The organism is Flavobacterium sp. MMLR14_040, assembly GCF_033657265.1.
Taxonomy (GTDB): Bacteria; Bacteroidota; Bacteroidia; order Flavobacteriales; family Flavobacteriaceae; genus Flavobacterium.
This window is the reverse complement of sequence record NZ_JAWVWO010000004.1, coordinates 1-57,671: the sequence shown is the minus strand read 5'-3', so window position 1 is coordinate 57,671 and position 57,671 is coordinate 1. Positions and strand designations below refer to the sequence as shown.

At 33.6% G+C, this 57,671-nt stretch carries 51 protein-coding genes and 2 tRNA genes (1 of these 53 running past the window's edge); 28 read left to right on the top strand and 25 right to left on the bottom strand.

Annotation, left to right across the window (positions count from 1 at the left end):
• The 7 genes from SD960_RS07525 to SD960_RS07495 all read right to left on the bottom strand — a co-directional run.
• A protein-coding gene (locus SD960_RS07525; protein WP_318801952.1) for a phosphatase PAP2 family protein crosses the window boundary here: on the bottom strand, positions 1-63 show its 5' end (the start). The gene continues 501 nt to the left of window position 1, outside the view; 63 of the gene's 564 nt are visible here — the first part of the coding sequence; its start codon is at positions 61-63; its stop codon lies beyond the left edge, outside the window.
• Complete coding sequence (locus SD960_RS07520) at positions 63-422, bottom strand: twin-arginine translocase TatA/TatE family subunit (protein WP_073397041.1); 360 nt, start codon at positions 420-422, stop codon at positions 63-65. The genes SD960_RS07525 and SD960_RS07520 overlap by 1 nt, the downstream gene beginning before the upstream one ends.
• A 287-nt stretch (positions 423-709) precedes the next feature.
• Positions 710-2,956, bottom strand: a complete 2,247-nt coding sequence (locus SD960_RS07515; RefSeq protein ID WP_318801949.1) for a M1 family metallopeptidase — start codon at positions 2,954-2,956, stop codon at positions 710-712.
• A gap of 67 nt (positions 2,957-3,023) precedes the next feature.
• The gene (locus tag SD960_RS07510; RefSeq protein ID WP_318801947.1) at positions 3,024-3,530 is read right to left on the bottom strand and encodes a DUF6702 family protein; all 507 of its coding nucleotides are present in this window, start codon (positions 3,528-3,530) and stop codon (positions 3,024-3,026) included.
• A complete protein-coding gene (locus SD960_RS07505; RefSeq protein ID WP_318801945.1) occupies positions 3,527-4,279 on the bottom strand; it encodes a hypothetical protein in 753 nt (250 codons plus the stop codon). The genes SD960_RS07510 and SD960_RS07505 overlap by 4 nt, the downstream gene beginning before the upstream one ends.
• Positions 4,269-4,994 (bottom strand): carboxypeptidase-like regulatory domain-containing protein, encoded by a 726-nt coding sequence (locus tag SD960_RS07500; protein ID WP_318801943.1) that lies wholly within the window; start codon positions 4,992-4,994, stop codon positions 4,269-4,271. The genes SD960_RS07505 and SD960_RS07500 overlap by 11 nt, the downstream gene beginning before the upstream one ends.
• Positions 4,981-5,748, bottom strand: a complete 768-nt coding sequence (locus SD960_RS07495; protein WP_318801941.1) for a carboxypeptidase-like regulatory domain-containing protein — start codon at positions 5,746-5,748, stop codon at positions 4,981-4,983. The genes SD960_RS07500 and SD960_RS07495 overlap by 14 nt, the downstream gene beginning before the upstream one ends.
• Before the next feature lie 161 nt (positions 5,749-5,909).
• Here SD960_RS07495 and pepE point away from each other — a divergent pair, with 161 nt between their 5' ends.
• Positions 5,910-6,617: a dipeptidase PepE gene (pepE, locus tag SD960_RS07490; protein WP_318801940.1), complete on the top strand. Its 708-nt coding sequence runs from the start codon at positions 5,910-5,912 to the stop codon at positions 6,615-6,617.
• A 131-nt stretch (positions 6,618-6,748) separates the two neighbouring features.
• On the opposite strand, the gene SD960_RS07485 is transcribed toward pepE, so the two are convergent.
• Both SD960_RS07485 and SD960_RS07480 read right to left on the bottom strand, forming a co-directional pair.
• A tRNA-Gly gene (locus SD960_RS07485) sits at positions 6,749-6,821 on the bottom strand.
• A gap of 106 nt (positions 6,822-6,927) precedes the next feature.
• Positions 6,928-7,000: transfer RNA gene (locus SD960_RS07480), tRNA-Gly, on the bottom strand.
• A gap of 133 nt (positions 7,001-7,133) precedes the next feature.
• Here SD960_RS07480 and SD960_RS07475 point away from each other — a divergent pair.
• On the top strand, positions 7,134-7,571 hold the full coding sequence (locus tag SD960_RS07475; RefSeq protein ID WP_318801938.1) for a GNAT family N-acetyltransferase: 438 nt from the start codon (positions 7,134-7,136) through the stop codon (positions 7,569-7,571).
• Position 7,572: 1 nt separating this feature from the next.
• Positions 7,573-9,165, top strand: coding sequence for a L,D-transpeptidase family protein (locus tag SD960_RS07470; RefSeq protein WP_318801936.1), 1,593 nt, complete (start codon positions 7,573-7,575; stop codon positions 9,163-9,165).
• Here SD960_RS07470 and SD960_RS07465 read toward each other — a convergent pair.
• Positions 9,154-9,876, bottom strand: a complete 723-nt coding sequence (locus tag SD960_RS07465; protein WP_318801935.1) for a murein L,D-transpeptidase catalytic domain family protein — start codon at positions 9,874-9,876, stop codon at positions 9,154-9,156. The two genes, SD960_RS07470 and SD960_RS07465, sit on opposite strands and share 12 nt — an antisense overlap.
• A 294-nt stretch (positions 9,877-10,170) precedes the next feature.
• Between SD960_RS07465 and SD960_RS07460 the strand changes: the two genes are divergently transcribed.
• On the top strand, positions 10,171-12,600 hold the full coding sequence (locus SD960_RS07460; RefSeq protein WP_318801933.1) for a DUF5916 domain-containing protein: 2,430 nt from the start codon (positions 10,171-10,173) through the stop codon (positions 12,598-12,600).
• Between the two features lie 140 nt (positions 12,601-12,740).
• A complete protein-coding gene (gene gpmI / locus SD960_RS07455) occupies positions 12,741-14,258 on the top strand; it encodes a 2,3-bisphosphoglycerate-independent phosphoglycerate mutase (protein ID WP_318802251.1) in 1,518 nt (505 codons plus the stop codon).
• A 182-nt stretch (positions 14,259-14,440) separates the two neighbouring features.
• Here the strand turns inward: gpmI and SD960_RS07450 are convergent, their stop codons facing one another.
• A complete protein-coding gene (locus SD960_RS07450) occupies positions 14,441-15,697 on the bottom strand; it encodes a DUF445 domain-containing protein (protein WP_318801931.1) in 1,257 nt (418 codons plus the stop codon).
• Positions 15,698-15,984: 287 nt separating this feature from the next.
• Between SD960_RS07450 and map the strand changes: the two genes are divergently transcribed.
• From map to apaG, 6 genes are all read left to right on the top strand, one after another.
• On the top strand, positions 15,985-16,803 hold the full coding sequence (map, locus tag SD960_RS07445) for a type I methionyl aminopeptidase (RefSeq protein WP_318801929.1): 819 nt from the start codon (positions 15,985-15,987) through the stop codon (positions 16,801-16,803).
• A gap of 74 nt (positions 16,804-16,877) precedes the next feature.
• Positions 16,878-17,252, top strand: a complete 375-nt coding sequence (locus tag SD960_RS07440) for a GxxExxY protein (protein ID WP_318802249.1) — start codon at positions 16,878-16,880, stop codon at positions 17,250-17,252.
• A gap of 80 nt (positions 17,253-17,332) precedes the next feature.
• Positions 17,333-18,106 carry a methyltransferase domain-containing protein gene (locus tag SD960_RS07435; protein ID WP_318801927.1) on the top strand — a complete coding sequence of 258 codons (774 nt, stop codon included), beginning with the start codon at positions 17,333-17,335 and terminating at the stop codon, positions 18,104-18,106.
• Positions 18,107-18,263: 157 nt separating this feature from the next.
• Entirely contained in the window at positions 18,264-21,170 is a 2,907-nt protein-coding gene (locus SD960_RS07430; protein ID WP_318801926.1) for a DEAD/DEAH box helicase, read from the top strand.
• Positions 21,171-21,250: 80 nt separating this feature from the next.
• On the top strand, positions 21,251-22,513 hold the full coding sequence (locus SD960_RS07425) for a DUF5103 domain-containing protein (protein ID WP_318801924.1): 1,263 nt from the start codon (positions 21,251-21,253) through the stop codon (positions 22,511-22,513).
• Positions 22,514-22,593: 80 nt separating this feature from the next.
• Positions 22,594-22,980, top strand: a complete 387-nt coding sequence (apaG, locus tag SD960_RS07420) for a Co2+/Mg2+ efflux protein ApaG (RefSeq protein ID WP_042563756.1) — start codon at positions 22,594-22,596, stop codon at positions 22,978-22,980.
• On the opposite strand, the gene pdeM is transcribed toward apaG, so the two are convergent.
• From pdeM to SD960_RS07400, 4 genes are all read right to left on the bottom strand, one after another.
• Positions 22,977-23,612: a ligase-associated DNA damage response endonuclease PdeM gene (gene pdeM / locus SD960_RS07415; protein WP_318801918.1), complete on the bottom strand. Its 636-nt coding sequence runs from the start codon at positions 23,610-23,612 to the stop codon at positions 22,977-22,979. The two genes, apaG and pdeM, sit on opposite strands and share 4 nt — an antisense overlap.
• 319 nt (positions 23,613-23,931) lie before the next feature.
• Positions 23,932-26,391, bottom strand: a complete 2,460-nt coding sequence (locus SD960_RS07410; RefSeq protein ID WP_318801916.1) for a ligase-associated DNA damage response DEXH box helicase — start codon at positions 26,389-26,391, stop codon at positions 23,932-23,934.
• A 102-nt stretch (positions 26,392-26,493) separates the two neighbouring features.
• On the bottom strand, positions 26,494-28,095 hold the full coding sequence (locus tag SD960_RS07405) for an ATP-dependent DNA ligase (RefSeq protein WP_318801913.1): 1,602 nt from the start codon (positions 28,093-28,095) through the stop codon (positions 26,494-26,496).
• Positions 28,092-29,123 carry a ligase-associated DNA damage response exonuclease gene (locus SD960_RS07400; RefSeq protein ID WP_318801911.1) on the bottom strand — a complete coding sequence of 344 codons (1,032 nt, stop codon included), beginning with the start codon at positions 29,121-29,123 and terminating at the stop codon, positions 28,092-28,094. The genes SD960_RS07405 and SD960_RS07400 overlap by 4 nt, the downstream gene beginning before the upstream one ends.
• A gap of 200 nt (positions 29,124-29,323) precedes the next feature.
• Here SD960_RS07400 and pruA point away from each other — a divergent pair, with 200 nt between their 5' ends.
• Together pruA and SD960_RS07390 are read left to right on the top strand one after the other, a co-directional pair.
• Complete coding sequence (gene pruA, locus SD960_RS07395) at positions 29,324-30,949, top strand: L-glutamate gamma-semialdehyde dehydrogenase (RefSeq protein WP_318801908.1); 1,626 nt, start codon at positions 29,324-29,326, stop codon at positions 30,947-30,949.
• A 297-nt stretch (positions 30,950-31,246) separates the two neighbouring features.
• The gene (locus SD960_RS07390; protein ID WP_318801906.1) at positions 31,247-31,978 is read left to right on the top strand and encodes a hypothetical protein; all 732 of its coding nucleotides are present in this window, start codon (positions 31,247-31,249) and stop codon (positions 31,976-31,978) included.
• 103 nt (positions 31,979-32,081) lie between these two features.
• Here SD960_RS07390 and rsmG read toward each other — a convergent pair whose 3' ends face one another.
• Positions 32,082-32,711: a 16S rRNA (guanine(527)-N(7))-methyltransferase RsmG gene (gene rsmG / locus SD960_RS07385; protein ID WP_318801904.1), complete on the bottom strand. Its 630-nt coding sequence runs from the start codon at positions 32,709-32,711 to the stop codon at positions 32,082-32,084.
• A gap of 107 nt (positions 32,712-32,818) precedes the next feature.
• Here rsmG and SD960_RS07380 point away from each other — a divergent pair, with 107 nt between their 5' ends.
• Both SD960_RS07380 and SD960_RS07375 read left to right on the top strand, forming a co-directional pair.
• Positions 32,819-33,913 (top strand): acyl-CoA desaturase, encoded by a 1,095-nt coding sequence (locus SD960_RS07380; protein ID WP_318801902.1) that lies wholly within the window; start codon positions 32,819-32,821, stop codon positions 33,911-33,913.
• A 70-nt stretch (positions 33,914-33,983) separates the two neighbouring features.
• Entirely contained in the window at positions 33,984-35,174 is a 1,191-nt protein-coding gene (locus SD960_RS07375; protein ID WP_318801901.1) for a pyridoxal phosphate-dependent aminotransferase, read from the top strand.
• A 53-nt stretch (positions 35,175-35,227) separates the two neighbouring features.
• Here SD960_RS07375 and SD960_RS07370 read toward each other — a convergent pair whose 3' ends face one another.
• The gene (locus SD960_RS07370; protein ID WP_318801899.1) at positions 35,228-36,286 is read right to left on the bottom strand and encodes a serine hydrolase domain-containing protein; all 1,059 of its coding nucleotides are present in this window, start codon (positions 36,284-36,286) and stop codon (positions 35,228-35,230) included.
• A gap of 358 nt (positions 36,287-36,644) precedes the next feature.
• Between SD960_RS07370 and SD960_RS07365 the strand changes: the two genes are divergently transcribed.
• From SD960_RS07365 to SD960_RS07340, 6 genes are all read left to right on the top strand, one after another.
• Positions 36,645-37,100 carry a PA2169 family four-helix-bundle protein gene (locus SD960_RS07365; RefSeq protein ID WP_318801897.1) on the top strand — a complete coding sequence of 152 codons (456 nt, stop codon included), beginning with the start codon at positions 36,645-36,647 and terminating at the stop codon, positions 37,098-37,100.
• A 112-nt stretch (positions 37,101-37,212) separates the two neighbouring features.
• Positions 37,213-37,875: an HNH endonuclease signature motif containing protein gene (locus tag SD960_RS07360; protein WP_318801895.1), complete on the top strand. Its 663-nt coding sequence runs from the start codon at positions 37,213-37,215 to the stop codon at positions 37,873-37,875.
• Between the two features lie 472 nt (positions 37,876-38,347).
• A complete protein-coding gene (locus SD960_RS07355; RefSeq protein WP_318801893.1) occupies positions 38,348-40,222 on the top strand; it encodes a U32 family peptidase in 1,875 nt (624 codons plus the stop codon).
• 417 nt (positions 40,223-40,639) lie between these two features.
• The gene (purT, locus tag SD960_RS07350) at positions 40,640-41,800 is read left to right on the top strand and encodes a formate-dependent phosphoribosylglycinamide formyltransferase (protein WP_318801891.1); all 1,161 of its coding nucleotides are present in this window, start codon (positions 40,640-40,642) and stop codon (positions 41,798-41,800) included.
• A 3-nt stretch (positions 41,801-41,803) separates the two neighbouring features.
• Positions 41,804-42,121 carry a DUF6370 family protein gene (locus SD960_RS07345; protein WP_318801889.1) on the top strand — a complete coding sequence of 106 codons (318 nt, stop codon included), beginning with the start codon at positions 41,804-41,806 and terminating at the stop codon, positions 42,119-42,121.
• Positions 42,121-42,696, top strand: a complete 576-nt coding sequence (locus SD960_RS07340; RefSeq protein ID WP_318801888.1) for a Crp/Fnr family transcriptional regulator — start codon at positions 42,121-42,123, stop codon at positions 42,694-42,696. The genes SD960_RS07345 and SD960_RS07340 overlap by 1 nt, the downstream gene beginning before the upstream one ends.
• Positions 42,697-42,905: 209 nt before the next feature.
• Here the strand turns inward: SD960_RS07340 and aceA are convergent, their stop codons facing one another.
• Positions 42,906-44,186 (bottom strand): isocitrate lyase, encoded by a 1,281-nt coding sequence (gene aceA, locus SD960_RS07335; protein WP_042565720.1) that lies wholly within the window; start codon positions 44,184-44,186, stop codon positions 42,906-42,908.
• 122 nt (positions 44,187-44,308) lie between these two features.
• Positions 44,309-45,910, bottom strand: a complete 1,602-nt coding sequence (gene aceB / locus SD960_RS07330; RefSeq protein ID WP_318801887.1) for a malate synthase A — start codon at positions 45,908-45,910, stop codon at positions 44,309-44,311.
• A 207-nt stretch (positions 45,911-46,117) separates the two neighbouring features.
• On the opposite strand from aceB, the gene SD960_RS07325 reads away from it, so the two are divergent.
• From SD960_RS07325 to SD960_RS07315, 3 genes are all read left to right on the top strand, one after another.
• Positions 46,118-47,599, top strand: coding sequence for a helix-turn-helix domain-containing protein (locus tag SD960_RS07325; RefSeq protein ID WP_318801886.1), 1,482 nt, complete (start codon positions 46,118-46,120; stop codon positions 47,597-47,599).
• Positions 47,600-47,979: 380 nt separating this feature from the next.
• On the top strand, positions 47,980-48,696 hold the full coding sequence (locus SD960_RS07320; protein WP_318801885.1) for a pirin family protein: 717 nt from the start codon (positions 47,980-47,982) through the stop codon (positions 48,694-48,696).
• 152 nt (positions 48,697-48,848) lie between these two features.
• Positions 48,849-49,382: a YceI family protein gene (locus SD960_RS07315; protein WP_042565716.1), complete on the top strand. Its 534-nt coding sequence runs from the start codon at positions 48,849-48,851 to the stop codon at positions 49,380-49,382.
• Positions 49,383-49,625: 243 nt separating this feature from the next.
• On the opposite strand, the gene SD960_RS07310 is transcribed toward SD960_RS07315, so the two are convergent.
• Complete coding sequence (locus SD960_RS07310; RefSeq protein WP_318801883.1) at positions 49,626-50,489, bottom strand: helix-turn-helix domain-containing protein; 864 nt, start codon at positions 50,487-50,489, stop codon at positions 49,626-49,628.
• Between the two features lie 168 nt (positions 50,490-50,657).
• Here SD960_RS07310 and SD960_RS07305 point away from each other — a divergent pair, with 168 nt between their 5' ends.
• Positions 50,658-51,020: a DUF983 domain-containing protein gene (locus SD960_RS07305; protein WP_318801880.1), complete on the top strand. Its 363-nt coding sequence runs from the start codon at positions 50,658-50,660 to the stop codon at positions 51,018-51,020.
• A gap of 73 nt (positions 51,021-51,093) precedes the next feature.
• Positions 51,094-51,969, top strand: coding sequence for an ACP S-malonyltransferase (gene fabD, locus SD960_RS07300; RefSeq protein ID WP_318801877.1), 876 nt, complete (start codon positions 51,094-51,096; stop codon positions 51,967-51,969).
• 82 nt (positions 51,970-52,051) lie between these two features.
• Here fabD and SD960_RS07295 read toward each other — a convergent pair whose 3' ends face one another.
• The 4 genes from SD960_RS07295 to SD960_RS07280 form a co-directional block, all read right to left on the bottom strand.
• A complete protein-coding gene (locus SD960_RS07295) occupies positions 52,052-52,378 on the bottom strand; it encodes a hypothetical protein (protein WP_318801875.1) in 327 nt (108 codons plus the stop codon).
• The gene (locus SD960_RS07290; protein ID WP_318801873.1) at positions 52,363-52,557 is read right to left on the bottom strand and encodes a hypothetical protein; all 195 of its coding nucleotides are present in this window, start codon (positions 52,555-52,557) and stop codon (positions 52,363-52,365) included. The genes SD960_RS07295 and SD960_RS07290 overlap by 16 nt, the downstream gene beginning before the upstream one ends.
• A gap of 169 nt (positions 52,558-52,726) precedes the next feature.
• Entirely contained in the window at positions 52,727-53,740 is a 1,014-nt protein-coding gene (gene galE / locus SD960_RS07285; protein WP_318801871.1) for a UDP-glucose 4-epimerase GalE, read from the bottom strand.
• A 116-nt stretch (positions 53,741-53,856) separates the two neighbouring features.
• Positions 53,857-54,987 (bottom strand): DegT/DnrJ/EryC1/StrS family aminotransferase, encoded by a 1,131-nt coding sequence (locus SD960_RS07280; protein ID WP_318801869.1) that lies wholly within the window; start codon positions 54,985-54,987, stop codon positions 53,857-53,859.
• 137 nt (positions 54,988-55,124) lie between these two features.
• On the opposite strand from SD960_RS07280, the gene SD960_RS07275 reads away from it, so the two are divergent.
• On the top strand, positions 55,125-56,363 hold the full coding sequence (locus tag SD960_RS07275; RefSeq protein ID WP_318801867.1) for a 3-deoxy-D-manno-octulosonic acid transferase: 1,239 nt from the start codon (positions 55,125-55,127) through the stop codon (positions 56,361-56,363).
• Positions 56,364-56,702: 339 nt separating this feature from the next.
• Positions 56,703-56,927 (top strand): hypothetical protein, encoded by a 225-nt coding sequence (locus tag SD960_RS07270; RefSeq protein WP_318801865.1) that lies wholly within the window; start codon positions 56,703-56,705, stop codon positions 56,925-56,927.
• 206 nt (positions 56,928-57,133) lie between these two features.
• On the opposite strand, the gene SD960_RS07265 is transcribed toward SD960_RS07270, so the two are convergent.
• Positions 57,134-57,511 carry a DUF1508 domain-containing protein gene (locus tag SD960_RS07265; RefSeq protein WP_318801863.1) on the bottom strand — a complete coding sequence of 126 codons (378 nt, stop codon included), beginning with the start codon at positions 57,509-57,511 and terminating at the stop codon, positions 57,134-57,136.
• Between the last annotated feature and the right edge of the window lie 160 nt (positions 57,512-57,671).

The window sequence follows — 57,671 nt, the reverse complement described above, 5'->3', positions numbered from 1 at the left end:
AGAACCTAAACTATTAAGATATACCAATAAATTGATATCAAATTCTTTTATTTTTTCAAGCATTATTTTTGGCGTTTTACAGGTCCTGAGATTGTTTCTATGTCTTCTTTTACTTTGTCGATTTCTGTAGCAGTATCACCCAATAAATTAGTAGACACACTTGTCGTATCGCCTAATAAATTAGTTTTTGCCTCGTTAATCTGCGCATTGATATTGCCGGTGATATTCGTCAAAGTTTGAGAATCAAAACCATTAGCTTCTGCTCCTTTATGAATCTCACTTTTAATATCGTTGGTTGCGTTTTTTAACTGCGCCATTGCTTTACCCATAGTACGGGCAATTTCCGGCACTTTATCAGAACCAAAAAGCATTAGAACTATAAATAGTATGAAAACTAATTCTCCTCCTCCTATACCAAACATAATTTTTATTTTAGTGTGTCACAAAGATATTAAATTTTGTAGCTCGCGAACTTTAAAATTTCCTTAAAAAAAAAGACTCTATTTTAGTTACCATCTAGACATAGATAAAAAAACACGAATTTACTTCGTCCGTTCGCTATCGCTCGGGTCACTAATTGACACTAATTCGTTCGTGAAATTAATTTTACAAATTAAGTCAAACTTTGAATTTGTGCAAATCCTTGCAATTCGTGTTTAAAATTTCTTATAAAAAAAAAGACCCTTTTCAGAGTCTTTTAATTGTATGCTTAATCAAATTTTGATTTTTCTTCTACTTTTGGCCATGAGTTGTTGGTTACATCAATATCGGCAGTCATCAATTTTGGATCTATCTGAATGCTTTTTATTGCTTTTTCTGTAGCGTAAACTTTTTTGGCAGTATCATTGCTTTTTCTCCAGATTTGAGCCGGATACTGGAAGTTTTGTTTAGAACCATCTTCGTAAGTAATCTCCACCAAAATTGGCATTATCATTCCGCCTGGTTTGTTAAACTCAACTTCGTAGAAATATTTAGGTGATTTTAAACTTGCTTTTTCTTCTGCTGTAAAAGTTTGGTCAACATAATCAGATAATAATTTTACATCATCCACTTTCAACGCTTTTTTCTTCGAAGCATTTACCTCAGCGTTATCACTCGCTACTAAGTAAACGAAAGGTCCTTTTTCAAAACCAAAACGTCCTTTTCTAACTTTTACATCTTTAAGATCAGCAGTTGGAGTATCAGAAACGTAATATTGTTTCACCTCTTTAATTCCGATATCTACAAAATCAGTAGAATAAAACCATCCTCTAAAAAACCAGTCTAAATCTACAGCAGAAGCATCTTCCATAGTTCTAAAGAAATCCTCCGGAGTTGGGTGCTTGAATTTCCATCTGTTTGCGTATGTTTTAAAAGCATAATCAAACAATTCTTTCCCCATTACTACTTCTCTTAAAATATTAAGACCTGTAGCCGGTTTTCCGTATGCGTTATTTCCAAATTGGTGAATAGTTTCAGAGTTAGACATGATTGGCTCTAAAAACTTTTGGTCTCCACTCATGTAAGGAACAATATTTTTCGCAGGTCCGCGTCTTGAAGGGAAATTTGGATCTAATTCCTGTTCAGCCAAATATTCTAAAAATGAATTCAAACCTTCATCCATCCAAGTCCATTGACGCTCATCTGAATTTACAATCATTGGGAAGAAAGTGTGTCCAACTTCGTGAATTACAACACCAATCATTCCGTTTTTAACTTCTTTGCTGGTTACTCCATTTTCGTCAGGACGACCAAAATTCCAGCAAATCATTGGATATTCCATACCCTGATCTTCTGCAGAAACTGAAACTGCTTTTGGATAAGGATAATCAAAAGTATGAGAGGAATAGCTTTTTAAAGTGTGCGCTACTGTCATTGTAGAAGTTTCTCCCCAAAGCGGATTCGCTTCTTTAGGATAAACAGACTCTGCCATAACTACTTTACCGCCTAGTTGCACAGCCATTGCATCGTAAATAAACTTTCTTGACGAAGCAATACCAAAATCACGTACATTTTTAGCACTAAATTTCCAGGTTTTTTTCTTTTCTGAGAAACCTTTTTCAGCTGCTTCAGCCTCGGCCTGTGTTACAATTACAACTGGTTTGTCAAATGATTTTTGAGCTTGTTCGTAACGTTTTACCTGTTCTGCAGTAAAAACTTCTGCTCTGTTTGTCAATTCTCCTGTGGCATCAATAACGTGATCAGCAGGAACTGTAATGTTTACGTCAAAATTCCCGAAAGGAAGAGCAAACTCTCCGCTTCCCCAAAACTGCATGTTTTGCCATCCTTCAACGTCATTATAAACGGCCATTCTTGGATAAAACTGTGCAATTACATACAATTTGTTTCCATCTTTTTCGAACAATTCATAACCGGAACGTCCGCCTTCTTTTCTATAATTATTGATGTTGTACCACCATTTTATGGCTAATGAAATTTTTTCACCCGGTTTTAAAGGAGCTGCCAGATTAATACGCATCATCGTTTCGTTGATCGTATATGACATTGGATTTCCCTTAGCATCTTTTACCTGTTCGATGTTAAAACCACGCTCTAAATCTTTTTTCAAATATTTGCTTGAAAAACCATCAAGTGGCAAAACCTGATTGATTTTTTCGCTTTCAGCCAAAGTTGACTGCGTATTGGCTTTTGCCTGATTTTGATCTAACTGAATCCATAGATATTCTAAACTATCCGGAGAATTATTAGAATAGGTAATAACTTCAGAACCCGTTATTTTTGATTTTTTATCGTCTAATTCGATATCAATTTTATAATCTGCCTGTTGTTGGTAGTATGCAGGACCCGGCGCTCCGGAAGCCGTACGAAACATATTAGGCGTTGCTAATAAATCATACATCTGGCTGAATTTATTCGTATCGTATTTTCCTTGTTGTTTTGGAGCAACGACCGAAGTTGATTTTTCCTGAGCCATTAATAAAGCAGGAAAAATTAATAATAATGAAAGTTTTTTCATAAAAATGTAATAGGTAGTTTTGTCAGCGTGTGAAAATAATAATTATAATGGTAATTTTGCTTATCCATTAATACTTTAACACTTCTTTCCTTGAAGATTCTGTAAAGAGAACACTCTTTTTGGTACCAAAAGCTGAAATATGTGTAATATTCTGCTGCTCAGCATTCCAATCAACTAAAATTGTATTCGAAATCTCAATTGTTTTAAACTTGTCAATATCTTTTATTCTTGAATAACAAACTAGAACATCGCCAGCCTCGACTTCTTTAGACAAAAAAGTAATGGGTTTTGATTGTCCGTTTATTTTTATGGTGAAATTTTCTGAAAGGTATTTTTTCAAAAGATCTAAATCTTCCTGTGTTTCTTTCTCTGTTCCAACAAATGTTTTTTTATGGTATTTTTTTTCCATACCATTATTCAAATCATCAATAAAAATACGCGATGTAATTTGAATCATTTTTTTTTCAGCCACATAATTGACCTGATAAACGCCCATGTAAAACTTATGAAACGCAAAAGATGATAACGATATAAACAATATTCCAATTAAAAAATAAACTAACTTTTTTTTCATTTCTGTTTCATCTCCACTTTTTTGAACTCTTTATTTTTATTAATCATAAAGTCCATTAATTCAAATTTTTCTTCTGGTTTTAAATGTTTCTTAGATTCTGCATCATTAGAACAATACATTAAAAACAAGTCAATTTCATCCTCTTTTAACCCCAGTGTTTTGGTAAAAAAGTCGGGAGTAAAATTACCTTTCGAATATTCAACAAAAGCAATATCACTAATTACTTCTTCCTGTACATCTTCATCTTTACGAAACAGCTTTTTTACGTCTTTAAATATCCTAACAAAATCAGTTCCGTATTTAATAGTCTGATCAGAGTACATTGCCTTATTTTCTGGACTTGATAATTTATCATCTTCAAACTGCATATCAACAATTCCTTGCGATCCGCCCTGCAAAGATTTAACTTTTAATTCTTTATGAACCAAAACTTCTTTCAGCTCTATATTTACCAAATCCAGCGGCACTGTAAAAAGTACTTCTGCACAATCTTTCTCTGTTAATACCACTTTTTTAGATTGAAATGCAATTCCGGTAAAGAGCAAAGTGTCTTTTGGTCTTGCCATAATATCAAACAATCCGTTTAAACCAATAAAAGTTCTAACATTGGCATTTACATTCATTACATACCCACTTTCTATGGTAAGTGACTTATTAACAACTTGTCCGTGTAATGGTTTCCTTGAGTTTTGTCCAAGCGCAATTTGACAAAATAAGCACACAACGAGTATTCTTAGGCTATTTTTCATTTTCGAGAATTTTTAGATATTTTCTGGCTAATTCAGTTATTAAAAACATACTCATTGTTTTGTTTTTACTATTCAAAGATACGGCAAATTCAGAATCTTCTATGCAATATAATTGAAATCCTTTGATATCTTCTACCGAAATTTTCAATCTTTCTGTATAATATTTTTCATCAAAAAGGTATTCTACTTTCCTGAAAAGTGCTTCTTTTTTCTCGACTTCCACTTCTTTTTTCAACATCGAAGTTCGCCCTGAAATCGCATTTAACAAAGCATCACCCGGAGTTGATGTTGCTGTAGACACTTTTCTTTCTGCAGCCGTATATTTTTTTTGCCCTGCCGGAATAATACCCAGATTTTCAGCGTTGATGTTTGCATTTTCATTTACGACAACTTCTTTCAATTCAATTTCCTTAGCGGTCATTTTTATCTGAAGCAGATTAGATTTCAAATCTTCAATTGTAATTCTTCGTTTAAAAGGTTCCAAATTAACTGATGAAAAAACCAAAACGTCGCCTTCTTTAGCAACAATCAAAAACATTCCGCTTGCATCAGAAACCGCCGTAACCTGCGTTTCATTATTGATAATATTAACTCCTTCAACAGAAGTGGATTGTTCGAATATTTGGCCAAGAATTTCTTTGGCACCAGTAGTTTGTCCAAACGAAATTTGAGTTATCCAGAGAAAAAACAGGAGTAAGGTTTTATTTGTTTTCAACAGCAAGTATTTCTTTATATTTTACAGCTAATTCTCCTAAAAGAAATTCTGTCGAAGTTTTATTTTTAGAATTCAAAATGGTCGTAAACTTATCGTTTTCGACAGCATAATATTCAAATCCTTTTACATATTCATTTGGAATTTTTAGTCGGTTTACAAAATGATCCAGACTAAACATATTCTCTAAAAGTTTCATGAAAAACTCTTTTTTCTCTACCGCCACTTCCTTTTTCAGCATTGCCGTACGTCCTGATAAAAAATTCAATAACGGATCTGCAGAAATTGAACCTCCGGCAAGCGAACTTGTACTTGCAGTTGCATTCAACGCGGTAGCAGTATGTAATTTTCTTTCCGCTTCGGTATATGTTTTTTGTCCCGCAGGAATAATTCCTAATGCTACAGCATTTATATTATCGTATCTTCTTATTATAACCTCTTGCAATTGATGCACCACAAGATTTAGTTTTACAACAAAATTAAGGTTAGAAAAATTTTCAGGAGTTAATAAAATTCTATTTTCTTTAAATTGAATTGATGAAAACACAAGCGTATCTCCCGCTTTTGCCAAAATAGAAAAAGCTCCGTCTGCTTGTGTAGTTGTCATTACTTCAGTTCTGGCATTAACAACATAAACTCCTTCCAAATCATTTGTATTAGAAACAATTTTTCCGCTTAAAATAATGCGCTCATCATTTTGAGTCCACGCAGTCTGGCTCAAAACAATACACAAAACACATAAAACTTTGTTGATCAAAATGAAAAAATTAAAATTATTCTTAAAAGTGTAAAAATATCTTAATGTGTTCCAAATTTAGTATTAACACCTTGGTAAAAATATGTTAATTAAACTGTGAATTTTAAGCCGAAAAAAGGAGTTTTTAATATCTTTAACCACACAATCTGAGATTAAATTTTATGAAAAATATTATCATTGCCAGCACTTCTACTTTGCACGAAGGCAGTTATTTAGAGTATTTATTGCCTACTTTGCAAATTCATTTTAAAAACTGCAAAAGCATTTTATTTATTCCATATGCGCGCCCGGGCGGAATTTCGCATGATGAATATACAGCAAAAGCTGCTCAGGCATTTTCAAAAATTAACATAGCCGTAAAAGGAATTCATGAATTTGAAAATCCTGAAGATGCGATAAAAAAAGCAGAAGGAATATTTACCGGAGGCGGAAATACTTTTTTACTGGTAACAAAATTATACTACCATAATGTGATGCAGATTCTCTCTGAAACTGTAAAAAACAGAACTCCCTATTTAGGAACAAGCGCAGGAAGTAATATTTGCGGATTATCAATGCAAACTACAAACGACATGCCGATTGTTTATCCGCCAAGTTTCCAGACTTTAGGATTAATTCCTTTTAATTTAAACCCGCATTACCTGGATGCCGATTTACAATCGAAACATATGGGCGAAACGCGCGAAACGAGAATTAAAGAATTTCATGCTTTTAACTCTATTCCCGTTTTAGGTTTAAGAGAAGGAAGCTGGCTTGAAGTAAAAGGAGATAAAATTACTTTGAAAGGAAATTTAAAAGCAAGACTTTTTAAACAAAACGAAAGTCCAGAAGAATTAGAAACAGAAAGCGATTTAAGCAACTTAAAATAATTTTTAAACCATATAAGTTATATAAGTTCATTTAAAAAGTTTCTAAACTTATAATTTCTTATATAACTTATATGGTTTAAAAAAAGCACTAAAAGCAAAAATCCCCAAACAAATGTTTGAGGATTTTGAAGAGCGAAAGACGAGGCTCGAACTCGCGACAACCAGCTTGGAAGGCTGGAGCTCTACCAACTGAGCTACTTTCGCATTAACAGGGTGCAAATATAAACAATTAAATCATTTTAAAAAATAAAAATCAAAAATTATTCAATTTTGATAAAAAAACCGAAATAATGAAATTTCGGTTTTTTAGAGCGAAAGACGAGGCTCGAACTCGCGACAACCAGCTTGGAAGGCTGGAGCTCTACCAACTGAGCTACTTTCGCATTACTGGTGCAAATATAAAAAATAAGTTCAGTTCAAAACAAGCTTTTTTGCAAAAAAATTAATTAAAAAACAACGATTTCTTATAACCTATTTAAAATTAAAAAGTTATACTTTTATTTATTTTTACAAATTATGAATATTATCAAAGAAATACCGTCAAAAGAGACCTATATTGTTCGTCAACCCGTTCTCAGAAAGGGAAAACCAATAGAAAGCTGCATCTTTGAAGACGATGATTTAAATACTACACATCATTTTGGATTATTTGAACAGGAACAATTAACAGGAATTATTTCGTTATTCTCCCAAACCAATACTATATTTGCCGACGAAAATCAGGCTCAGATTCGAGGAATGGCTATTCTGGAAAATCATCAAAAAAAAGGATTTGGTGAAGCTCTGGTAAAACATTGCGAAGATTATTGCAAGACGCAAAATGTTGATTTAATTTGGTTTAATGCCCGAACAGCAGCTGTTGGGTTTTACAAAAAAATGAATTATCAAATAATTGGCGAGCCTTTTGATATAAAAGATGTAGGCGAACACTATTTAATGTTTAAAAAATTATAAAATGAATAAACTCTACTTTCTGATTGTAATATGTTTTTTTATTAGCTGCAAAAAAGAGGAACCAAAAGTTATCCGTGTAAAAAAAACTCCTCCACCGGCAATCATACTTACTGAAGAAAGAAAAGTACCTGTCGATACTGCATTAATAAATGTTTTTAAAAGTGAAACACTGAAACAATTTTATATTGCTTCAGAAAATAAAAGCGTGTGGGGAAACCTTAAAAAAAGAACTTACGTTTTATCCCAATTAAAAAAAGCAGAAGAATTAGGTTTAAATCCGGAAGATTATAAGGCCGCAACACTCGAAAAATATGAGAAAAGAATCAGTTCCTTAAACGATAAGGAATTGGCTACTTATGACATATTACTGACTTATAATTTTGAATTATACTTAACTCATTTGTATAAAGGAAAACTAGATCCTAAAAAACTATATACTGATTGGGATTTGGAAGAAAAAACATTTGATCCGAATAGCACTCTTATTAAAGCTTTCAATAAAAACAAATTAGACAGCATTGTAGAAAATATTCAACCAAAACACCAAACCTATAAAGAGCTTTTAAAAGCACTTGAAATCATCAATACTTATCCGGAAGAAGAAATTACAGATACTATAAAATCTGCGGATAAAATAACACTGAACGACACAAACAATGCTTTAATAGCGATTAAAAAGAAACTTTTATTTTGGGAAGATCTGGCCGGAAAAGACAGTCTGACCAATAAATACGACAAAAAAACATTTGAAGCCGTAAAAAGATTTCAGGAAAGACACGGTTTAGCCGCTGACGGCGTTATAGGAGCAGGAACTTTGAGCGCTTTAAACTTTACTAAAGAAGGAAGAAAACAACAAATAATTGCTAATCTTGAAAGATGGAGATGGTATAATAATGATTTTGCAGAAAATTATTTCATTATCAATATTCCAAATTACAGTTTGAATGTTATTGAAAACCAAGACACCACTTTCGTTCGAAATGTTGTTGTGGGAACAAGTAAAAGAAAAACACCTATTATTACATCAAAGCTAAAAACGGTCGTTTTTAACCCGACATGGACAGTTCCTCCCACTATACTGAAAGAAGATATTATTCCTGAGATGAAAAAGAACAGGAATTATTTAGCCAAAAAAAGAATCACCATATTTGATTCTGCAAATCGAGAAGTAGACCCGAAAAACTGGAACGAAAACAAACCCAACAGTTACCGTTATGTACAAAGTCCGGGTTATAACAACTCTTTGGGATTAATGAAAATTTTATTTCCAAATCATCATAGCGTTTATTTACACGATACCAATCATCGTAATTATTTTGGAAGAAACAATCGTTCTTTAAGTTCAGGATGTGTGCGTATTGAAAATCCATTAGAATTGGCAGAACATATTTTAAATGATACTATTGCCACAAACTGGCCAAAAGAAAAAATCGATTCTATTATTGAAACCAAGAAAACAATAAACATCAGAATCACCAAAAAATATGCTTTATACCAATGGTACTGGACAGCATGGAGCAAAAAAAATCAGCTCATTTTCAGAGCTGATATTTATAATCTCGATTCGGATTTGTACAGTAAACTAAGAAATTAGTTTTTCTTCCATCGCAAAACTTCTTGAAGGATGGTAGATATACAAACACGATTTATCTTTTATTGTTTGGATGATTTCATTTGTTAATTCAAATGGAATCGCCGGACAACCCTGGCTTCTGCCTAATCTTTTGTTGTTTCTGATAAAAGATTCAGAAACATAATCGGCACCGTGCATAACAACCGCTCTTTCGCGGGCATTATCATTTACACCTCTTTCTAATCCGTCTAATTTTAATGAGGCACCGTGTTTTCCCTGATAAATTTCGCCAGTTGAATAAAACCCTAAACTGCTTTTAAAAGACGAGTTTGCGTTTGAAAATGCCGATGCAAATTCTTCTCCTGTATTTCTTCCGTGGGCAACCAAAGAATGAAATAAGATTTTATTTGAATCTAAATCAATTACCCAAAGGCGTTTGATGTTTGACGACAAACTAAAATCAATCAGCGTTAAAATATCTTTTTTGATAATTCCTTTTTCTTTCAATAAGTAAAAGCCTTTTAATGCTTCAGAAAAAGTTTTAAGTTCCGGTAACTCAAAATGATTAGAATTTAATGTATTATAAACATTTTCAATTTTAGCATCTACCGACAGTTTTTCAACTTTTGCAATACTTCTGGCAGTTACTTCTTTTAATTCTGGAGTGTTTTTTGTGTCTTTTCCAAAAGACAATAGCAAAAACACCAACAAGGGATAAATTTTGTAAATCATTGAAATTCTTTAGGTTAATAATAAATTTGGGTTCAGCAAAAGTATAAAAAAAATATAGGGCACAAAATAAATCTCTGTAAATCAGGCATGTTTTGTTTAAATTTTAACAGATAGAAAAGAAAATTTTAGCATATCGACGGAAAAAACCTATTTTTACTTAATATTTTAAGTTTTAATACGTAGCCATAAACTTACATATCTTTAAAAGATATAATTATTGAATATTAAAGTGTAACATTTAACACAAACCGCTGTCTATTTACAGGCAATCATTATCCGTTATTTTATTCAAAAATGAAAAAATTTTTCTTTTTAAGTTTTTTACTATCAACATGCTTCGTTTTTAGCCAAAAGAAAACTTTACAGGCACAGTCTATTTCGCAATCTATTGTGGTTGATGGAAAACTAGATGAAGCCGCATGGGAAAATGTTCCTGTTGCTACAGACTTTGTAATGTTTGAGCCCGATAACGGAAAACTTATTCCTGATGCTAAAAGATCTGAAATTAAAGTTCTATATAATAATGACGCCCTTTATATTGGTGCAATGCTATATGATGATGAGCCAGATAAGATTTTAAAAGAAATCTCCCAACGCGATAATTTTGGAACCGCAGATATTTTTGGCGTTTTCATTAATGGCTTTAACGATGGGCAGCAAAATTTTGAATTTTTTGTTTCTGCTTCTGATGTACAAGGCGATTGTATCATGACAGATGCAAATGGTGAAGATTTTACCTGGGACGCCGTGTGGATTAGCAAAGCCCGATTAAGCGATAAAGGATGGATTGTAGAAATCAAAATTCCGTATGCAGCATTGCGATTTTCAGGAGAAAACAAACAAACCTGGGGAATTAATTTTTTTAGGGAAATAAAAAGAGAACGTAAAAAATATACCTGGAATTTAATAGATACCAAAATTGGCACTTTTACGCAGCAAAACGGTAATCTGGACGGTATTGAAAACATCAAACCTCCTACCCGATTGTTTTTTATGCCTTACGCTTCTTATTATCTAAATGCCGGAGAGGGACAAAAAACGTACGGAACAATGAAAGGTGGAATGGATATTAAATATGGTATAAACGACGCTTTTACACTCGATGCCATTTTAATTCCTGATTTTGGGCAAACAAAATATGATGATCAGATTTTGAATTTAGGTCCGTTTGAACAGCAATTTAACGAAAACAGGGCTTTTTTTACAGAAGGAACTGATTTGTTCAACAAAGGAAATATGTTTTATTCGAGAAGAATTGGAGGCGCACCGTCAATTGATCCGGATCTAAATGACGATGAAAAAATTATCGAAAATGTTCAGAACGTTAATCTTATTAATGCGCTAAAAGTTTCGGGAAGAACTAAAAATGGTTTGGGAATTGGAATTTTAAATGCCGTTACCGAGAAAACATTTGCTGTAATACAAGATACCATAACTGGCGCAACCAGACGCGAGATTGTCGAACCTTTGACAAATTATAATGTTTTGGTTGTAGATCAGCGCTTCCGCAAAAATTCATCGGTAACTTTAATCAATACCAATGTTTCCAGAAATACACATTATCGCGACGCCAACGTAACCGGTTTGGCCTGGGATTTAAATACAAAAGCGAATACCTATAATTTATCCGGGAATGTTAAATACAGTTTAATTAATGCCGAAGAAGACAAAAACGGTGTTTATTCGACTATTGGCTTTGCCGAAACAAGCGGCAATTATCGCTACAGTTTTGGTTCAGATTTTGTTTCTAAAGATTTTGATCCGAATGATTTGGGAATTAATTTCTATACTAATTATTATAACTTTTACGGAAACGCCAATTACAGGATTTTAAACCCAACAAAACTTTTTAACAGCTTTAAGATTAACCTGAATATGTATTCGGAATTTAATAAAGAGTCCGGAAAAGTACAAGACAACAGCATCAATGCAAATGTGAACCTAACGACCGTAAAAAACAATTATTACGGAACAGGAATTACGTTTTATCCATTAGAATCATACGATTATTATGAACCAAGGGCAGACAATAGATATGTCGCGCTTCCGCAAAGAATAGAATGGTGGGGAAGTATTTCGACCAATTACAATTATAAATTTGCTTTGGATTTAAATCCCACTTTATTATTTTTTAATGAATCAGGAAGATTGAATTATGGTGTTGACATTGGCCCAAGATATCGTTTTAATGATAAACTATTGTTGACCTACACTTTTAGTTACCTAAGAAAAGACAACAACAAAGGGTATATTGACAGTGTTGATGAAGATGATAATGAAATTACACCTGAAACTATTGTTTTTGCAAATAGAAATGTAATTACCTACGCTAACACTTTGGGCGGAAAATATGCCATAAACAGTGCAATGACGCTTAATCTGGCCGTTCGCCAATATTGGTCATATGCCGAAAACAAAGATATTCTTGAACTGGAACAGGACGGAACTTTATCACCACATCCGCAATATACCGAAAACAAAAATTCGAGTTTTTATTCCTGGAATGCCGATCTTTCCTATTCCTGGTGGTTTGCTCCGGGCAGTCAGGTTTCGGTTTTATACCGAAATAGTGCGGCTAATTTTGAACGTAAAATTGACAAAGAATTCAAATCGAATGTAGCCGACTTATTAACCAATACGGCATTAAAACATGTTTTTTCTGTAAGCGTAAAATACTTTATTGACTATAATGCAGTCAAAAATAAAATTAGAAAGCGAGCGTAGTCTGAATTAATTTTAAAAAATAAAGACTTATATAATTAATTTAATATTTTTCACAACAATTCATTTTATTAAACATAAATTATGACATTGCTTTCTTGCTCATTTTATAAATGGTTTATCTTTGTAAAAAACTAAAAATGATGAACAAAAAAGTAATACTTATGATTTTAGACGGTTGGGGAAAATCTCCTGACCCTAAAGTATCTGCAATAGACAATGCAAACGTTCCTTTTATAAACAGTCTTTACCGAAATTACCCAAGTGCACAACTTAGAACTGATGGTTTAAACGTAGGTTTACCAGAAGGTCAAATGGGAAACAGTGAAGTAGGCCACATGAATCTTGGTGCCGGAAGAATCGTATATCAGGATTTAGCTAAAATAAATCTGGCAGTGGCACACAAAACGCTTGCAAAAGAGCAAGTATTGGTTGATGCTTTTAAATATGCCAAAGAAAACAATAAAAAAGTTCACTTTTTAGGATTAGTTTCTGATGGAGGTGTTCACTCTCATACTTCACATTTACGCGGATTAATTGACGCTTCTCAGGAATATGGTTTAGATAATGTTTTTATCCATGCTTTTACAGATGGTCGTGATGTTGACCCAAAATCAGGAGCAAAATACATTCATGATTTAGAAGAATATATTAAAGAAACTCCTGTAAAAATTGCTTCGATCATTGGTCGCTATTATGCAATGGATCGTGACAAACGCTGGGAAAGAGTTAAACTTGCTTACGATTTATTGGTAAATGCAAAAGGAACCCATTCTCAAAATGCAGTTGCAAGCATGCTAAGCAGTTATGAAAATCATGTTACCGATGAGTTTATCGAACCAATTGTTATGGTTGATGAGAAAGAAAATCCATTGGCTACAATTACTGAAGATGATGTTGTTATTTTCTTCAACTTTAGAACAGACAGAGGCCGTGAACTTACTGAAGCGCTTTCGGAACAAGATTTCCATGAGCAAAACATGCACAAATTAAAATTGTATTATGTTACGCTTACCAACTACGACGAAACGTACCAAAACGTAAAAGTAGTTTACAATAAAGATAATATTACTGAAACTCTTGGTGAGGTTTTAGAAAAAGCCGGTAAAAAGCAAATTCGTATTGCCGAAACCGAAAAATATCCACACGTAACTTTCTTCTTTTCCGGCGGAAGAGAAACTCCGTTTGAAGGAGAAAGTAGAATTTTAAGAAACTCTCCAAAAGTAGCAACTTACGATTTACAACCAGAAATGAGTGCTTTTGAATTGAAAGATGCACTTATTCCTGAATTAAACAAAGGCGAAGTGGATTTTGTTTGTTTAAATTTTGCAAACGGAGATATGGTAGGCCATACCGGAATCATGAGCGCTGCAATTTTGGCGTGTGAAGCTGTCGATGCCTGCGTAAAAGGGGTTATCGAAGCAGCTCTTGCAAACGATTATACTACCATTGTAATTGCCGATCACGGAAATTGCGAAACTATGATTAATCCTGACGGAAGCCCAAATACGGCGCACACAACAAACCCAGTGCCGATTATTTTGGTTGACAAACAATTAAAAAACATAAACGATGGTGTTTTAGGCGACATCGCTCCTACTATTTTAGAATTAATGGGCGTGCAGCAACCAGCAGCAATGACTTGTCATTCGTTGTTGTAGTTTTTTTAAAACCATATAAGTCATATAAGTTCATTAAACTTCGTGTGACTTAACTTTAAACCATATAAGTTATGTAAGTTGATTTAAAACCTCCATAACTTATATGGTTTTGCTTTTTTTTTAGAAAAATAAAAACCACAGTGATTATATTTACTTATATAACTTATATGGTTTAAAAAACGTCACACTAAAAAAAAGTGATAAACCCACTCCACACCATAAATCACAAGTCCGATCATTCCTCCTACCAGCGTTCCGTTGATTCTGATGTATTGGAGATCCTTACCTATTTCCAGTTCTAATTTTTCAGAGACTTCTTTTCCGTCCCAGCTTTTTACTGTTGAAGAAATTAAATCTCCAATCACTTTTTTATTATTTAGAAGTACTGATAATAAATCAATTTTGATAAAATTATTGATTTTGTCGATCATTATGGGATCATCTTTTATTCCGGTTCCGAAACCCTGGATTAAATTGGAGATACTATTTTTGATGGAAGATTGATCCCCTTTTTCCAAATCATTAGAAATAGACAATTTTATTTCATCCCAGATTCCGTTTACATAATCCTGAACTTCTTTTTTGCCTGCAAAACCAAGAATCAAGTTGTTGATTTTTACCCGCATTTCTTCTGAGTTTTTTACCTGATCCAGAAAATTATAAACATATTCGTCTATTTTAATTCGTACAGCGCTATCAGGATTTTTGGCTTCCTCTAAAAACTCGGCGAGTCCATTAAAAATTCCTTCTGAAATGCTTTTATCAGCTAAGCCAAAACTCAAAAATGGCGTTGATTCTTTTACTTTTTTGCGAATCAAATCTTTATTATTAGCCAATTCGGTACTCATAACTTCCATTAAATTGGTTAGCATTTGGTCTTTTACATTTCCTTTTTGCAAAGGTTCCAAAGCCAAAGCAACCCAATCTCCAAAATTAATTCCTTCCAGTTTTTCCTTAAACTGAGCCTGAATTAATCGTTTTACATCTTCATCTTTTATCGTTTTTAAAACACCCGGAATAATATTTACAACCACCAAATTGGCAATTTTATTGGCATTTTCTCCTTGTGAAAGCCAATCTGAAGCTTTTGTCGCAAAATTGAATTCTTCTATTTTAATTTCCAGTTTTTCACGATTCAGGAATTCCTCCGAAACAAAACTGCCCAGATTTTCTCCAATTTCATTTTTTTTGGTTGGAATAATCGCCGTATGCCAAATCGGGATTCCCATCGGATGACGAAACAAAGCCACAACCGCAAACCAATCGGCGATTCCACCCACCATTGCTGCTTCGCTAAACGCCTGCAGCATCGGAATCTTAAAATAAATCGCAATTATAAATAAAAGAACCGCAAAACCTAAAAGTGCCAAAGCGTTTCCTTTCATTTTTCGTAAAGCTTTTTCTTTGGATATATTTTCCTGGACTATCGGAGTTTTCATGATTTAAACGTTTTTACTACTAATTTACGTTTTTTCTGTCAAATATTAATCTGAAAAAGCTTTGAGTTTTTAATAAATCAATTTAGAATTAAAAAGGTTTGCCACGAATTTCACTAATTTTCACTAATTAATTTTTGTGTGAATTTTAAAAACGATGAATTCCTAAAATTCAATTTTGTATTAATTTTTAATTTGTGCTAATTCGTGAAATTCGTGGCGAAAAAAACAATTCGTGGCGAAAAATTTATATTAAAATTGTACTTTTGCGAACTGAAAATCTGAAAAATATGATTATCCAAAAAAGTAGAGAGGAAATTGAATTAATGCGCGAAAGTGCTTTGATCGTATCTAAAACATTAGGAATGATTGCTTCTGAAATTAAAGAAGGAGTCACCACATTATATCTTGACAAGTTAGCCGAAGAATTTATTCGTGATCATGGTGCCGTTCCTAGTTTTCTGGGATTGTATGATTTTCCGAATTCGCTTTGCATGAGTCCGAACGCACAGGTTGTACACGGAATCCCGAATAACACACCTTTGAAAAATGGTGATGTTATATCCGTAGATTGTGGCGCTTTCAAAAACGGATATCACGGTGATCACGCCTACAGTTTTGAAATTGGCGAAGTTGCTCCGGAAGTTAAAAAACTTTTGAAAGTAACCAAAGAATCTCTTTACGTAGGAATCAGGGAATTTAAAGCAGGAAATCGCGTGGAAGATGTTGGAAATGCGATTCAAAAATATACTGAAGCTCACGGTTACGGCGTTGTTCGCGAATTAGTTGGACATGGTGTTGGACAAAAAATGCACGAAGAACCGGAAATGCCAAACTACGGAAAACGCGGCCGCGGAAAACTTTTTGTTGAAGGAATGGTTGTTGCAATTGAACCTATGATTAATATGGGAACAAGAAACATCAAACAACTAAAAGACGGGTGGACAATCCTGACTGCTGACGGAAAACCAAGTGCGCATTTTGAACACGACGTTGCCTTAATTGACGGAAAACCAGAATTGTTATCAACTTTTCAATACATCTACAAAGCTTTAGGAATTGAGAGTAATGAAGAGGATGAATTTAGACAAGTGCCGTTGGTATTATAACACGAATTTCACTAATTAACACAGATTAAATATTGCGGTGAAATTTCACTAATAATAGTGATGAATGAATAATGATGAGTGAGTTATATTTAAAAGAAGAGTCCTATAAAATTATTGGGATTTGTATGGAAGTCCATAAAATTTTAGGAAAAGGGCATAGTGAAAAAGTGTATGGCGATGCATTAGAATATGAATTTCAAAGAAATGAAATTCCTTATAACAGAGAATTAAAATATAATATCGCTTACAAAGACATTATATTATCAAGTTATTATTTTGCAGATTTTGTAATTTTTAATGAAATCATTTTAGAGTTAAAAGCAATTACAGCACTGTCAACAAGCGAAATTAAACAAACATTAAATTATTTGGCTGCGTCAAAAAACAAACTAGGTTTACTGGTAAATTTTGGCGAAGACAGTCTAAAATATAAACGAATAATACTATAACCAAATCAAAGGTTCGTGAAATTTCACACACAGAATAATCCGTGTAAATTTGTGAAATTCGTGTTCAAATCTATTAAACTGTGAAGAAACTTTTCAAACTAATACTTAATACAATTCCGCGTCCATTATTAATTCGTTTGAGTTATGTGGCGCGTCCGATTTTGGCTTTATCATTAAAAGGAGATAAATATACTGACCCTATTGATGGGAGAAGTTTTAAATCGTTTTTACCTTACGGATACGGAAAACAACGTAACAATGTACTTTCGCCAAGTACACTTTCGTTAGAAAGACACCGTTTGCTTTGGCTGTATTTGAACGATCAGACCGATTTTTTTACTGCTCCAAAAAAAGTATTGCACTTTGCTCCGGAACAAGCTTTTTATAAATTATTCCGCAAGCAAAAAAATCTTGATTACACCACAACCGATTTATTTTCGCCTTTGGCAGATGTAAAAGCAGATATTTGTAATTTGCCTTTTAAAGACAACGAATACGATGTGATTTTGTGCAATCACGTTTTAGAACATATTCCGGATGACACAAAAGCGATGCAGGAATTATTTCGTGTGTTAAAACCAGGCGGAATGGCAGTTTTACAGATTCCGCAGGATTTATCGAGAGAAAAAACTTTTGCAGACGATACAATTACAGATCAAAAAGAGCGTGCTAAAATATTTGGACAATACGATCACGTTCGTATTTACGGAAGAGATTATTTTGACAAATTAAGAAGCATTGGTTTTATTGTAATCGAAGAAGATTACACCAATAAAATTGCACCAGAATTGGTAGAGAAATATTGTTTGGCAAAAGGCGAAATTATTCCACTTTGCTTTAAACAGGAAAACTAAACAGATTTTTTTTTACCATATAAGTAATGTAAGTTCATTTAAAAAGTCGAATACTAAGATAAAATAAAGAAAAATCCGTTTTATCTGCGTTCTTTTTATAGTTTTCGATTTTTTAAATTAACAGAACTCTCAATTACAACCAAACTTCTCCCTAATCTTGAAACCTTCAAAATCATTTCAATTTTGTTTTGACGTCAGTTTTGACAAAAACCTGAATACTTATCTTCCAACTTCTTATGTCGTTGAAGACACCGATGACATTAAATACTTAGACAAAAAAGCGACTTCCGGAATTCTTAAAAGCTTCGGAATTATATTTGATGATTTAGATTCTAATTCAAAAAAAATACTGACGGCTTGCGAATCTTTAAAGCCAGAGTTTATTTTTAAAAAGTTTAGTACCAAAATCAAATCGGCAAAAACAATTGCAGACTTACAGAAAGACTCTAAAATTGAATTTGCCATTCGTCAGCATTTGCAACTAAATCTGGATTGTTTTTATACTTTAATTGTAAAAGAACAACTTCCGCTGTCAATTAATATGAGCGCTGAAAAGGATTTTTTTCGTTCAAGAGTCGATATTGAACTTCGTTCTTTTGAACCTCAAATTCAATTTGACAAACACGATGAAGGCATTACATATACTTTATCTTTAAAAGAAAACGAAACTACTTTTTTACCCATGAATAGTAGTGTCGATGTTCTTTTAGACGAGCCAGGCTGGTTAGTTATCGATAAGAAATTAGGACAGTTAAAAGATCTTAATTCTAAAAAACTTTCGCCTTTTTTAACTAAAAAATCGATCGAAATACCCTCAAAATTAGTTGACAATTACTTTAAGAATTTCATTCCCGAAATTGCTAAAAAAATTGACATCCAGGCAACCGGTTTTGAAATTGAACTTCGTGATACCATTATTTCCTGCACGATTCAGCCTGTTTATGATTTCTTCAAAAACTGTTATTATCTCAATTTGTTTTTTGATTATAATGGCTATTCATTTGATTCAGCCAAAATAAAAAAAACACATTCGTTTGTTGATTTCAGTATTATCAATGAACCCAAAATAATTCAGTTTAAACGAAGTGCTGATGAAACTTTATACACAAATAAATTACTTGAAATTGGTTTCATAAAAATCAAAAACGAATTATTGGGGTTGAATTCTGAAACAGAAATCAGTGATCCTTACACCAATATTCAATTCGTTATTGATCGCAAAGAAGAACTTGAAAATCTGGGATTTACTATTCAGAATTTAAAACTCGAAAGCAAAGAAATCATTACAGAAAACCATACGGTTTCAGCTTCAAAAGAAACAACCGGAGATTGGTTTGACATTAAAATAATCATTACAATTGGAACTTATACAATTAACTTTAGTGATATAATTCCCAATATAAAAAGCAAAGAAAGACTCTTTTTATTGCCTGACGGAAACTATTTTTTGATTCCGTTGGAATGGTTCAGTAAATATAGTTCGCTGGCAAAACTGGCAAAAACAGAAGACGGAAATCTTCTTTTGCGTAAAAGTAATTTTACTGCTTTGGATGCAATACCGGAAATCAAAAATGACATTGAACCCATTTACGAAGCTGAATATGTAGCTTCTGATTTGCTAAAAGCTACTTTAAGACCTTATCAAATTGATGGTGTAAAATGGCTTTTGGGTCATTTTAACTCGAATCTTGGTGCTTGTCTGGCTGATGATATGGGACTGGGTAAGACATTACAAACCCTGGCCGTTCTGGTTGCCGTACAGGAACAATTAGGATTTACAACAAAAACCACGAATTTTGATTTGTTTCAAAATGAAACTACTATAGAAAGAGAACCTTTAAAAACGCTGATTGTTTTACCTTCTTCATTGGTTTTTAACTGGTACAATGAAGCTGCGAAATTTACACCGCACTTTTCGAAAATGCAATATGTGGGTAATGACAGGAAATTATTAGCGAGCAGATTAGACTCTTGTGATTTAATTTTTACGAGTTACAGTATTGTGCATCGTGATATTTCAATCTTAGAAAAAGTCAATTTCAGGTATTTAATTTTAGACGAAAGTCAATACATTAAAAACAAGAATTCTAAGATTTTCAAAGCGATTAATAAAATAAATACATATAATAAAATTGCGTTGAGTGGTACGCCAATAGAAAATTCGCTTGACGATTTATGGTCGCAAATGGAATTTATAAATCCGGAAATTTTGGGCAGTTATAATTTTTTCGCGGAAAATTTTAAAATTCCGATTGAAAAAAAGCAGGATGAAAACAGTTTATCTGAATTAAAAAATCTGATTCAGCCTTACATATTAAGAAGAACCAAAGAACAGGTTTTAAAGGATTTACCAGAATTAACAGAGCAGATTTATTACTGTGACATGGATCCTGAACAGGAAAAATTGTATGAGCAGGAAAAATCAAAAGCGCGTAATTTTTTATTAAAAACAGACGGATCAAGTCCTGACAAAATTAGCATTATCAATACGTTGATGAAGTTAAGACAGTTGAGTAATCATCCAAAAATGGTGGATCAGGAATCTGAAATTGATTCCGGAAAATATATTGCGGTTACTCATTATCTGGAAAGCTTAGTAAAAGGAAAACAAAAGACTATTATTTTCAGTTCGTTTGTTACTAATCTGAATTTTTATACGGATTGGTGTAAAGAAAATAAAATAGCATTTTGTGAAATTACAGGTGAAACTCCGGCAAGTAAAAGAGAACAGCAAGTAAAACTTTTTCAGGAAAAAGAAGAACCGTTGTTATTTTTTATTTCGCTTAAAGCGGGCGGTGTTGGTTTGAATATTACCAAAGCTTCTTATGTTTTATTTCTGGATCCGTGGTGGAATCCTTTTGCTGAAAAACAAGGAGTTGGGCGGGCACACCGAATTGGTCAATTGAATAAAGTAAATGTTATCAGGTTTATTTCAAAAAATACGGTAGAAGAAAAAATAATTAAATTGCAGGAAAACAAAAAGCTATTATCTGATTCGCTTTTAGAAGAAAGTTTTGTTAATGATGAAATCGAAGTTAATCTGGATTACATTTTGGGTTCTTAATAAATTGTTTTTAAAACCAATAAAACGTACTATTTTTCGTTATATAAATTGTTATATTTACAATCTTACAACGCAATAAGATGTCAAAATTTTTGTTTCAGAACTTTCTTTTGTTTTTCATTTTTACTTTCGCGACAGCGCAGGAAGTACAAAGAGAAGTTATTCCTCCTTATAATATAAAAACAGTTTCGTTTGTTCAAAACGGAAATAATGTTGTGCCGATATTTGAATTAGGCTCCACATTTGAATTGCAATTCGATGATTTATTTGGTAATGAAGCCAATTATTATTTCGATATTACGCATTGCGATTATAATTGGAAACCAACCGATATTCCGAAAACAGATTTTATTCGTGGTTTTGATAATCAAAGAATTACCGATTATGTAAATTCGTTTAACACGCTTCAGGTTTATTCACATTACCGACTTGCTTTTCCCAATCAGTTTACAACGCAATTAAGACTTTCAGGAAATTATATTGTAAAAATTCTGAACGAAGATAAAGAAGTGGTTTTCTCAAGAAAATTTATTTTATACGAAGAGCATTCGACTGTTGCGGCTCAGGTAAAAAGAAGCCGAAACCTCAGCAATATAGACTATATGCAAAATCTTGAGTTTACGGTACTTTCTAATGATATTGCTTTTCAAACGCCTTTGCAAAATGTGAGAGTTCTTTTGCTGCAAAATGGAGATTTTAATACCGTAATTAAAAATATTCCTCCGCAATATACGATTGGCAATCAGTTGGTTTATAAATACGGACAGGAAACTTTGTTTTGGGGAGGAAATGAATTTTTATATTTTGAAAATAAAGACATTCGGGCCGCTAATAATAATGTAGGGAAAGTAGGGTCTAATAATGATATTTATAACTCTTATTTGTATACCAATGCCGCAAGAGCCAATCAAATTTATACCAATTATGAAGATGTAAACGGTAATTTTGTAGTTAAAAACATCAATGGTTCTAACAACGAAATTGAAGCCGATTATGCCTGGGTTTATTTTACACTTTCGGCACCAACATTCAGGTCAAATAATAAAGACATTTATGTTACCGGGATGTTTAATAATTACAGCCTGTCGCCAGAAAATAAAATGGATTACAATCAGGATAAAGGTGTTTTTGAAAAAGCTATCATGATCAAACAGGGTTTTACCAATTTTCAATATAAAATTGCAGATAAAAATGGTATTGTTGATTATGAAAATGCAATTGACGGCAACTTCTACCAAACCGAAAATGAATACACAATATTGGTATATTATAAGCAAAGTTCTGATCGATATGAAAGAGTTATCGGAAAAGGGAATGCTAACTCTATCAATATCACCAATTAAAACATTGTTAAAGGATTTCGGGTAAACGATTTTTTTTCGTAAGTTTGCCACTATAACACTCACATATATACGACGTTAGTATGGTTTCTCAGATTACAAGAGGCATAAAAATATCTGTTTTAACTAGTTTTGAAGGTACTTACTTCAAGAACTACAAGATTCATTTTGCCTTTAGCTATGTAATTACAATTGAAAATCATAGTAAAGATTCGGTTCAGTTGACATCTCGTCACTGGGAAATTTTCGACTCTCTAAACGACCTTGAAGTTGTTGACGGAGAAGGAGTTATCGGAAAAAAACCTGTTTTAAAGCCTGGTGAAAATCACACTTACAGCTCTGGTTGTTTGCTTTCATCTCCATACGGAGCCATGAAAGGTCATTTTAATATGATCAATTTTACCACCACAAAAACATTCAAAGTAATTGTTCCTACTTTTAGAATGTGCGCACCTTTTGCATTAAATTAATTTATTGCAACTTCTATTATTCCCTCTTTTGTAATTGCGTAAACTTTGTCTTTTTCTGTTGGAATTAAGTATGAATTTCCTGTAAATTCTCCAAAAGCCGGAAAAATTAATTGATTTGGTTTGTGAAAAAAACACGATAAACTTAAAAATTGTCGTCCTAATCCTCTTAATTGTATGCCGGGATGAATGTGTCCGCAAAAATTAAAAAAATCTTCTTTCTCTGTTGGATGATGGGTTAATAAAAAATTGCCTATTTGTAATTCGGTATAAATTTCAATATTTAAATCTGAATAATTTTCTTTTGAGATAATATCGTGATTTCCTTCCACTAAAATTATTTTCTGCGAATGTTCTTTATTCCATTGCACAAAGAGATCCCATTCGTTATTGATTTTACTATGAAACAAATCGCCCAAAAAAACGATTGTTTTTGGATTAAATAATTCTAAAACCGTTTTTAATCGGGTGAAATTTTCAAAAATGGCATTGTTTGGAATTCCGATTCCGTGTTTTCTAAAATGCGCCACTTTTCCTAAATGCACATCTGAGATTAAAAGTATTTTTTCTTTTTCCCAAAAAACAGCACCAGACTGATGCAGAATGAAATCCTGATTGTTTATTATTATGTTCATTCCCTTTGACTATAAATTATTTCAATACATAGAAACATAGATTTACGGAATATCGAAAAAACGTATTATAAAGTCAACCTTAAACACGAATTTCACTAATTGCCACTAATTCGTTCGTGAAATTAATTTCACAAACTAAACTAACGATTAAAATTTGTGCAAATTTGTGAAATCCGTGTTTGTTTTATACTATGTGCAGCCGGTAAAATTCTATCAGGCTATATGTGACAAACTAGTTTCTTTTTCTGATCACCTATCCAAATATAAAATCTATGTTTCTATGTGTTTAATATTTGTTTATCCAAAAATCAGTCCAAAATTATTTCATGTAACTGGCTGTCATTTTTTTAATTCTTTCTGCCAATGTTTCACTTGATAATTTTTCCCGAAGTCGGTCTGTAATGATTGGGAAACTAAAAGGTGTCGGTTTATTACATTGTTTCCAAACAATGGTTTGCCTGTTAATTCGTTCTAAAGCCTGAATCAAACGGCCTTCTTCTAACTGATGTTCGAATGTTTCGATATACGCCTGCTGAAGCAATAAATTGTCGGGTTCATAATCTCTAAACACTTCAAAAAGCAATTGCGAACCGCTTTGCAAATGTTTGGTTTTAACTGGTTTTCCAGGCATTCCGGTAAATACCAAACCGGCAATTACAGAAATATCCCTGAATTTTCGTCGCGCCATTTCGGTCGAATTCAAACTTTTTTGCAAATCATGATGTACATATTCTGTTGAAAATAAATTATTATCAAAAACACTTTCCATATCAATTTCCTGATCTGAAAGTAATTCAAATCCGTAGTCATTGTAAGCTAAAGAAAACGTGATGGAAAACAATAAACTAATTCGATAAGACAACATACTGGCCAAAGCTTCGTGCACGAACCGGCCTTCAAAGGGATAAAAAATAGCATGAAACCCTTCTCTGGTTTTAAAAGTTTCAATTAAAAATTCATTTGCATCCGGAACGATGCTTTCTTTTCTTTGTCTGGCAAAAAGAGGTTGCAATGCAATTAGTTCCGGCGTCAACTTATCAGTATTTGCGGCATATAATTCTTCTCTCAACAATTCACTCATTTGTACCGATAAAGCCATACGCCCACCCATCCAGCTTACTACTCTTGACGCTTTTTTAGGATCTGCTTTTCGCACTAAAACCTGCATATTTTTTACCCGAAATAATTCCAGTCTTTTACCGGCAAAGGTAAAAACATCGCCAGGTTGTAATTTTGAAGCAAACCATTCTTCTATAGAACCTATATAACCGCCGCTTAAAAACTTAACATTCAGCGCGGCATCGCCAACAATAGTTCCAATCTGCATTCTGTGGTGCATCGCAATCAGTCGGCTATTAATTTTAAAGCGTCCGTCTTCTTCGATTTCTACTTTTTTGAATTCGTCATATGCTTGTAAACTCTGACTTCCGTTGGTAATAAAATTCAGAATCCAGTTCCAGTTTTCTTTTGTCATGTTTTGATAACAAAAGGTGTTTTTGACTTCTTCAAAAATTTCATCTGGATAAAACCCATCCGCAACTGCCAGCGTATTTAAATACTGAACCAAAACATCCCAACTGTTCAAGTACGGAATTCGGTCTTCGACAATTGTTCTTGCAGCTGCTTTTTTTAATGCCGAAGCTTCTATTAATTCAATAGCGTGAGTGGCAAGAAAATAAATTACGCTTTCCTTTCCCGGCTGATGCCCACTTCGTCCGGCTCGTTGCAAAAAACGTGCAACGCCTTTTGGCCCGCCAACCTGAATAATGGTTTCAACAGGAGCAAAATCTACTCCTAAATCAAGACTTGACGTACAAACTACTACTTTTAAGTCTTCACTTCGAATCGCATTTTCAACCCACAATCTGGTTTCTCTACTAATGCTTCCGTGGTGCATTGCCATATCTCCGGCAAATTCAGGATATTTTTCTAATATCGCCTGAAACCACATTTCGCAGGCAGAACGGACATTGGTAAATATTAAAGTCGTTTTACTTCTTCTGATGATTTTTGCCACCTCATCAATCAAATGCAAACCCATATGACCTCGCCATGGATAACTGTCCATTTTTTCAGGCAGAATCGAAAGCACTTTTATCTTCTTATTGATATTGGCCTTTATCAAAACCGAATTTTGATAGGCTTCAGAATTTAATCCTAATAAAACTTGCTGTGCCAATTCTAGATTTCCAATTGTGGCTGAGATTCCCCAGATTCGCATTTTGGGTGCCACTATTTTTAATCTCGACAAAGCCAATTCCATTTGAACACCCCGTTTTGTGCCTAACAATTCGTGCCATTCGTCAACCACAATGGCGGAACAATTGGCAAAAGTTTTCGCAAATTCTTTTGATGCGAGAAGCAACTGTAGACTTTCAGGCGTTGTTATCAGCAAATCCGGCATTTTTTTGCTTTGCTTCGCTCTTTCGCTTTGAGAAGTATCTCCAGAGCGGATTCCAACGGTTAACGGCAGATCTAAATCTTCGACGATTCGTTCTGCAGCTTGTTTTATTTCAACAGAAAGTGCTCGTAAAGGTGTAATCCAAATGGCTTTTAATCCGGGTTTATGTTTCGTTTTATAATCCGGATTTTTTTTCATGTAATCAAGAACTATCGGAAACCATAAGGCATAGGTTTTTCCGCTACCGGTTGGCGCGTTTAGCAAGCCGTTTTTTCCCTGCAAAAATGCGGTCCAGGTTTGGGTTTGAAATGGAAAAGCTTTCCAACCCTGATTCTGAAACCAATTTTCTGCAATTGTATATAGTTCTTCTCTATTCATTTTTTTTTAAGGTTCAAAGTTGCAAAGGCTCAAGGGACAAAGTTTTAGCTGTTTCGTAAAGTTTTTTCTTCGAAACTTTGCCACTTTGTTCCTTTGAACCTTTTACGAAATCATGCTTTTTAAGTCTTCAATCGAATTGGCATCTTCAATTTTTTTATCGTGTCGCCATCTCAAAATTCTTGGGAAACGCGTTGCCACACCGCTTTTATGTCTTTTTGAAAGTGCAATTCCTTCAAAACCAATCTCAAAAACCAATTGTGGCGTAACGCTTCGAACCGGTCCAAAACGTTCCAAAGTGTTTTTCTTTATAAAATCATCGACTCTTCTGAATTCAGCATCGGTTAAACCAGAATAGGCTTTTGCAAAGGTGACCAATTCTTTTTCGCCTTTGTCATTGGTCTGCCAAAGAGCAAAAGTATAATCAGTAAATAAATTAGACCGTCTTCCGTGTCCTCGCATCGCGTACGTTAAAACGGCATCGATTACCAAAGGCTCAATTTTCCATTTCCACCAATCGCCTTTTTTTCTTCCAACCAAATAGGCAGAATCATTTCTTTTAAGCATCAAACCTTCGCTTTTCATTTCGCGGGCACGCATTCTTTCGGCCGTCACATCATCCCAGGAATGGAGCAAAACTCTTTCTGATAATTGAAACGAAGCCGTTTTATCTTTAATGGTATCGTATAATTGTTCTAATAATAATCTTCTTTCGGCATAAGGCAAATAGCGAATATCCTGCCCTTCCCATTCTAAAATATCGTAGGCTTTTAAAATTACGGGAACTTTTTCGAGTAAGCTTGCTGAAATGGTTTTACGTCCTATTCGGGTTTGCAAATCATTAAAAGTTCCGATTTCGCCTTCTGGAAAAGCCAAAATTTCAGCGTCGATTACGGTTCCATTAGGAATTAAACCAACAAAAGATTTAAACTCAGGATATTTATCAGTAACCAACTCCTCGCCTCTTGACCAGACATAAATTTCGCCTTCGCGGATGATGGTTTGCGACCTGATTCCATCCCATTTATGCTCTATTGACCAATCCTCGGGGTTTCCCAAACTTTCAACTTCACCTTCAATTGGATATGCGAGATAAAACGGATAAGGTTTTGATAAATAATCACTGCTTTGTTCGTCTAAAATCAATTCCTGAAACGTGATTGTATTTGGATCCCAATTTCCCATTAATTTATACGCCAATGCATCTTCCTCTACATCTTCAGCTTTAGAAAGTGCTCTTGTCATTAATTTTTGGCTTACGCCAATTCTTAAACTTCCGGTAATTAGTTTGGTAAATACAAAGCGTTCGTAATAATTAAGTGCCAGCCAGTTTTCATGTAAATATTCCTTTTTTTCAGCATCTGTTTTTTTGCGTAAAGCAATAATTTCCTGAAGATATTCTGTTAAACTTTTATCAGAATGTTCTTTTGTAGTTGGAATAATTAGCGCAATCGTTTCGGCCAAATCTCCAACAATATGGTAACTTTCTTCAAAAAGCCATAACGGAATATTGGCCAGTTCATTTGCCCAAATTCGCAATAATGTCGTATTTACAGGTCTTGGCGGCCGACGGTGTGAAAGAATCGCAATCGTCCAGACTTTATCTTCCGGCGATGCATTCTTAAAATACAAGGTCAGTGCATCGACTTTTACGTTTGTTTTATTAGAACTGTCAAGTGTCTTTATGAGTTGGGCGAAATTTTTCATTCCTGAATTTCTTTCTGAGTTTCAACTTCTTTTTGCATTTCTGCCGTTTCACCTTCATATTGCGTTTTTTCTGTTCTGGCATCGTAACCCAATTCTCGTAAATATTTGGAGAAAATATCGGTATAACCGTGTGTGCAGATTATTTTTTCTGCGCCTGTTGCTTTTATACTGTCCAAAAGAGAATACCAGTCGCAATGATCACTTAAAACGAAACCTTTATCAATCGCGCGTCGGCGTCTGGCTCCGCGAAAAGCCATCCAGCCACTTGCAGAACCTGTTACGAAAGGCGTCATTTTTCTAATCCACGTACTTCCATGTGCGCTTGGCGGTGCAAGGACAATGTTTCCTAGTAAATCTTCTTTTTTAGTTTCGTAAGTCACCAGCTTTGTTGGCGGAAGATCAATTAAAGGACGTACCACTTTGGTCATATTTTCAATGGCGCCGTGCGTATATATTGTTCCGAGATCTGTATCTAAGTATTTTAAAAGCCTTTGTGCTTTTCCTAAAGAATATCCGAAGAGAATTGAAGTTTTTCCTTCTGCTTTATTTTCTGCCCACCAATTATTGATTTCTGTAATAACTTCGGCTTGCGGTGTCCAGTTAAAAGCGGGTAATCCAAAAGTACATTCGGTGATGAAAGTGTGGCATTTCACCACTTCATATGGAACAGAAATTCCGTCGTCTTCCACTTTATAATCGCCTGTAAAAACCCAAACTTCGTCTTTATGTTCTACACGAATTTGTGCGCTTCCAATAATATGTCCGGCGGGATGAAACGAGAATTTTACATTGTTGATTACAAAGGTTTCGTTCCAGTCTTTTCCTGTCACATTTATTTCGCCCAAACGATGTCGAATAATGGGAATATTAGTATGATGTGTAATATAATTTTGATGCCCCCAACGCGCATGATCAGAATGTCCGTGTGTAATAATGGCGTTTTTCACCGGTCGCCAGGGATCGAGATAAACATCGGCCTGCTGGCAATAAATTCCGTTATCGTTAAAAGCTAAAAGAGGCACTTTCATAGTATTTCCATTTAAGAAATTATCAAATATTCTGGCGTATTTCTATCAAATTTAATTATTAATTGATTCAGGCTCTTTACAATTTCGCCAGATTAGTTTATTTAATTACAACTTTTAATATTGTGTTATGATATAATCAAAATATCCTTTGTACTTTTGTAAAAATTTAAATAATTCGTAATTTTAAATACTTTCAACCCATGTTAAAAGGATTCTTTCATGTACCAAAAGCGGTAAACGAACCAGTAAAAGGTTACGCACCGAACTCACCAGAAAAAGCAGCTGTTCAGGCAGCATACACTTCAATGTGGAACTCTAAAATCGATGTTCCATTATACATTGGTAGTGAAGAAATCAAAACCGGAAATACAAAAACCATCTCAGCACCTCACGATCACAAACATATCGTAGGAACCTATCATTTAGCTGAAAAACAACATATCGAAAAAGCAATTGCCAATGCACTTGAATCAAGAAAAGCATGGGCAAATATGGCATGGGAACAACGTGCTGCTATTTTCTTAAAAGCTGCTGAACTTATTGCAGGTCCATACAGAGCTCGTATTAACGCTGCTACTATGATCGGACAATCTAAAAATATTCATCAGGCAGAAATTGATGCTTCTTGCGAATTGATCGACTTTTTACGTTACAACGTAGAATTCATGACTCAGATTTACAACGATCAGCCAAAATCTGATTCTACAGTTTGGAACCGTTTAGAATACAGACCTCTTGAAGGGTTTGTTTACGCGATTACTCCATTTAACTTTACTGCTATTGCTGCAAATCTTCCGGCAAGTGCTGCTATGATGGGTAACGTTGTTATTTGGAAACCAAGTGACAGCCAGGTCTATTCTGCAAAAGTTATTATTGATGTTTTCAAAGAAGCTGGTGTCCCTGATGGTGTTATCAACGTTGTTTTTGGAGATGCTTTAATGATTACAGATACTGTTTTGGCAAGCCGTGATTTCGCCGGAGTTCACTTTACAGGATCTACTCATGTATTTAAAGATATCTGGGCGAAAATTGGTGCAAACATCAACAACTATAAAACTTACCCAAGAATCGTTGGAGAAACTGGTGGTAAAGATTTTATCATCGCGCACCCAAGTGCTAACGTAAAACAAGTTGCGACAGGAATTACTCGTGGAGCATTTGAATTTCAAGGACAAAAATGTTCTGCAGCTTCAAGAGCTTATATTCCACAAAGTTTATGGCCAGCTGTAAAAGAACAATTAATTGCTGATGCAAAATCGATGAAAATGGGTTCTCCGGAAGATTTCGGAAACTTTATTACAGCAGTTATTCACGAAGGTTCTTTTGATAAACTGGCAAGTTATATCGATCAGGCTAAAAAAGATGCTGACGCTGAAATCATTATTGGTGGAAACTATGATAAATCTGTAGGATATTTTATTGAACCGACTGTTATTGTAACTACAAATCCAAAATATACTACAATGGAAACCGAATTATTCGGACCAGTTATTACTATATACGTATATGAAGATGCAAAATGGGAAGAAACTTTAGAATTAGTTGATACTACTTCTGAGTACGCTTTAACAGGAGCTGTATTTAGTCAGGATCGTTATGCTATTGAAGTAGCGACTACGAAATTGCAAAATGCTGCAGGTAACTTCTACATCAATGACAAACCAACCGGAGCAGTTGTAGGAATGCAGCCTTTTGGTGGAGCAAGAGCTTCTGGAACTAACGATAAAGCAGGTTCTGCATTGAACTTATTACGTTGGGCTTCTCCTAGAACTATAAAAGAAACTTTTGTAACTCCTGAAGATTACAGATATCCGTTTTTAGGATAATACATTTAGATTATCTAATTTATAGAACCCACAGTTGTCTTTTGATAATTGTGGGTTTCTTTTTTTTAAACAACTCATTTTTAAACAATTGTAAATTTTGTAGTACTTTTCTTATGTTGTTAAAAATCAGCTACTTAACTCCTGAAAAATCCTAATTTATCATTCAAAAAACTTATAGGATCAGGTTAAAAATAAGCTAACATATAATTTTGTCAAAGTTTTAAATCACTAAGAAACAAGTAGAAAAAATAGTTTTACTGATATAAAACATGACACTAATTCTAAATTAAAAAGCTTATGAAAAATTTAAAAAATGTTCCTGAAATCATCGTAAAATCAAAATGTATTGGTCATCCAATTAATTTTAAATGGACAAAAAAGAAAATTGACGCACTATTAGATCCTTTAGAAGGAAATGAAGAACTTGAAATCGCATTGGCTCAAATTAACCAGAAAGCTGCTGTAGGTTTAACAGCAGCTCTTTTAGAATGGGTAAATTGGCGCTTTACAGGATATACAAAAGCAGCAAATGATATCGACAGCCGTATCGAAGCACTTTGGTGTTCAATAGCCGATCGTGACTATTCTCATCCTTTGGATTTTGATACAGATTTAAATATTCCTGCAACAAACTCTGTAAATGGACCAATCTGGATCGCGCTTATGAATGTGAAAATGGTAGATGTAAGATATAGAAAAGGATCATACTATCTTCAAAACGAACTTGTTGGTTTAGTTTTACTTGCACGTCACATTTGTCCAAAAAAGAAAGTATTCGATAAATGGTTTAGTAGTACAATAATAGAATTAGCGCGTTTGTTTCCTTGCCAATATAATGATGAGGATATTGACGAAACTGACGAAGCAATTTATGATTCATCCAATGAGCCTGTAATTTGCAGAGAATTTTTCTTCGATCCTAAATATAAATATTCTCCTGAAGCAGCAACACAATCTCTTAATGAGTTTATAGATCATGTAGATCAAAAAAGAAATTCATTTTTGCAAATCGAAGAAATGGTTTATTAGTACAATTATTAATTTCGAAATCTAATAAAAAACCGAATCTAAAATTTAGATTCGGTTTATTTATTTTCAAAGGTTTTTAAACCTAAAACTTTTGAAAAAAAATTTAAGGCTGAAACTTCAATGGCAAATGCACGACTTTTTTAGTCTCAAAAAAATCACCCTCAAAAATAGTCGACAAATCATATAATGTTGCTTTTGGGAAATCTTTTAATTCTTCTGCCAAATCTCCACCTTTAAGATATAAAATTCCGTTTTTTAATGTATGCTTATGCTGCTTTTTAATTTTATCCTTAATCCACGAAACAAAATCCGGCATATTTGTAACGGCACGACTTACAATAAAATCAAAATCTCCCTTTACCAATTCGGCACGTTTTTGTTCAGCTTTTACATTTTTTAGTTCCAAAGCATCAACAACGCCCTGAACGACTTTTATTTTCTTGGCAATAACATCAATTAAATAAAAACGGGTTTCAGGAAAAAGAATCGCTAACGGGATCCCTGGAAATCCACCTCCGGTTCCAACATCAAGAACAGTTGCTCCAGGTTCAAAGTTCATAATTTTTGCAATTCCAAGCGAATGCAAAATATGTTTTGTATATAAAGCATCAATGTCTTTACGTGAAATAACATTGATTTTTTCATTCCAATCGTGATATAAAAAGTCTAATTTTTGAAATTGTTCGATTTGAATGTCGGTCAAATCAGGAAAATATTTCAATATCTCATCCATTGCTCTAATTTTTTAACAAAAGTACTACTTTACGATTGAAATATTTAACTCAATTTTGCAAATTGAAAATTTATAATAATTACCTTTGAAAACTATTTAAATTAATTATGAATAACACTGCGCCTACATTTGCTAAGCAAGACAATCTGAAGTTCTTCAGAACACTTAACTCACGAGTAAACAATTACTTCAAAGAGAACAACATTCAGAAAACCGGAAACTGGAAGCTGCACTTAAAAGCCGTTATTTTGTTTGCCGTATTTTTAACGCCATACTTTTTGATCTTAACTCTTAACATGCCTTTTTGGGCACAATTGTTACTAAACATTCTTATGGGAGTTGGAATGGCCGGAATTGGTATGAACGTAATGCACGATGGAAATCATGGATCTTACTCTTCTAAATCCTGGATCAACAAAATTATGGGTGGAAGCATTTATGTTTTAGCCGGAAATGTACACAACTGGCAAGTACAACACAATGTACTTCATCATACTTATACTAATATTCACGGTCATGATGAAGATCTTGATGCGGGAAGAATTATTCGTTTTACAAAAAATGCTGAATGGCATAAATTTCATAAATTTCAACATTATTATTCTTTTTTCTTATACGGACTTTTGACTTTTAATTGGGCTTTAACAACCGATTTTAAACAAATGAAAAACTATCTGAAAAGAAAATTATCATACGGAACACCACAAAGTCCGGCTAAATTATGGACCGTTTTAGTGATCACTAAAATAATTTATGTTTTAATCTGGATGGTTTTACCAATGGTTTTAGGTGTAACATGGTGGAAAGTTGTTATTGGCTTTTTCGTCATGCATTATGTTGCCGGATTAATTTTAAGTATTGTTTTTCAATTGGCACACGTAATTGAAGAAACTTCAAATCCGGTTCCAAATGAAAACGGCGAAATGGAAAACACATGGGCCATTCACCAATTATACACAACGGCTAATTTTGCTCCAAAAAACAAAATAATCAACTGGTTTACCGGAGGGTTAAATCATCAGATAGAGCATCATATTTTTCCGAATATCAGTCACATTCACTACGGAAAAATTGCTGAAATTGTAAAAGAAACCGCAAAAGAATGCAACTTGCCTTATCATGAATTCAGAACCATGAGAGGAGCTGTTATAGCACATTACAAGCACTTAAAAGATCTTGGAATGAAACCGGAACTAGCATAAAAATCAAAAATCTATTAATAATTAACCATCCTTAATTAAGTTGAAATTAAGGACATTCAAAATTTTTATAATGAATCATATTCTTTCAGACAGAATTAACAACTTAGCGACATCACAAACCTTAGCAATGGCTGCTTTAGCACGTGAATTAAAATCGCAGGGAAAAGACATTATCAGTTTAAGTTTAGGTGAGCCAGACTTTAATACACCAGATTTTATTAAAGAAGCTGTTAAAAAAGCAGTTGACGAAAATTACAGCACATATTCTCCGGTAGAAGGTTATTTAGAATTGAGAGAGGCTATTTGCAGAAAATTCAAAAGAGATAATGATTTAGATTATAAACCAACTCAAATTGTAGTTTCGACAGGAGCAAAACAATCTTTATATAATATTGCACAAGTGATGTTAAATGATGGTGACGAGGTTATTTTACCAGCACCTTATTGGGTTTCTTATTTCGAAATTGTAAAATTGTCTGGCGGAGTTCCTGTTGAAGTTCCAACGTCTGTAGATACTGATTTTAAAATTACACCAGCACAATTAGAAGCTGCCATTACACCAAAAACAAAAATGATGTGGTTCAGTTCTCCTTGTAACCCATCTGGATCTGTGTACAGCAGAGAAGAGTTAACAGCTCTTGCAAAAGTGTTAGAAAAACACCCAAATATATATGTGGTTGCCGATGAAATTTATGAGCACATCAATTTCTCAGGAACTTTCTGCAGTATCGGTTCAATTCCTGGAATGTTTGAAAGAACAATTACTGTAAACGGAGTTGCAAAAGCATTTGCTATGACAGGATACAGAATTGGTTACATAGGTGCACCGGAATTCATTGCAAAAGCATGTACAAAAATTCAGGGACAAGTAACTTCAGGAGCAAATTCTGTTGCGCAGCGTGCTACAATTACGGCTGTTGATGCAGATCCTAGCGTATTAAACCACATGGTTAAGGCTTTCCACGAACGCAGAGATTTGGTTGTTGGGTTATTAAAAGAAATTCCCGGAGTAAAAATCAACGTTCCGGAAGGAGCATTTTATGTTTTCCCAGACGTTTCTTCTTTCTTCGGAAAAACTTTAAAAGGAACAGAGATTAAGGATGCCAACGATTTATCAATGTATCTTTTAGGCGAAGCAAACGTAGCAACCGTAACTGGTGACGCTTTTGGAAATCCAAACTGTATCCGTTTCTCTTACGCAACAAGTAATGATATATTAAAAGAAGCTTTACGCAGAATCAAAGAAGCTTTGACTGTGTAAAACCATATTAATTCTACTAAAAGGGTGCTTATAGCACCCTTTTTTTATTCCCGTCATTGCAATACTAAAGCGGCAATATCTCTTGTAAGCGCAGTTGGCGAATTACAATCACAATTGCTCAATCCTATTACATAAACCTGTTCATTAGGTTCATAAACTCCCATTGATTTAAAACCGAAAATACTCCCACCGTGCTCACGTACCAATTTTCTATTTAAATCTTTTATATGCCACCCATATCCATAATCAATTTTACTGCCATCGTTTAACGTATAATTTGTAAACGCTTTTTCGGCGCTTTTTGAACTAATTAATTTATCAGAATCAATTGCATTTTGCCACTTTAACATATCATCTACATTAGATATAATTGAACCTGAAGCATATGGTATCGAAAAACTAATATAATTTGCATTCACCAATCCATCCCTGTTACGATAACCGGAAACTCTGTTTTTTATTATTTTATCGTGGCTTGCGTAGTAACTGTTGTTCATCTCGATTTTTTCGAAAATATGATTTCGTATAAAATCTTCATAAGTCTGACCCGACACAATTTCGATAATATATCCTAAAACAACATATCCTGAATTACAATACTTAAACTGTTCTCCGGGTTTAAAATCGATGGGTTCATTTTTAAAAAAATCAATTAATTCTTTTGGAGACAAATCTTCTCTGGCAATATTTTTAATAGTTTTCATACTCGTAAAATCTTTAATTCCAGAAGTGTGTGTCAATAAATGATGTATTGTAATAACATTTCCGTTGGTTGGATAATCCGGAATAAATTTCGTGATATCATCATCCAGCTTAATCCTGCCTTGTTCTACCAGCATTAAGATAGAAACAGCCGTGAATTGTTTAGTCATAGATCCAATTTCAAAAACAAACTCAGGCTGCATTTTAATATTCATTTCTAAATTTGCCTCTCCAACGGCTTTCCTGTAAACCACTTTTCCTTTTTTAGAAACTAAAAAAACAGCTCCAGGACCGTCTGGTTTAAATTTCTCGTTTACCAGCTTATCTATTTTAGATTCTAAATTTTGGCTAAAAGCTGCAGAATAAAATATTAGAAAAAACAACATGTACACTTTAAAAATTGATTTCATTTTTACTATTAATTAATGATTGATCTACTTTTGACGACATCAACATTAGGTTGGTTACAAAAACAAATTGCACTTAAATATTTTGGGCGTGTTTCGCCGCAGCGAATCGGGCTATTCGCTGCAAGTCCTAGCATTTCCTTCGTCAGGCTTTGGGCTTTCCGTTGCTATCCTCACGCAAACTGTAACAAAAAATTTTAGTTTTTAAAATTAAATTAAATCTGCTAAATCTGCTTGAGAAATAAATTTTACTTTCAAAATTTCCATTCCACAATCTTATAAACACTGTATGTAATTCTATAAGACATAAGGCTTTATAAAATCCCAACTTTGTATTATACATTAATTTAAAATTAAAGTCATGACACATACAGATGAAACAACGACAGAAGCAGTAAGTACATTAAACGGATTAATTTCTATTTTGGAAGATGGAAAACTGGGTTATACAAACGCCGCAGAACACGTAGAAAATCACGCAATCAAAGCCGAATTTTTGGATTATGCCCGTGAAAGAGCCTTATTTATTGTTGAATTACAAGATGAAATCAACAGATTAGGAAAATCAACCGATACTTCAGGCGGTGGACCATTAGGAGCTTTACACCGTACCTGGATTGATATTAAATCATCTTTTACAGGTGGAGATACAGAAGCAATTATTAATGCTTGCGTTACAGGTGAAGAAGCTGCTATTGAAAAATACAAAATGGCTCTGGAAAAAAACGAATTAGACGGAAGTCAGATTGCAATTGTTTCAAAACAATTAAACAGTATTCAATCTACATTAGATAGAATCAAAATGAAATCGAATTAATCTTTAAAGATATTTGTTCTGAAAACCTCCTCAACTTAAAATAAAGTTGAGGAGGTTTTTTTTTAGCTAACAATTCGTGAAAAAAACTACATTTGATCAAACTATAAAAACTATGAAAAAAATATTACTTACTTTAATTTTTCTAACATCAATTAGTTACAGTCAGGAAACATATAAAATTGGTTCAACTGAATATATTTACAATCAATACTATTCAACTACTGGCAAACCAGTTGTAAAAAGAAGCGAGACAAATAAAAAAATATTTTTAAATTCACAAGGATATAAAGCAACACCAAAAGGCTATCAAATTGATCATATTATTCCATTAAGTGAAGGTGGAACTGACGAGCCTTACAATATGCAATTGTTAACCATAGAACAGCATAAACAAAAAACAGCAAAAGAACGAGGAAATCGAGGATATGCATTTTCATCTACAAAATCTTCAACTCAAAATTCGACTTCTAATGATTTGTATGATCCACAAATAATAACTGCGAATTATTCAAGAACTGATACAGATGGATCATTAATTTATAAAGAAGTATCAGGAGATGAATATTCAGTAAATAGTTTTGGTAAAAAGAGTTATGTAAAAAAAAGTTCAACATCATATTCCAACTCATTAAACTCTTCATCAGATTACTATCCTACTTCATCTTATTCACCTTCTTCAAATCCAACTACATCATCGAGAGATATTCAAATTGGACCAAGAGGAGGCACATATTATATTAATGCAAATGGGAATAAAACATATACTAAAAAATAAAAATATCAATTTATCGCTTAGTGTAATATGTTATAGTGGAGTTTTGTATTAAGATCTGCCAAACAACTTCCAGAATTTTTACAGCGGAATTTTCTTTTCCGACTGATTAGTAACAAAAAAATCTTTAATTCCATGGGGAAAATTATAGGTGTAATAATATTAATTTTGGGAATCCGATTCGCTTACAAATTTTCAGACATAGGCAGAAAAACACCTGGTCTAAAAGATAGAAGTAAATATGATTCCTTTTTTATCATAATTTTTATCTTTATGCTAATCGCCGCAGGTGTAAGTTCCTTGTTTGATTAACATACTTGTTATATCAACAAAATTCAAACCATCTTACCTATCATCATTCCATATTAGTTAACTATTTCAAAAAAAGTCCCTTCAGCATTAGCAAACTCAAAATATTTATAAGAACTTTGCACACTTTTTTCCGTGAATACCACAAAAGCTTAAAGTTCTAAAAATGAAGAAGAAAATTGAAATATTAGCTCCTGCTAAAGATTTAATTGGAGGAATGGCCGCCATTAATAGTGGCGCCGATGCAGTTTATATTGGTGCGCCGCAATTTGGCGCAAGGTCAAATGCCAACAACTCTATAGAAGATGTTGCCGCTTTGGTACAATATGCGCATTTATTTAATGCTCAGGTTTTTGTAGTAATGAATACCATTTTGTACGACAACGAACTGGAAACGTGTCGCTCAATGATTTGGGAATTATACGAAATTGGTGTTGATGCCCTGATTATTCAGGATATGGCGATTATGGAAATGGACTTACCTCCTATCGTCCTTCACGCCAGCACACAAGCCAACAATCGTGACGCCGATAAAATCAAATTCCTTAAAGATGCCGGAATCAAACGTGTGGTTTTAGCCCGCGAATTGAATTTGCATCAGATTAAAGAAATCTATGACAAGGCTGATGTTGAATTAGAATTTTTTGTAACCGGAGCTTTATGTGTTTCTTTCAGTGGAAACTGTTATATGAGTGTGGCCAATGGAGAACGCAGCGCCAATCGTGGTTCTTGCGCCCAAAACTGCCGTTTACCTTATAACTTAATCGACGGAAATGGAGAAACTTTAATTAAAAACAGTCACTTACTTTCTATTAAAGATTTAGATATTTCAGATCAGATTCCGAATTTAATTGAAGCTGGAATCGTTTCTTTTAAAATTGAAGGAAGATTAAAAGATGTTGTTTATGTAAAAAACAACGTATCGTTTTTACGTCAAAAATTAGATAGTTTCTTAGAAGGCGAAGGAAGCGACAAATACATGAAAGCTTCATCAGGAACTTGCACCTATACTTTTGATTCTTCTCTAAGCAGAACTTTCAACCGTGGCTATACGGACTATTTTGTAAACGACAGAAATCATAGTATTGGATCTTGGGAAAGCCCAAAATCAAAAGGACAATATATTGGTAAACTAATCAGAACTGTTGGAAACGCCTACGAAATCGAAAACGGTGAATTTTTAAACAATGGTGACGGACTTTGCTTCATCAACGAAAATAACGAAGCTGACGGAATTTATGTCAACAAAGCCGAAAACGGAAAAATTTATCCAAACGTTTTAAAAGAAATTAAAGACGGAACTTTCATCTACAGAAATAACGACGCTGCTTTTATCAAAATTGTAGAAAGAGAAGATAGTGCGGTTCGAAAAATCAGCACGACTTTATTACTTACAGAAAATGAAACCAGTTTTGAATTAATCGCAACCGATGAAGACGGAAACGTTAGCATCGTAAATTTAGAGCATTCAAAAGAACAGACTAAAACTGGCGAATCAATAGAAGAAAACATCAAAACGCAATTGGCAAAAACAGGTTTTACACCTTATACAGCTAATGAAATTAATGTAATGTTTTCTCAAAACTGGTTCCTTCCTATTTCAAAAATCAACGAAATGAGAAGATCTGTTTACGATCAGTTAACTGAAATTCGTTTGAAAAATTACAAACGTGAAGAACACCAATTGGTAAAAACATCACATCCGTATCCTGAAACCAAATTAGATTTCATGTACAATGTTTCGAACAAAACGGCTCGTAAATTCTACGAACGTCACGGTGTAACTGAAATCGAAAAAGCATTCGAATTGCAATGGGATCCGGGAAAATCTCGTGTAATGACAACTAAATACTGCATTAAATACGAATTGAAAAAATGCCCAATACACCAAAAAGACATCATGGGTGTTAAAGTAAAAGAACCATTGGTTTTAAAACAAGGCGAGCTTGAATACAAACTAAAATTCAACTGCAAACCCTGTGAAATGGAAATCTGGGAAAAAGACGCCGAATTTGAAATCGAAGAAGATCATTTTCATTAAGAATATTTAACCGCAAGGTTCGCAAAGAATTTACGCAAGGTTCGCAAAGGTTTATTTTAAATCTTTGCGAGCCTTTTTTTCTACATTTCACCAATCTTGTCATTACGAGGAATCTCCGCGAGTAGCTCTACAAAGATTGGCTTATTGGAACGGAGTTACTTGCGGAGATTCCTCGTTCCTCGGAATGACAAACTACACGGTCACTTTTATAATTTAAAAATCAAATTCCAATTAAATTAAATCTGTTGAATGTCCAAAATCTGTGTGAAATTCTTTGCGATCTTTATGTAATTCTTTGCAAATATAGATTACATAGACGCACTGCGGTGTACACCTACATTAAGACATCTAAATAGAACTTTGCGGTTAAAAACATTTTTTCCTACTTTTACTATTCCAAAATTCAAACTTTCCCCTATGAAAATACTACTCCTCGGTTCAGGTGAATTAGGCAAAGAATTTGTCATTGCCGCTCAACGAATCGGACAAATTATAATTGCAGTTGACAGTTACGAAAATGCTCCCGCAATGCAGGTTGCTCACGGTTTTGAAGTCATCAACATGCTCGACGGAGAAGCTCTTGACCGAATTGTAGCCAAACACAAACCAGATTTTATAGTTCCAGAAATAGAAGCCATTCGCACAGAACGTTTTTATGATTACGAAAAACAAGGAATAACGGTTGTTCCTTCTGCGAAAGCAGCCAACTTTACCATGAATCGTAAAGCTATTCGTGATTTGGCAGCAAAAGAATTAGGTTTAAAAACAGCCCAATATCAATACGCAACTTCGGCAGAAGAATTGCAAAAAGCAGTTCAGGAAGTTGGAATCCCGTGTGTGGTAAAACCTTTAATGTCTTCATCTGGAAAAGGACAATCAACAATTAAAACTGAAAGTGATATCGAAAAAGCATGGCAATATGCCGTAGCAGGTTCTCGTGGAGATGTTATCGAAGTTATTGTAGAAGCTTTTGTTGATTTTCATTCAGAAATTACCCTTTTGACTATTACTCAAAATAATAATCCAACTTTATTTTGCGCTCCAATTGGTCACAGACAGGAACGTGGTGATTATCAGGAAAGCTGGCAACCTGCTTTAGTTTCAGAAAAAGACTTATACGAAGCTCAGGATATGGCAGAAAAAATTACAGAAGCACTTGGCGGAGCTGGACTTTTTGGTGTTGAATTTTTCCTGACTAACGAGGGTGTTTATTTCTCAGAACTTTCTCCTCGCCCACACGATACAGGAATGGTAACTTTGGCCGGAACTCAAAACTTCAACGAATTCGAATTGCATTTGCGTGCGATTTTAAGTTTGCTTATTTTCGAAATTACTTTAGAAAAAGCCGGAGCCAGTGCTGTAATTCTAGCTTCTGAAGATTCTGCAAATCCAACTTTTACCGGAATTGAAAAAGTAGCAGCATTGCCTAAAACTGATTTCAGGATTTTTGGTAAACCAACTTCACGACCATACCGCAGAATGGGAGTTGTTTTAAGCAACGATTCATTAGCAACCCCAATTGAAGAAATCGTAGAAAGAGCAAAAAAAACGGCAAAACTTATAACTGTAAATTCTTAAAAAATGAAAAAAATACTATTTATGATTTTCCTGTTTATCGGAATTTCAACCCAGGCACAAACTAAAGTAATTGATAAACCTCAAATTGTTGAAGCATCTTGCGGAGAATGTCAGTTTGGAATGAAAGGCAAAAGCTGTGATTTAGCCGTTCGAATTGACGGAAAAAAATATTTCGTTGACGGAACAACTATTCACGATCACGGTGACGCACATGCAGAAGACGGATTTTGTAATGCTATTAGAAAAGCTTCTGTAACGGGAACAATCGAAAAAAACCGTTTTAAAGCGACATCATTCACTTTAATAGACAACAAAAAATAATGGAGTTAATTCTTGAAAACATTGCCAAACATGTTTCACTAACAGCAGAGGAACAAGCGCTTTTTTTATCCAAATTAGAAACAAACACTTACAAACCCAAAAGTATCTTATTGAATGCCGGCGAAATCTGCAAACATTCATATTTTGTAAATTCCGGAATTTTAAGAAGTTTCAATATTAATGACAATATTGTTGAACATGTTTTATCGTTTGCCTGCGAAGGCTGGTGGATGAGCGATATGTACAGCTATTTTTCGCAAAAACCGGGGCAGCTTTTTATTGAAGTTTTAGAAGAAGCTGAAGTAGTTTCATTATCAAAAGAAAATCAGGAACAACTGTTTCATGATATTCCAAAACTAGAGCGCTTTTTCAGAATTTTAATTGAAAACTCATTAGTTGCCAATCAGCAAAGATTAATGGATAACTTAAGTTTACCCGCAGAAGAACGCTTTGAGAAATTCACTACCAAATACGGAACATTGGTACACAAAGTTCCGCAAAAACAAATTGCTTCATTCATTGGCGTTACGCCAGAATTTTTCAGCAAAATGAAAGCAAGACTTTTGAAAAAATAAGTTTTTCAGCCACAGATTGCACAGATTAAAATGATTTTTTGTTCGCCACGAATTTCACTAATTTTCACTAATTTATTGACTTAAAAGTCAAATTAAAATTCGAGTGAATTCGTGAAATTCGTGGCAATATTTTTTTTAAATCCTTTCAATCTGTGCAATCTGTGGCAAAAAAACAAAAACACAGCTAAGCAGCCGTGTTTTTTATTGAATTAAAATTGCTCAACCTCTGTAGAATGTTTCATTGCAGTTGTTGTTGATTTTCCAATTGTTACGGTGTTTTGAACCGCATCAAAATAAGAAGTTCCCACAAAAGCCTGATGTTTTACAGCTCTGAATCCGTTTTTCTGCAAAGCAAATTCGCGTTCCTGCAATTCAGAATAACCAGCCATTCCGCGTTCTTTGTAGGCTTTAGACAATTCGAACATACTTGTATTCAAAGCATGGAATCCTGCCAGCGTAATGAACTGGAATTTATAACCCATTGCGGCCAAATCTTCTCTAAAAGTTTCCATTTCTGCAACAGATAATTTTGCAGCCCAATTAAAAGAAGGCGAACAATTGTATGCCAACATCTTGTCTGGAAATTCTTTTTTCATCGCATCGGCAAACTTTTTAGCATAAACCAAATCCGGATTACTTGTTTCCATCCAAATCAAATCGGCATACGGCGCGTAGCTTAAACCTCTTGCAATTCCCTGATCGATTCCGTTTTTTACATAAAAGAAACCTTCGTTGGTTTTTTCACCTGTAATAAATTTTGCATCTCTCGGATCTGCATCGCTAGTTAATAAATTAGCAGCATCAGCATCTGTTCTGGCAACTATTAAAGTTGAAACTCCCATAACATCCGAAGCTAAACGTGCCGCAATTAGCTTATTAATAGCTTCCTGTGTTGGTACCAAAACTTTTCCGCCTAAATGTCCGCATTTTTTAGCAGAACTCAACTGATCTTCAAAATGAACTCCAGAAGCTCCGGCTTCAATCATTGACTTCATTAGTTCAAAAGCATTCAGGTTTCCGCCAAAACCAGCTTCGGCATCGGCCACAATTGGAACCAAGTAATCTTTTTTATCTTTAACCTCATTAACCACCTGAATCTGGTCAGCACGCAATAAGGCATTATTAATTTTTTTTACTACAATTGGCACACTATTTACTGGATAAAGCGATTGATCCGGATACATTTCTCCCGCCAAATTTGCGTCGGCAGCCACCTGCCAGCCGCTTAAATAAATCGCTTCCAGGCCTGCATCGACTTCCTGAATCGCCTGATTTCCTGTCAATGCGCCCAAACCAGCAACATAATCCTGACTTTTTAACTTTTTCCATAATTTTTGCGCTCCCATTTTGGCAATAGAATGCTCAATTTGATAAGAACCCTGTAGCGTAACCACTTCTGTAGCAGTATACGGGCGTTCAACACCTTTCCATCTCGGGTTCGTAATCCAATCGTTAATCAATTCCTGAATTCTGTCTTCTGTTGTTTTCATAAATAATATAGTTAAAGTGGTTAGTAAAGCATTTCATTCAATTAAAAATTAAAAATATTTTTTTCACGCAGATATCGCAGATATCGCAGATTTTTAATTTTTAATTCCAAATTTTTAATTGTCTAAAGGTATTTGTAACACGGAATAGTCAAAAAGTCAACAAAATCAGTATTTACAACCAATCTTTCTAAAACTTTTTCCGCTAAAGGAAATTGACGTTTTTCGTAATTTTCTTCTCCTAATTCCGTTTTAATTTTCTGATATTCATCTAAAGCCAATTCGTGATAATAAGCCAAATCTAATTTTCTGTCATTATCCAATGTCACTTTATTTTGAAGCCATTGCCACAATTGCGATCTCGAAATCTCGGCAGTTGCAGCATCTTCCATCAAATTATGCAGAGCCGCAGCCCCTTGACCATTCAGCCATGAAGCCAGATACAAAACTCCAACATTGATGTTTTTTCGAACACCGTTTTCTGTAATGATTCCAATTGGCGGTTCAAGCAAATCTTCTTCCATTATTTTGCGATGTTCTCTTTTAATATGAATTTGATTTGGAGTTGGCATTCCGGCATCAAAAACAGCTTTTGCTAACGAAACCAAATCCGGATGCGCGACCCAGGTTCCGTCGTGACCATTTCGAACTTCTCTTTCTTTATCGGTTTTTACTTTCGCGAAAGCAAGCGCATTGGCTTCTTCATTGTTTTTAATCGGAATTTGTGCGGCCATTCCGCCAATAGCGTGAATCCCTCTTTTATGACATCTTTGAATTACCAAATTTGAATACGCATTCATAAAAGGCGAAGTCATATTTACCTGATCGCGATCCGGAACGATGAACTTTGGGTTCTTGCGAAATTTCTTGATGTATGAAAAAATATAATCCCAGCGTCCGCAGTTCAATCCCACAATATGTTCTTTCAATTCGTAGATAATTTCATCTAATTGAAAACTTGCTGTTATGGTTTCAATCAAAACCGTCACTTTAATGGTTCCTCTTTTCAATTTGAAATAATTCTCTGTAAAATCAATTACATTATTCCACCAGCGTGCTTCTAAATAATGTTCCAATTTTGGGATATAGAAATACGGACCTGAATTGTCTTCCAAAAGCTTTTTATGATTATGAAAAACATACAAACCAAAATCTACTAAAGAACCAGAAACTTCTTTTCCATCAATTAAAAGATGTTTTTCTGGCAAATGCAATCCCCTTGGACGAACGATTAGCGTTGCGATTTTTTCATTTAATTGATAACTTTTGTTTTTAGCCGAATCGGTATAAGAAATCGTTTTGTTTACAGCGTCAATTAAATTCGTCTGACCATCCATTAAATTTTGCCAGGTTGGAGATGTACTGTCTTCGAAATCGGCCATAAAAGTTTTGGCTCCCGAATTCAACGCGTTGATAATCATTTTACGATCGACCGGCCCGGTAATTTCCACTCTCCTGTCTAATAAATCTTTGGGGATTTCTCCAGCCACCCAATTACTTTCTCTGACGGCCTTGGTATCTGAAGGAAAAGAAGGCATTATACCAAGATTCAAAGCGACTTGTTTTTGGTCGCGCTGTAATAATAGTAATTTTCTTTGCGCTTCGAATTTTCGATGCAATTCTGTTATAAAAGCAATTGCTTCTTCTGTCCAAATGTTTGGATAAGAAAACTTTTTTTCGGCTAAAAATTCCATTGCCGTTTCGGTAATTTCTAATTGGTTTTTCATAGCTGTGGTTTTTATTTCATTAGTAAATCAAAATCGTTATTCAAATTAGAATTGACTTGTAAAAAACATTTTGATTATAACAATCTGATATCTAATAATTTCTACACCACAATATTAGAAAAAAGTTTTTTACAAAACAAGCGAACGTTCGCTAAATATTAAAAATAATTTTTTGGCGATTATTTTTTAAATGGCTATATTTGAATCATGGATATCGAAAAAGACTATATAAAGCTGATATTTGGACTCAAACTGAAACAAGTTAGAACCCAAAAAAATCTTTCGCTTTTTGGCTTAGCCAAATTGACAAATCTTTCAAAATCGTATTTGAACGAAATTGAAAAGGGAAAAAAATATCCAAAAACAGATAAAATTTTACTCCTTTGTAAACATTTGGATGTTTCTTATGACCAAATGATCTCTTTAAAACTTGATAATAACCTCGCTCCTATTGGCGAAATCTTAAAATCGGGAATTTTAAAAGAGATTCCACTAGAACTTTTTGGAATTCAGGAAGCCGATTTAATTGATATTATTGCTAATGCGCCTGCAAAAGTCAATGCGTTTATAAGTACCATTATCGAAATTGCTCAGCATTATAATTTAAGTCGGGAGAGTTTCTTTTTGGCTGCATTGCGTTCTTATCAGGAAGCGCACAGCAATTATTTTGAAGATTTAGAAGAGAAAGTAATCGAATTTTCGAAATCATTCCAGATTAATTTAGATTCGAAAATTACGGTTGAAGAATTAGAAGCCATTCTTAAAGAAGAATACGATTATACTATAGAAGAAATTGCCTTTACAGATCAGGAAGCTTTAGAGGATTTACGCTCTATTTATGTCCCAAAAAGCAAAACTTTATTACTTTCAACCGAAATTGATCATCCGCAAAGAGCTTTTATTTTAGCTAAAGAAATTGCTTATAATTATCTTAAAATATCCGATCGTTTACTGACTTTCAGCTGGATAAAATTCGATAATTTTGATCAGGTTTTGCATAATTTTTATGCTTCTTATTTTGCCGGAGCTTTATTATTACCAAGACAACTGGTGGTTAATACAATCAATGATTTCCTAACCAACGAAAAACCAAACCCGGAAGAATTTGTTGCTTTAATCGAAAGTTTTGAAGTTTCTCCGGAATCTTTTTACCAGCGATTAACGAATTTGCTGCCGAAAGATTTTCATCTGAAAAACTTATTCTTTTTAAGAATGTCTCATAAAATTGGCTCTGATGTTTATCAAATCAAAAAAGAATTACACATTACCAATCAGCAGGAACCGCATGCGAACGAAACCAACGAGCATTATTGCAGAAGATGGGTTTCGGTAAAAACCATAGATGAAGCGATCAGACAAAATAAACCTCATTTTTTTGATGCACAGATTTCCAGTTATGTACATAGCGGAAATGAATACCTGGTTTTTTCATCAGCCACAAAAGATCCTTTTATAAAAGACAACATTCGCAGTATTTCTGTTGGAATTTTGATCAATCCTACAATGAAAAAGAAATTCAAATTCATTGAAGGAAAACCACTTGCAAAAAGAATTGTAGGCGTAACCTGTGAAACCTGCGACGTAAAAAATTGTCTTGAAAGAGCCGCGCCGCCAATTGCATTGGAAAAGAAAAAACGTCATGAGAATACTGATGTTGTTGTACAGCAGTTTATCTCGCAGTATAGCTAGTTGTAGATTGTAGATTTTAGATCGCAGATTTTAGACTTTAGATTGAAGATTTTACGCAATATATTAAAAGCTCCAGCGGAGCATCATATTTATAGCAAAAATATATAATCCTACACCAAAGCTCCAGCGGAGCGAAATAGTAGTGCTAAATAAATATTTCGCTCCGCTGGAGCTTTGATTATTCGTTTCTCATTATTTTCTACAAACATATTGTCCCGCTGGGACTTTTTTATTTCTATTCATATTTTTAATAAATCAAAAAAACCTTAGAATCTTAGTCTCTCAAAACCTCAGCACCTTTTTTCTTAATCTACATTAAGTGCTCTTCATTGACCTTGATGGTATCTTTGTACTATAAAAATAACAAAACAGATAAGGTCATGGAAAATATAGTATTACATAAAGCAGAAACAAGAGGAAATGCAAATCACGGATGGCTTAACGCTTATCACAGTTTTAGTTTTGCAAGCTGGTACAATCCGGATAGAATTCAGTTTGGTGCGCTTCGTGTTTTGAATGACGACACGATTGCAGGTGGAATGGGTTTTGGAACGCATCCTCACGATAATATGGAAATTATTACCATTCCGTTAGAAGGCGATTTAGCACACAAAGACAGCATGGGAAATACTGAAATTATCAAAAATGGTGATATTCAGGTCATGAGTGCCGGAACTGGTGTTCAACACAGTGAGTTTAACCCAAATGAAGATCAGCAAACTAAATTGTTGCAAATCTGGTTGTTTCCAAATAAAAGAAATGTAGATCCTCGTTACCAACAAATTACTTTGAATGTTGCTGACAGACATAATAAATTAGCACAAATTTTATCTCCAAATGCTGATGATGACGGAGTATGGATTCATCAGGATGCCTGGTTTAATATGGGGAATTTTGATGCCGGAATTGCTACAGAATACAAAATTAAAAAAGAAGGAAACGGGGTTTACGCTTTCGTTTTAAAAGGAAATGTAACAATCAACGGACAGGAATTAAATACTCGTGACGCGGTTGGTATTTCAGGAACTGATACTTTAAATATTCAGGCAAATACTGATGCTGAATTTTTATTAATGGATATTCCGATGAACTATTAATTCAGGACTTCTTTTCAAACAATAACACAAAACAAATTGGGATTCAAAAATACTTCGTTATTATTTCTTAATCTAGGTTAAGTGCCAAATGAAGACAGCTGAAGTAACTTTGTCCTATCAAAATGAAATTAATATTTTAAAAAATAAAAATTATGGCAACTACAAAATGGTCAATTGACCCAACTCACTCAGAAATTGGTTTTAAAGTTAAACACATGATGTTTACAAATGTTTCAGGAAAATTTGGAACTTACGATGCTTCAATCACTACAGAAGGAAATGATTTTGAAAACGCAGCAATCGAATTTTCGGGCGATATCGCTTCTATCGATACTGCAAATGCAGACAGAGACGGTCACTTAAGAAGCGCTGATTTCTTTGATGCTGAAAACAATCCAAAATTAACTTTCAAAGCTTCTTCATTCAAAAAAATTGATGATGGAGATTATGAAATTACTGGAGATCTAAACATCAAAGGTGTTTCTAAATCAGTAACTTTTCCTGTAGATTTTAGCGGAATCATGACTGATCCTTGGGGAAATACTAAAGTTGGTTTAAGCATTGAAGGAAAAATTAATCGTAAAGATTGGGGTTTAAACTGGAACTCTGCTCTTGAAACCGGGGGTGTTTTAGTTGGAGAAGAAGTTCGTTTAAACATTGAGTTACAATTTGTAAAACAAGCTTAATCTTGTAATAAATAGGTTTTAATTTGGTTGGTTAAAAACCCTGTACTTTTTAGAAAGTGCAGGGTTTTTGTTTTAGAGTTTGCCACGAATTACACTAATTTTCACGAATTAATATTTTATTTTTTTCTGCCACAGATTAAGGGATTATGTGAATTTCAAATCGGTTGAAATCTTTTAATCTGTGGCAAAAAATATTTAAGCTTTGAGAAAAAAATTAGTGGAAATTCGTGGCAAACTAAAAAATCAACGAACAGTATTTCGAAATTCAGTTGGCGACATTCCGGTTTGTTTTTTGAAGAATCTGGAGAAATAGGAGTAATCTTCATAGCCAACAGCAAATGCAATTTCGTTAATAGACAATTGTTTATCGATTAACATTCGTTTTATTTCGAGAATAACGCGATCTGTAATTACTTCGGTTGCTGTTTTCTGTAGAATTTCATTGCAGATTCTATTTAAGTGTTTTAGGGTGATATTTAATTTTTCTGCATAAAAAGAAGGCAGTTTTTCTTTTCTGAAATATTGCTCCAAAAGCCGTTCAAACGTATTAATTTTAATATTATAAGAATGTGTTTGATGTGAGTAAGTCTCACTATATTTTCTGGAAATTTCTATATGAATACAATCTAATAAGTTCAGCATTTTATCTAACTGTAATTTATTTTCCTGATTATTTTCCTGAATTAATAAATCAAAATAAGGCTGGATTTTTGGAATTTCTATTTCTTCAAAAACCATTTCCGGCCTGTTATGAATGGAATGGTAAAAATTATAATCGTTGATATTTTTTTGTCCGAAATATAAATTATAAAGTTCCTGCGAAAAAATAATCACAAAGCCTTCAATATCTTCAGATAAACTCCAATGATGCATTTGTCCGGGTTGGAGAACAAATAAACTTCCCCTTTTTATTTCAAATTGATCAAAATCAACCTCATGCAATCCAGAACCATTTGTAAAAAACACCATTAAGTAGGAATCATGACGATGCGGCTCTTCGACAAAACTGTGGCTTTTTAAATGTTCTGCAAAAGTATTGACGTAAAAATCGCGATGAACATCATTACAGCTAAAATTCTGAACACTATAAACAGGATATTTTTTCATATGCGATTAAATTTAGATTTTAGATTGCAGATTTTAGATTTTGGATTTTGGATTTTTTTATTGGAATTTAAAAACAAAATGTCCTTATTGTGCTATAAGTAGCGAAGATATAAAAAAGACTTTTAATCTATTATAAAATACCTTTGTATAAATAAAAATAACAAAGCCATGTCAACTACATTAACTCATATTTTAAGCAACGAATGTCCTGTTTGTCATAAAGGAAAAGTATTTAAAGACAAAAGTATTTTTTTGACTTTCGGACTTCCAAAAATGAACGAATACTGCAGTCATTGTAATTATAAATTTCAAAAAGAGCCTGGTTATTTTTTTGGCGCCATGTATGTAAACTACGGATTAACAGTCGCTCAGGGAATTGCAACATATTGTATTGCACAGTTTTTCTTTGATCAAACATTTGATTTAAGAATCATTCCGATTATTGCCGTTGTTATTACCTTACTCACTTCTTTCAATCTTAGATTTTCAAGATTAGCATGGATTTATATGTTTAAGGATTATACGAGCTAAAAAAATACTACTTTTGCCTTTCAATTGAAACTAATTTTCAATTCTAAAAAAAAATAAAAATTAAATTAGACAAATGAAAGCATACGTATTTCCAGGTCAGGGCGCACAGTTTACAGGAATGGGCAAAGACTTATATGAATCATCGGCTTTAGCCAAAGAATTATTCGAAAAAGCTAACGAAATTTTAGGTTTTAGAATTACAGATATTATGTTTGAAGGCACTGCCGAAGAACTAAAAGAAACTAAAGTTACACAGCCGGCCGTATTTTTACACTCTGTTATTTTAGCCAAAACTTTAGGAGAAGATTTTAAACCTGAAATGGTTGCAGGACATTCTTTAGGCGAATTTTCTGCATTGGTTACAAACGGAACTTTATCTTTTGAAGATGGTCTTAAATTAGTTTCTCAACGTGCTTTGGCAATGCAAAAAGCCTGCGAAATTACACCCTCTACAATGGCTGCGGTTTTAGGTCTTGCTGATAATATTGTTGAAGAAGTTTGCGCTTCTATCGACGGAATTGTGGTTGCTGCAAACTACAACTGCCCGGGACAATTAGTAATTTCCGGAGAAACTACAGCAGTTGAAAAAGCTTGTGAAGCTATGAAAGCTGCAGGAGCAAAACGTGCTTTAATTTTACCTGTTGGAGGAGCATTTCACTCACCAATGATGGAACCTGCAAGAGAAGAATTAGCAGCTGCAATTGAAGCAACTACTTTCTCTACTCCTATTTGTCCGGTTTACCAAAATGTTACTGCAAACGCAGTTTCGGATGCAAACGAAATCAAAAAGAACTTAATTATACAATTGACGGCTCCTGTAAAATGGACACAATCTGTACAACAAATGATCGCTGACGGCGCTACTTTATTTACTGAAGTGGGTCCAGGAAAAGTTTTAGCTGGTTTGATCAATAAAATTGATAAAGAAGCGGTTACGGCGAATGCTTAATTTGTAGAGAGCGCACTGCAGTGCGTCTTTTGCAAGATATCCAAATAAAAATCCTCATAATATATTTATGAGGATTTTGCTATTATAGTTCTTTTACTTCGGGACTATTATTATTTATTATTGTTGTTATGAAATAATTTTGATCTCTTTTTTCAAAAAAGATATACCAAGTTGTTCTAGCATTTACTTTGTAAAAAACATAATTTAAACCTAGATATTGAATTGATGCTGGAGTTTTGTTATGCAAAGTTTTTTTTATTCTTTCAGGAACTGCATCATAAATATCAGAAACATATTCCTCCGCTGATTCATTAAAACCAAAATATTCTCTCTTATATAAAACATTCACTAAATCATCAAGATAAAGAATCACATTTGGCGCAAAAATCACTTCTATTTTCCCCACCATTCTCTGATCCTTCTAATTGATTCTGCTTTTGCTTCCTCAAGAGTTAATCCTTTTGCAAATTCAGCATCAAAATCAAAAGTCTCGCGATCTATTCCTTTAAATTGAGGTTTTTGAACTTCATATTCTATTCTGGGCTCTTCGACCTTATTATTTTTTTCATTCTCTTTTTTTGAGCCCATAATTCCTACAATTTTATCTTACAAAATTACAAAATAAATCGAATCAAAATAAAAAATCCCAAATAATCTAGATTGATTATTTGGGATTTCAATTATTTCATATCCGCAGATGTCAGATGTATTGCTGTGCATCTCTAGGGAAAACTGTGACTGAAAACAGAGAACTTTATTAAGAACGAACTTTCTGTTCCCATTTCCAGGCGCTTGCCATTGCTTCGTCAAGGCTTAATTCTGCTTTCCAGCCTAAAACATTGTTTGCTTTATCTGTATTGGCATATGCTTCAGTGATATCACCTTCACGACGCGGCATTATTTTATAAGGTAATTTTTTATCGCTTACTTTTTCAAAACTATGAATAACTTCAAGAACCGAACTTCCTTTTCCGGTTCCTAAATTAAAAGTTTCTACTTTTTGTAGATTCTTTTTATTTAATAAACGCTGTAGTGCAATTACGTGTGCTTTTGCTAAATCGACAACGTGAATGTAATCACGAACTGCCGTTCCGTCCGGCGTTGGGTAATCATTACCAAAAACAGATAACTCCTGACGTAATCCCATTCCGGTTTGTGTAATAAACGGAACCAGATTTTGAGGAACTCCTAAAGGCAATTCTCCAATTTCTGTGCTTGGGTGCGCTCCAACCGGATTAAAATAACGTAACAAAATAGCACTTATATTAGTAACTTTTGCAGTATCATTGATGATTTCTTCTCCGATTTGCTTGGTATTTCCGTAAGGAGACATTGCTGCCTGAACGGGCGCATCTTCTGTAATTGGCATTTTTTCGGCTTGACCGTAAACCGTACAAGACGAGCTAAAAATAAAACTTGCCTCAGGTTTTTCTTTTAATTCCTGCAACAAATAAACTAAACTACTAATATTATTCTCGTAGTATAATAACGGATTTTCAACACTTTCACCAACTGCTTTTGAAGCTGCAAAATGAATTACACCTGCAACATCATTATATTTTTTAAAGAAATCCTTTACTGCGGCTTTTTCTCTTAAATCTATTTTTTCAAACAGCGGTTTTTTGCACGTAATATTTACGATTCCCTTTATAACATCTTCTGATGCATTAGAAAGATCATCAATTATTACCACTTCAAAGCCTTCGTTTTGCAATTCGACTACAGTATGCGAACCTATAAATCCTAATCCTCCGGTTACTAATATTTTCATTCTTTTTTAGATTACAGAAAATAGAATAAAGAAGATAGATTATATAAATTTTTCTATTTCTCTTTTTCTATTGTCTTTTATGTTCTTTTTCTATTCTCTTTACTCTATATTGTTTCTTATTTCAAAAACTCAATTACACTGTCGGTAATAAATTTAATCTGCTCATCATCTAATTCTGTATGCATTGGCAAAGCAATCACTTCTTTTACTAGTTGATTGGTAACCGGAAATTGCTCTTCTTTATAACGAACATCAACATAAGCTTTTTGAGAATGCAATGGAATTGGGTAATAAATTGCACACGGAATCCCTTTGTCTAACAAATGCTGCATTAAGCCATTACGGTCTGCATCGATAATTCTCAATACATATTGATGAAAAACGTGATCATTTTCGTTTGCATCAAACTCAGGCGTAATAATATTTTTGTGACCTGCAAAAGCTGCATTATATTTTGTAGCTGCACGACGGCGCGCTTTATTATATTCATCCAACAGAGGCAACTTTGCATTTAAAACACCTGCCTGGATACTGTCTAAACGAGAATTAACCCCTACAACATCATGGTGATAACGCTCGTACATTCCGTGATTTACGATTCCTCGAATAATATGTGCTAATTTATCATCATTTGTAAAAATTGCTCCACCGTCTCCATAACAACCTAGGTTTTTTGATGGAAAAAATGATGTTGCAGCAACATGACCAATCACACCAACCTTAGTTTTTTCACCAGATTTAGAAACATAATCTGCTCCAATAGCTTGAGCGTTGTCTTCTATTACATACAAATTATGTTCGGCAGCGATTTCCATAATAGCATCCATATTTGCAGCACGACCAAATAAATGTACCGGAACAATTGCTTTTGTTTTTGGAGTAATTGCTTTTTTAATGGCTTCGATATCAATATTCATATTTGTAATATCAACATCAACCAAAACCGGAGTTAACTGCAATAAAGCGATAACCTCAACAGTAGCTGCAAAAGTAAAATCGGCAGTAATTACCTCATCACCAGGTTTTAAATCCAATCCCATCATGGCAATTTGCAAGGCATCTGTACCATTTGCACATGGAATCACGTGTTTTGCTCCTAAATAGTCTTCAAGATTTTTTTGAAATTGATGAACCAATGGCCCGTTTATATAAGTATTTGTATCTAAAACTTCTTGAATTGAAGCATCAACAGTGGCTTTTATTTTTTCATATTGACTCTTTAAGTCAACCATTTGAATTTTTTTCATTTATCTTTTTATTTATTTAAAACTTAAGATTTGATTTTGAAACCAAATCTCTAAACGAAGCACAAAAATAGTTATTTAATACCTTTGGACAATGAAAATAATCGAAAGAAGCGTAATTTAGCAGCAAAATTACATCTATGCTTTTTCTGTACAATTTAGTTATTTCCATTGCCGGTTTTTTTCTTAAAATTGTGGCGCTTTTTAGTCCTAAAATCAAACTTTTTATTGATGGAAGGAAAAACGTTTTTTCCATTTTAGAAGAAAAAATAAAAGCCACAGACAAAACTATCTGGTTTCATTCGGCCTCACTTGGCGAATACGAACAAGGCTTACCTGTAATCGAGAAAATAAAAGAAAAATATCCTTCGCATAAAATTGTTGTTACTTTTTTTTCCCCTTCAGGATACGAAGTGCGTAAAAATAACACAGTCGCAGATGTCACTATATATCTTCCATTAGATACCAAAAAAAATGCAAAACGATTTTTAAAACTCGTACATCCTGAAAAAGCATTTTTTATCAAATATGAATTTTGGCTAAACTATTTAAAAGAATTAGAAACAAGCAAAACCCCAACATATTTGATTTCCGGGATTTTTAGAGACAGCCAAATGTTTTTTAAATGGTATGGCGGTTTTTATAGAAAAGCATTAAAAGCCTTTACTTATTTTTTTGTTCAGAACGAAAGTTCGAAACAAAAAATTGAAGCCATTGGATTTAACAATGTAATTGTTTCAGGCGATACTCGTTTTGATCGTGTAAATGCTATTTTAGAAAGAGATAATTCGCTTGATTATATCGAAAAATTTAAAAATAATCAAACCACAATTGTCATTGGAAGTTCGTGGCCAAAAGACGAAGCCCTGATAGCAGAATATATAAACCAGGCTCCGAATGATGTGAAATTTATTATTGCCCCGCATAATATTAAGACAGAACAAATTTCAAATCTTAAATCGCAGATAACAAAATCAAGTGTTTTATTTTCCGAAAAGAACAATCATGATTTATCAAATTATTCTGTTTTTATAATTGATACAATTGGTTTATTGACTAAAATCTATAGCTACGGAACGATAGCTTATGTTGGCGGAGGCTTTGGAAATCCGGGTATTCACAATATTCTTGAACCCGCAACGTTTGGAATTCCAATTATAATTGGACCAAATTTTTCCAATTTTGCCGAAGCTGTAGAACTGGTTAAACTTAAAGGATGCACCGTAATATCCAATAGCAATGAATTAAAACACGGTTTTGATCAATTGGTAAATGATAAAAATTTTCTAAAAGAAAAAGGACAAATTTGCAAGTCTTACATTCAGGATAATACAGGAGCAACAAACACCATTATGAAAATCGTCTCTCAAGCATTTTAACATAGTTAAAGCTGGTTTGATGTCGTTGTCATGAAAAAGAAGGCCTAAAAGCGCTCTTTTTGACCTTTACGGCTTGCAGAATAATTAGTCAAAAGCAAAATAAACTGCAATGAAGTGAATTAAAATAGCCAATTCTATTATTGAATATTTAATGAAAAATAATTTATACAAAAAATACAATAATATAATAAATTTTTACTAATTTGGCACTATCTTTGATAAATAAGATAATCGTGAGCAATGAAAATATTTTAAAAAAAAAATAAAAAAATATTTTACATATTAAAAAATTTATATCTTTGCCACGAATTAATAATTAACCTTTTATAATAAAGTAAGATGAAAAAAGTATTTTTAAGTTTAGCTGTTGTTGCTGTTTTAACTGTTGTTTCTTGTAAAAAAGCTGATGCTGCAGCTACTGAGTCTGTAGATTCTACTGCTGTTGCTGTTGATTCTGCTGCTGCTGTAGTTGATTCTGCTGCTGCAACTGTTGATTCTGCTGCTGCAAAAGTTGACTCTGCTGCTACTAAAGTAGAAGCTGCTAAAGAAGAAGTAAAAAAATAATTAGAACCTAAGTTCTAAAGATTTTAAAACCATCCATCGTGATGGTTTTTTTGTGCTAAATATTTTTAACACAAAATTCCAATATCAAAAATCCCAAATTCCAGAACACTCTGTTTCTGAAATTTGGGATTTTTACATTATTACATTTATTTACAAACCAAATACAAAATTGGAATCTGGAATTTTCAAATATTGAAATTCATCCATTATTCCACTTCCTCTTCTTCAACAATCTCTTCATCTTCAAAAATTGATTCATTCGACGAGAAATCCAAAATTTCAGATCTTGAAGAATAAGTTACAATTTCTTTAATTCCTTTCTGCAAAAGCAATTCTGTAGTGTATTTTCGACTTGTTGCAAAATGAACCTCACCCAACATCAATTTAAAAAAATACTTTCCTCCAGAACCTTTAAATTTTAAAAATCTAGCCTGATCTACATTTAGTTTAAATTTTTCAATATCTTCCTCACATTCAAACTTTAACTCATAACTTAAACTTGTAAATATCACTTTCCCTTTTCGGGAAGTAAATACAAATTTATATTCATCATTAAATCTTCTACTAATTACGAATGCACCCATGTTTTTATTTTAGATTGCAGATTTTAGATTTTAGATTTTAGATTTTTTAAACAACTCTAAGAACCTTAGAACCTTAGAACCTTAGAACCTTAGAACCTTAGAACCTTAGAACCTTAGAACCTTAGAACCTTAGAACCTTAGAACCTTAGAACCTTAGAAC

Excerpts from the sequence above, each read along its gene's own strand:
- SD960_RS07520 (WP_073397041.1), bottom strand. The coding sequence starts at position 422 with ATGTTTGGTATAGGAGGAGGAGAATTAGTTTTCATACTATTTATAGTT.
- SD960_RS07515 (WP_318801949.1), bottom strand. The coding sequence starts at position 2,956 with ATGAAAAAACTTTCATTATTATTAATTTTTCCTGCTTTATTAATGGCT.
- SD960_RS07510 (WP_318801947.1), bottom strand. The coding sequence starts at position 3,530 with ATGAAAAAAAAGTTAGTTTATTTTTTAATTGGAATATTGTTTATATCG.
- SD960_RS07505 (WP_318801945.1), bottom strand. The coding sequence starts at position 4,279 with ATGAAAAATAGCCTAAGAATACTCGTTGTGTGCTTATTTTGTCAAATT.
- pepE (WP_318801940.1), top strand. The coding sequence starts at position 5,910 with ATGAAAAATATTATCATTGCCAGCACTTCTACTTTGCACGAAGGCAGT.
- SD960_RS07475 (WP_318801938.1), top strand. The coding sequence starts at position 7,134 with ATGAATATTATCAAAGAAATACCGTCAAAAGAGACCTATATTGTTCGT.
- SD960_RS07470 (WP_318801936.1), top strand. The coding sequence starts at position 7,573 with ATGAATAAACTCTACTTTCTGATTGTAATATGTTTTTTTATTAGCTGC.
- SD960_RS07465 (WP_318801935.1), bottom strand. The coding sequence starts at position 9,876 with ATGATTTACAAAATTTATCCCTTGTTGGTGTTTTTGCTATTGTCTTTT.
- SD960_RS07460 (WP_318801933.1), top strand. The coding sequence starts at position 10,171 with ATGAAAAAATTTTTCTTTTTAAGTTTTTTACTATCAACATGCTTCGTT.
- gpmI (WP_318802251.1), top strand. The coding sequence starts at position 12,741 with ATGAACAAAAAAGTAATACTTATGATTTTAGACGGTTGGGGAAAATCT.
- SD960_RS07450 (WP_318801931.1), bottom strand. The coding sequence starts at position 15,697 with ATGAAAACTCCGATAGTCCAGGAAAATATATCCAAAGAAAAAGCTTTA.
- map (WP_318801929.1), top strand. The coding sequence starts at position 15,985 with ATGATTATCCAAAAAAGTAGAGAGGAAATTGAATTAATGCGCGAAAGT.
- SD960_RS07440 (WP_318802249.1), top strand. The coding sequence starts at position 16,878 with ATGAGTGAGTTATATTTAAAAGAAGAGTCCTATAAAATTATTGGGATT.
- SD960_RS07425 (WP_318801924.1), top strand. The coding sequence starts at position 21,251 with ATGTCAAAATTTTTGTTTCAGAACTTTCTTTTGTTTTTCATTTTTACT.
- apaG (WP_042563756.1), top strand. The coding sequence starts at position 22,594 with ATGGTTTCTCAGATTACAAGAGGCATAAAAATATCTGTTTTAACTAGT.
- pdeM (WP_318801918.1), bottom strand. The coding sequence starts at position 23,612 with ATGAACATAATAATAAACAATCAGGATTTCATTCTGCATCAGTCTGGT.
- SD960_RS07410 (WP_318801916.1), bottom strand. The coding sequence starts at position 26,391 with ATGAATAGAGAAGAACTATATACAATTGCAGAAAATTGGTTTCAGAAT.
- SD960_RS07405 (WP_318801913.1), bottom strand. The coding sequence starts at position 28,095 with ATGAAAAATTTCGCCCAACTCATAAAGACACTTGACAGTTCTAATAAA.
- SD960_RS07400 (WP_318801911.1), bottom strand. The coding sequence starts at position 29,123 with ATGAAAGTGCCTCTTTTAGCTTTTAACGATAACGGAATTTATTGCCAG.
- pruA (WP_318801908.1), top strand. The coding sequence starts at position 29,324 with ATGTTAAAAGGATTCTTTCATGTACCAAAAGCGGTAAACGAACCAGTA.
- SD960_RS07390 (WP_318801906.1), top strand. The coding sequence starts at position 31,247 with ATGAAAAATTTAAAAAATGTTCCTGAAATCATCGTAAAATCAAAATGT.
- rsmG (WP_318801904.1), bottom strand. The coding sequence starts at position 32,711 with ATGGATGAGATATTGAAATATTTTCCTGATTTGACCGACATTCAAATC.
- SD960_RS07380 (WP_318801902.1), top strand. The coding sequence starts at position 32,819 with ATGAATAACACTGCGCCTACATTTGCTAAGCAAGACAATCTGAAGTTC.
- SD960_RS07375 (WP_318801901.1), top strand. The coding sequence starts at position 33,984 with ATGAATCATATTCTTTCAGACAGAATTAACAACTTAGCGACATCACAA.
- SD960_RS07370 (WP_318801899.1), bottom strand. The coding sequence starts at position 36,286 with ATGAAATCAATTTTTAAAGTGTACATGTTGTTTTTTCTAATATTTTAT.
- SD960_RS07365 (WP_318801897.1), top strand. The coding sequence starts at position 36,645 with ATGACACATACAGATGAAACAACGACAGAAGCAGTAAGTACATTAAAC.
- SD960_RS07360 (WP_318801895.1), top strand. The coding sequence starts at position 37,213 with ATGAAAAAAATATTACTTACTTTAATTTTTCTAACATCAATTAGTTAC.
- SD960_RS07355 (WP_318801893.1), top strand. The coding sequence starts at position 38,348 with ATGAAGAAGAAAATTGAAATATTAGCTCCTGCTAAAGATTTAATTGGA.
- purT (WP_318801891.1), top strand. The coding sequence starts at position 40,640 with ATGAAAATACTACTCCTCGGTTCAGGTGAATTAGGCAAAGAATTTGTC.
- SD960_RS07345 (WP_318801889.1), top strand. The coding sequence starts at position 41,804 with ATGAAAAAAATACTATTTATGATTTTCCTGTTTATCGGAATTTCAACC.
- SD960_RS07340 (WP_318801888.1), top strand. The coding sequence starts at position 42,121 with ATGGAGTTAATTCTTGAAAACATTGCCAAACATGTTTCACTAACAGCA.
- aceA (WP_042565720.1), bottom strand. The coding sequence starts at position 44,186 with ATGAAAACAACAGAAGACAGAATTCAGGAATTGATTAACGATTGGATT.
- aceB (WP_318801887.1), bottom strand. The coding sequence starts at position 45,910 with ATGAAAAACCAATTAGAAATTACCGAAACGGCAATGGAATTTTTAGCC.
- SD960_RS07325 (WP_318801886.1), top strand. The coding sequence starts at position 46,118 with ATGGATATCGAAAAAGACTATATAAAGCTGATATTTGGACTCAAACTG.
- SD960_RS07320 (WP_318801885.1), top strand. The coding sequence starts at position 47,980 with ATGGAAAATATAGTATTACATAAAGCAGAAACAAGAGGAAATGCAAAT.
- SD960_RS07315 (WP_042565716.1), top strand. The coding sequence starts at position 48,849 with ATGGCAACTACAAAATGGTCAATTGACCCAACTCACTCAGAAATTGGT.
- SD960_RS07310 (WP_318801883.1), bottom strand. The coding sequence starts at position 50,489 with ATGAAAAAATATCCTGTTTATAGTGTTCAGAATTTTAGCTGTAATGAT.
- SD960_RS07305 (WP_318801880.1), top strand. The coding sequence starts at position 50,658 with ATGTCAACTACATTAACTCATATTTTAAGCAACGAATGTCCTGTTTGT.
- fabD (WP_318801877.1), top strand. The coding sequence starts at position 51,094 with ATGAAAGCATACGTATTTCCAGGTCAGGGCGCACAGTTTACAGGAATG.
- SD960_RS07295 (WP_318801875.1), bottom strand. The coding sequence starts at position 52,378 with ATGGTGGGGAAAATAGAAGTGATTTTTGCGCCAAATGTGATTCTTTAT.
- SD960_RS07290 (WP_318801873.1), bottom strand. The coding sequence starts at position 52,557 with ATGGGCTCAAAAAAAGAGAATGAAAAAAATAATAAGGTCGAAGAGCCC.
- galE (WP_318801871.1), bottom strand. The coding sequence starts at position 53,740 with ATGAAAATATTAGTAACCGGAGGATTAGGATTTATAGGTTCGCATACT.
- SD960_RS07280 (WP_318801869.1), bottom strand. The coding sequence starts at position 54,987 with ATGAAAAAAATTCAAATGGTTGACTTAAAGAGTCAATATGAAAAAATA.
- SD960_RS07275 (WP_318801867.1), top strand. The coding sequence starts at position 55,125 with ATGCTTTTTCTGTACAATTTAGTTATTTCCATTGCCGGTTTTTTTCTT.
- SD960_RS07270 (WP_318801865.1), top strand. The coding sequence starts at position 56,703 with ATGAAAAAAGTATTTTTAAGTTTAGCTGTTGTTGCTGTTTTAACTGTT.
- SD960_RS07265 (WP_318801863.1), bottom strand. The coding sequence starts at position 57,511 with ATGGGTGCATTCGTAATTAGTAGAAGATTTAATGATGAATATAAATTT.